The 57,028-nt window shown below is 67.0% G+C and carries 51 protein-coding genes (1 of these 51 only partly in view); 29 read left to right on the top strand and 22 right to left on the bottom strand.

Annotated features, from left to right (window positions below; translation table 11 throughout):
* The 4 genes in view from ACFQB0_RS10340 to ACFQB0_RS10325 are tightly spaced (at most 50 nt apart) and all read right to left on the bottom strand, a layout consistent with a single transcriptional unit that may run on beyond the window.
* Window positions 1-326, bottom strand: the start of a protein-coding gene (locus ACFQB0_RS10340; RefSeq protein WP_386731017.1) for an alpha/beta fold hydrolase. The gene continues 565 nt to the left of window position 1, outside the view; the window shows 326 of its 891 coding nt (coding positions 1-326); the start codon lies at window positions 324-326; its stop codon lies beyond the left edge, outside the window.
* Between the two features lie 50 nt (window positions 327-376).
* Entirely contained in the window at window positions 377-1,222 is an 846-nt protein-coding gene (locus tag ACFQB0_RS10335; RefSeq protein ID WP_386731014.1) for a transglutaminase family protein, read from the bottom strand.
* On the bottom strand, window positions 1,219-2,148 hold the full coding sequence (locus tag ACFQB0_RS10330; protein WP_386731012.1) for an alpha-E domain-containing protein: 930 nt from the start codon (window positions 2,146-2,148) through the stop codon (window positions 1,219-1,221). Before ACFQB0_RS10330 ends, ACFQB0_RS10335 begins: the two co-directional genes overlap by 4 nt.
* Entirely contained in the window at window positions 2,142-3,797 is a 1,656-nt protein-coding gene (locus ACFQB0_RS10325) for a circularly permuted type 2 ATP-grasp protein (RefSeq protein ID WP_386731009.1), read from the bottom strand. The genes ACFQB0_RS10330 and ACFQB0_RS10325 overlap by 7 nt, the downstream gene beginning before the upstream one ends.
* Window positions 3,798-3,899: 102 nt before the next feature.
* Here ACFQB0_RS10325 and ACFQB0_RS10320 point away from each other — a divergent pair, with 102 nt between their 5' ends.
* A complete protein-coding gene (locus ACFQB0_RS10320; RefSeq protein ID WP_386731006.1) occupies window positions 3,900-4,325 on the top strand; it encodes a MarR family winged helix-turn-helix transcriptional regulator in 426 nt (141 codons plus the stop codon).
* A gap of 5 nt (window positions 4,326-4,330) precedes the next feature.
* Window positions 4,331-5,707 (top strand): MFS transporter, encoded by a 1,377-nt coding sequence (locus ACFQB0_RS10315; RefSeq protein ID WP_386731004.1) that lies wholly within the window; start codon window positions 4,331-4,333, stop codon window positions 5,705-5,707.
* A gap of 198 nt (window positions 5,708-5,905) precedes the next feature.
* Here ACFQB0_RS10315 and ACFQB0_RS10310 read toward each other — a convergent pair whose 3' ends face one another.
* Complete coding sequence (locus ACFQB0_RS10310; RefSeq protein WP_386731001.1) at window positions 5,906-6,274, bottom strand: bleomycin resistance protein; 369 nt, start codon at window positions 6,272-6,274, stop codon at window positions 5,906-5,908.
* A gap of 362 nt (window positions 6,275-6,636) precedes the next feature.
* Between ACFQB0_RS10310 and ACFQB0_RS10305 the strand changes: the two genes are divergently transcribed.
* From ACFQB0_RS10305 to ACFQB0_RS10265, 9 genes are all read left to right on the top strand, one after another.
* Window positions 6,637-7,566, top strand: coding sequence for a 2-hydroxyacid dehydrogenase (locus ACFQB0_RS10305; RefSeq protein ID WP_386730999.1), 930 nt, complete (start codon window positions 6,637-6,639; stop codon window positions 7,564-7,566).
* A gap of 221 nt (window positions 7,567-7,787) precedes the next feature.
* A complete protein-coding gene (locus tag ACFQB0_RS10300; RefSeq protein ID WP_386730996.1) occupies window positions 7,788-8,768 on the top strand; it encodes a ribokinase in 981 nt (326 codons plus the stop codon).
* A gap of 169 nt (window positions 8,769-8,937) precedes the next feature.
* Entirely contained in the window at window positions 8,938-9,798 is an 861-nt protein-coding gene (locus ACFQB0_RS10295) for a GntR family transcriptional regulator (protein WP_386730993.1), read from the top strand.
* A gap of 122 nt (window positions 9,799-9,920) precedes the next feature.
* The gene (locus tag ACFQB0_RS10290) at window positions 9,921-10,508 is read left to right on the top strand and encodes a glucose-6-phosphate isomerase family protein (protein ID WP_386730990.1); all 588 of its coding nucleotides are present in this window, start codon (window positions 9,921-9,923) and stop codon (window positions 10,506-10,508) included.
* 52 nt (window positions 10,509-10,560) lie between these two features.
* Window positions 10,561-12,060, top strand: coding sequence for a xylulokinase (gene xylB, locus ACFQB0_RS10285; protein ID WP_386730988.1), 1,500 nt, complete (start codon window positions 10,561-10,563; stop codon window positions 12,058-12,060).
* Window positions 12,033-13,049, top strand: coding sequence for an NAD(P)-dependent oxidoreductase (locus ACFQB0_RS10280; RefSeq protein WP_386730985.1), 1,017 nt, complete (start codon window positions 12,033-12,035; stop codon window positions 13,047-13,049). The genes xylB and ACFQB0_RS10280 overlap by 28 nt, the downstream gene beginning before the upstream one ends.
* On the top strand, window positions 13,046-13,693 hold the full coding sequence (locus tag ACFQB0_RS10275) for a bifunctional 4-hydroxy-2-oxoglutarate aldolase/2-dehydro-3-deoxy-phosphogluconate aldolase (RefSeq protein ID WP_386730982.1): 648 nt from the start codon (window positions 13,046-13,048) through the stop codon (window positions 13,691-13,693). The genes ACFQB0_RS10280 and ACFQB0_RS10275 overlap by 4 nt, the downstream gene beginning before the upstream one ends.
* A complete protein-coding gene (locus ACFQB0_RS10270) occupies window positions 13,690-14,607 on the top strand; it encodes a shikimate dehydrogenase family protein (protein WP_386730979.1) in 918 nt (305 codons plus the stop codon). The genes ACFQB0_RS10275 and ACFQB0_RS10270 overlap by 4 nt, the downstream gene beginning before the upstream one ends.
* 85 nt (window positions 14,608-14,692) lie before the next feature.
* A complete protein-coding gene (locus ACFQB0_RS10265; protein ID WP_386730976.1) occupies window positions 14,693-15,643 on the top strand; it encodes a phosphotriesterase family protein in 951 nt (316 codons plus the stop codon).
* A 241-nt stretch (window positions 15,644-15,884) separates the two neighbouring features.
* On the opposite strand, the gene ACFQB0_RS10260 is transcribed toward ACFQB0_RS10265, so the two are convergent.
* The 3 genes from ACFQB0_RS10260 to ACFQB0_RS10250 all read right to left on the bottom strand — a co-directional run bounded on the left by ACFQB0_RS10260 (window position 15,885) and on the right by ACFQB0_RS10250 (window position 19,590).
* Window positions 15,885-16,862: an ABC transporter substrate-binding protein gene (locus tag ACFQB0_RS10260; RefSeq protein WP_386730975.1), complete on the bottom strand. Its 978-nt coding sequence runs from the start codon at window positions 16,860-16,862 to the stop codon at window positions 15,885-15,887.
* 200 nt (window positions 16,863-17,062) lie between these two features.
* A complete protein-coding gene (locus ACFQB0_RS10255) occupies window positions 17,063-18,073 on the bottom strand; it encodes an ABC transporter permease (RefSeq protein WP_386730972.1) in 1,011 nt (336 codons plus the stop codon).
* An 8-nt stretch (window positions 18,074-18,081) separates the two neighbouring features.
* A complete protein-coding gene (locus ACFQB0_RS10250; protein WP_386730970.1) occupies window positions 18,082-19,590 on the bottom strand; it encodes a sugar ABC transporter ATP-binding protein in 1,509 nt (502 codons plus the stop codon).
* A gap of 218 nt (window positions 19,591-19,808) precedes the next feature.
* Between ACFQB0_RS10250 and ACFQB0_RS10245 the strand changes: the two genes are divergently transcribed.
* Window positions 19,809-20,678 (top strand): sugar phosphate isomerase/epimerase family protein, encoded by an 870-nt coding sequence (locus ACFQB0_RS10245; RefSeq protein ID WP_386730967.1) that lies wholly within the window; start codon window positions 19,809-19,811, stop codon window positions 20,676-20,678.
* 185 nt (window positions 20,679-20,863) lie between these two features.
* Here ACFQB0_RS10245 and ACFQB0_RS10240 read toward each other — a convergent pair whose 3' ends face one another.
* The gene (locus ACFQB0_RS10240) at window positions 20,864-21,832 is read right to left on the bottom strand and encodes an aldo/keto reductase (protein ID WP_386730964.1); all 969 of its coding nucleotides are present in this window, start codon (window positions 21,830-21,832) and stop codon (window positions 20,864-20,866) included.
* Window positions 21,833-22,164: 332 nt separating this feature from the next.
* Between ACFQB0_RS10240 and ACFQB0_RS10235 the strand changes: the two genes are divergently transcribed.
* The 3 genes from ACFQB0_RS10235 to ACFQB0_RS10225 all read left to right on the top strand — a co-directional run bounded on the left by ACFQB0_RS10235 (window position 22,165) and on the right by ACFQB0_RS10225 (window position 25,555).
* Window positions 22,165-23,064 carry a FadR/GntR family transcriptional regulator gene (locus tag ACFQB0_RS10235; protein ID WP_386730962.1) on the top strand — a complete coding sequence of 300 codons (900 nt, stop codon included), beginning with the start codon at window positions 22,165-22,167 and terminating at the stop codon, window positions 23,062-23,064.
* A gap of 71 nt (window positions 23,065-23,135) precedes the next feature.
* Window positions 23,136-24,548: an alpha-hydroxy acid oxidase gene (locus ACFQB0_RS10230; protein ID WP_386730960.1), complete on the top strand. Its 1,413-nt coding sequence runs from the start codon at window positions 23,136-23,138 to the stop codon at window positions 24,546-24,548.
* Between the two features lie 338 nt (window positions 24,549-24,886).
* Entirely contained in the window at window positions 24,887-25,555 is a 669-nt protein-coding gene (locus tag ACFQB0_RS10225; protein ID WP_386730957.1) for a hypothetical protein, read from the top strand.
* Between the two features lie 169 nt (window positions 25,556-25,724).
* Here the strand turns inward: ACFQB0_RS10225 and ACFQB0_RS10220 are convergent, their stop codons facing one another.
* From ACFQB0_RS10220 to ACFQB0_RS10200, 5 genes are all read right to left on the bottom strand, one after another.
* Window positions 25,725-28,193, bottom strand: a complete 2,469-nt coding sequence (locus tag ACFQB0_RS10220; RefSeq protein ID WP_386730955.1) for a glycoside hydrolase family 3 protein — start codon at window positions 28,191-28,193, stop codon at window positions 25,725-25,727.
* A gap of 208 nt (window positions 28,194-28,401) precedes the next feature.
* A complete protein-coding gene (locus ACFQB0_RS10215; RefSeq protein WP_386730954.1) occupies window positions 28,402-29,577 on the bottom strand; it encodes a glycoside hydrolase family 1 protein in 1,176 nt (391 codons plus the stop codon).
* Between the two features lie 21 nt (window positions 29,578-29,598).
* Window positions 29,599-30,408: a carbohydrate ABC transporter permease gene (locus ACFQB0_RS10210; protein ID WP_386730951.1), complete on the bottom strand. Its 810-nt coding sequence runs from the start codon at window positions 30,406-30,408 to the stop codon at window positions 29,599-29,601.
* 5 nt (window positions 30,409-30,413) lie between these two features.
* Window positions 30,414-31,340, bottom strand: a complete 927-nt coding sequence (locus ACFQB0_RS10205) for a carbohydrate ABC transporter permease (RefSeq protein ID WP_386730949.1) — start codon at window positions 31,338-31,340, stop codon at window positions 30,414-30,416.
* A gap of 3 nt (window positions 31,341-31,343) precedes the next feature.
* A complete protein-coding gene (locus ACFQB0_RS10200) occupies window positions 31,344-32,618 on the bottom strand; it encodes a sugar ABC transporter substrate-binding protein (RefSeq protein WP_386730947.1) in 1,275 nt (424 codons plus the stop codon).
* A 181-nt stretch (window positions 32,619-32,799) separates the two neighbouring features.
* On the opposite strand from ACFQB0_RS10200, the gene ACFQB0_RS10195 reads away from it, so the two are divergent.
* Both ACFQB0_RS10195 and ACFQB0_RS10190 read left to right on the top strand, forming a co-directional pair.
* Window positions 32,800-34,341, top strand: coding sequence for a glucoamylase family protein (locus tag ACFQB0_RS10195; RefSeq protein ID WP_386730945.1), 1,542 nt, complete (start codon window positions 32,800-32,802; stop codon window positions 34,339-34,341).
* A 79-nt stretch (window positions 34,342-34,420) separates the two neighbouring features.
* Entirely contained in the window at window positions 34,421-35,023 is a 603-nt protein-coding gene (locus tag ACFQB0_RS10190) for a TetR/AcrR family transcriptional regulator (protein ID WP_386730943.1), read from the top strand.
* A 66-nt stretch (window positions 35,024-35,089) separates the two neighbouring features.
* On the opposite strand, the gene ACFQB0_RS10185 is transcribed toward ACFQB0_RS10190, so the two are convergent.
* The 5 genes from ACFQB0_RS10185 to ACFQB0_RS10165 all read right to left on the bottom strand — a co-directional run bounded on the left by ACFQB0_RS10185 (window position 35,090) and on the right by ACFQB0_RS10165 (window position 41,867).
* Entirely contained in the window at window positions 35,090-35,857 is a 768-nt protein-coding gene (locus ACFQB0_RS10185; RefSeq protein WP_386730941.1) for a polyprenol monophosphomannose synthase, read from the bottom strand.
* Window positions 35,854-37,458 (bottom strand): glycosyltransferase family 39 protein, encoded by a 1,605-nt coding sequence (locus ACFQB0_RS10180; protein ID WP_386730938.1) that lies wholly within the window; start codon window positions 37,456-37,458, stop codon window positions 35,854-35,856. Before ACFQB0_RS10180 ends, ACFQB0_RS10185 begins: the two co-directional genes overlap by 4 nt.
* A gap of 323 nt (window positions 37,459-37,781) precedes the next feature.
* The gene (gene rocD, locus ACFQB0_RS10175; protein ID WP_386730935.1) at window positions 37,782-39,065 is read right to left on the bottom strand and encodes an ornithine--oxo-acid transaminase; all 1,284 of its coding nucleotides are present in this window, start codon (window positions 39,063-39,065) and stop codon (window positions 37,782-37,784) included.
* Between the two features lie 158 nt (window positions 39,066-39,223).
* On the bottom strand, window positions 39,224-40,084 hold the full coding sequence (gene ddaH / locus ACFQB0_RS10170) for a dimethylargininase (protein ID WP_386730933.1): 861 nt from the start codon (window positions 40,082-40,084) through the stop codon (window positions 39,224-39,226).
* Window positions 40,085-40,403: 319 nt separating this feature from the next.
* The gene (locus tag ACFQB0_RS10165) at window positions 40,404-41,867 is read right to left on the bottom strand and encodes an RNA polymerase sigma factor (RefSeq protein ID WP_386730930.1); all 1,464 of its coding nucleotides are present in this window, start codon (window positions 41,865-41,867) and stop codon (window positions 40,404-40,406) included.
* Window positions 41,868-42,211: 344 nt separating this feature from the next.
* On the opposite strand from ACFQB0_RS10165, the gene ACFQB0_RS10160 reads away from it, so the two are divergent.
* From ACFQB0_RS10160 to ACFQB0_RS10125, 8 genes are all read left to right on the top strand, one after another.
* Window positions 42,212-42,844 carry a hypothetical protein gene (locus ACFQB0_RS10160; RefSeq protein WP_386730928.1) on the top strand — a complete coding sequence of 211 codons (633 nt, stop codon included), beginning with the start codon at window positions 42,212-42,214 and terminating at the stop codon, window positions 42,842-42,844.
* 138 nt (window positions 42,845-42,982) lie between these two features.
* On the top strand, window positions 42,983-43,597 hold the full coding sequence (locus ACFQB0_RS10155; protein ID WP_386730927.1) for a hypothetical protein: 615 nt from the start codon (window positions 42,983-42,985) through the stop codon (window positions 43,595-43,597).
* Window positions 43,594-44,175 (top strand): hypothetical protein, encoded by a 582-nt coding sequence (locus ACFQB0_RS10150; RefSeq protein ID WP_386730924.1) that lies wholly within the window; start codon window positions 43,594-43,596, stop codon window positions 44,173-44,175. Before ACFQB0_RS10155 ends, ACFQB0_RS10150 begins: the two co-directional genes overlap by 4 nt.
* Window positions 44,172-44,768: an LPXTG cell wall anchor domain-containing protein gene (locus ACFQB0_RS10145; protein WP_386730922.1), complete on the top strand. Its 597-nt coding sequence runs from the start codon at window positions 44,172-44,174 to the stop codon at window positions 44,766-44,768. Before ACFQB0_RS10150 ends, ACFQB0_RS10145 begins: the two co-directional genes overlap by 4 nt.
* Window positions 44,761-46,068, top strand: coding sequence for a hypothetical protein (locus ACFQB0_RS10140; RefSeq protein ID WP_386730921.1), 1,308 nt, complete (start codon window positions 44,761-44,763; stop codon window positions 46,066-46,068). The genes ACFQB0_RS10145 and ACFQB0_RS10140 overlap by 8 nt, the downstream gene beginning before the upstream one ends.
* Window positions 46,069-46,121: 53 nt before the next feature.
* Window positions 46,122-46,760: a hypothetical protein gene (locus ACFQB0_RS10135; protein ID WP_386730919.1), complete on the top strand. Its 639-nt coding sequence runs from the start codon at window positions 46,122-46,124 to the stop codon at window positions 46,758-46,760.
* A 2-nt stretch (window positions 46,761-46,762) separates the two neighbouring features.
* On the top strand, window positions 46,763-47,410 hold the full coding sequence (locus ACFQB0_RS10130; RefSeq protein WP_386730916.1) for a signal peptidase I: 648 nt from the start codon (window positions 46,763-46,765) through the stop codon (window positions 47,408-47,410).
* Window positions 47,411-47,714: 304 nt separating this feature from the next.
* A complete protein-coding gene (locus ACFQB0_RS10125) occupies window positions 47,715-48,152 on the top strand; it encodes an Lrp/AsnC family transcriptional regulator (protein ID WP_386730914.1) in 438 nt (145 codons plus the stop codon).
* Between the two features lie 163 nt (window positions 48,153-48,315).
* Here ACFQB0_RS10125 and ACFQB0_RS10120 read toward each other — a convergent pair whose 3' ends face one another.
* Entirely contained in the window at window positions 48,316-49,065 is a 750-nt protein-coding gene (locus ACFQB0_RS10120; protein ID WP_386730912.1) for an ABC transporter permease, read from the bottom strand.
* An 86-nt stretch (window positions 49,066-49,151) separates the two neighbouring features.
* Between ACFQB0_RS10120 and ACFQB0_RS10115 the strand changes: the two genes are divergently transcribed.
* The 3 genes from ACFQB0_RS10115 (at window position 49,152) to ACFQB0_RS10105 (ending at window position 51,716) form a co-directional block, all read left to right on the top strand.
* Window positions 49,152-49,526, top strand: coding sequence for a GntR family transcriptional regulator (locus ACFQB0_RS10115; protein ID WP_386730911.1), 375 nt, complete (start codon window positions 49,152-49,154; stop codon window positions 49,524-49,526).
* A gap of 82 nt (window positions 49,527-49,608) precedes the next feature.
* Window positions 49,609-50,307, top strand: coding sequence for a response regulator transcription factor (locus tag ACFQB0_RS10110; protein WP_386730908.1), 699 nt, complete (start codon window positions 49,609-49,611; stop codon window positions 50,305-50,307).
* Window positions 50,304-51,716: an ATP-binding protein gene (locus tag ACFQB0_RS10105; RefSeq protein ID WP_386730906.1), complete on the top strand. Its 1,413-nt coding sequence runs from the start codon at window positions 50,304-50,306 to the stop codon at window positions 51,714-51,716. The genes ACFQB0_RS10110 and ACFQB0_RS10105 overlap by 4 nt, the downstream gene beginning before the upstream one ends.
* Here the strand turns inward: ACFQB0_RS10105 and ACFQB0_RS10100 are convergent.
* Window positions 51,713-55,342: a proline dehydrogenase family protein gene (locus tag ACFQB0_RS10100; protein WP_386730903.1), complete on the bottom strand. Its 3,630-nt coding sequence runs from the start codon at window positions 55,340-55,342 to the stop codon at window positions 51,713-51,715. The two genes, ACFQB0_RS10105 and ACFQB0_RS10100, sit on opposite strands and share 4 nt — an antisense overlap.
* A gap of 177 nt (window positions 55,343-55,519) precedes the next feature.
* On the opposite strand from ACFQB0_RS10100, the gene ACFQB0_RS10095 reads away from it, so the two are divergent.
* Entirely contained in the window at window positions 55,520-56,512 is a 993-nt protein-coding gene (locus ACFQB0_RS10095) for a LysR substrate-binding domain-containing protein (protein ID WP_386730901.1), read from the top strand.
* 90 nt (window positions 56,513-56,602) lie between these two features.
* Here the strand turns inward: ACFQB0_RS10095 and ACFQB0_RS10090 are convergent.
* Window positions 56,603-57,028: hypothetical protein (locus tag ACFQB0_RS10090; RefSeq protein WP_386730898.1), on the bottom strand; the 426-nt coding region annotated here is incomplete at its 5' end.

The raw sequence follows: 57,028 nt of genomic DNA, 5'->3' as shown, positions 1-57,028 counted from the left end.
ATGCCCGTGAGCCGGCGCACCGCCGCAATCGCCGCACGCAGCCCTCCAGGCCCGAGCCGGCCCATGCGCGAGAGGTCGCCGCCGTGCTGCTCGAAGCCCGTGCGACCGTGGCCGCGGTGGTCGTCGGCGTAGATCGTGTAGCCGGCCGCGTTGAGCTCGCCGACGAGCTCGAGGTATCGCAGGGCGTGCTCGCCGACTCCGTGCACGAGTTGAACGATCGCTCGCGGGTTCGGCACTGCCCACACGTAGTAGTGGATGCGCACGCCATCGGCGTCGACGAAACTGCGGCTCCCGATCCCGGATCCCGGGGTTGCGGCGTCGGTCATGCGCTCACCCTATCGCCACCGCATCCGGAGGACCCTGCGCCTCGGACGCCTCACGACTCCCGCGTGATCTCGACGGAGACGAACAGGTTCGAGGCGCTCGGGCCGGCATAGACGCCGCGGAGCGGCGGGACGTCGGCATAGTCGCGACCACGGCCGACGAGCACATGCCGGTCTGCGATGCCGATGAGGTTGGTGGGGTCGTAGCCGTGCCAGTCCCCGGTGAACCACTCGACCCAGGCGTGCGACTCGCCGGTGACAGTGACGCCGACGGCGGCGGACGGATCGGGATGCAGGTAACCGGAGACGTATCGGGCCGGGATGCCGACCGAGCGCAACGCCCCGATCGTCACGTGCGCGATGTCCTGGCAGACCCCGCGACGTTCGCTCCAGGCCTCGGCGGCGGTGGAGTGCACACCGGTGACCCCGGGCATGTACTCCATGGCTCCACCGACGACGCGACAGATCTCGAACGCGGCGACGGCCGGATCATCCTGTTCGGCGGCCAGTTCGCGGGCAAGGCCTGCCGCATCCTCCGGCACCGTCGTGAACGGTGTCTGCCAGGTCTGTTCGACGAACTGGCTGGCCCGCTCACGTGCGACCGCGAGCTCGGCCCAGTCCAGTGGGTGTTCGACCCGCGCGGCGGCACCCACCTCGACGAGGCTCGTCGCGGTGACCGAAAGCTCGGTGTGCGGCGTGAGCACCTCGAACGTGCTCACGCGTGTTCCCCAGTAGTCGATGTAGGTGTGCTGAGTCGCGGCCGGCGAGATGTCCAGGCTCGACTGCAGAACGAATTGCCCCTCGCCGCCGAAGGGCATCATGCGCGCCTCGTTGTACGAGGCCGTGGCCGGGTCGTCGTAGTCGAAACCGGTCCGGTGCACGATGCGCAGGCGGCTCATGCGTTCTCTCCGATCCACACGGGGACGGCGCTCGTCGGAAAGTAGCGCCGGCGGATGGCCTCGCTCGCCTCGGAGGTCGCCGTCTGAACCTCAGCCATGTGTTTCGGCAGGTCCTCGAGGATCTCGGCGATCGGCCGAAACTCGAGCTCGCTGCGAATCTGGCCGAGCACCCGCTGCGCCCGGTCGCTCACGCCGACGCGGCCGCTGTTCGGATCGAGTGAGCGCAAGTGCTCCTCCGCCCGACTGACGGCGAACATGATCGAGCGGGGGAACAAGCGGTCGAGCAGCAGGAACTCGGCGGCGTTGCGCGTCGACGGCACACCGCGATAGCTGCGCAGATAGGCCTCGTAGGCCCCGCAGCTGCGCAGGATCGTGGTCCAGGACGGTCCACTCGCCTCGGTGAGGGAGCGGGTCGCGAGCAGCCGCGCGGTCATGTCCGCCCGCTCGATTGCACGGCCGAGCGAGAAGAACAGCCAGGCGTCGTCGCGGCTCGTTGCCGACTCGACGACCCCGATCGCGAGCGCCGCGCGATCACGCACCCACCGGAAGAAGGAGTGGGACTTGTCGCCGGCGACCCGCTTCGGCATGCCCGTATAGGTGGCATTGAGGCACTCCCACAACTCGGTCGAGACGATCTCTCGGGCGCGCCGGGCGTTCTCCCTGGCGGCGCCGATCGCGTAGGCGATGGAGGCCGGGTGGGTGCGGTCGACGGCGAGCAGGGTGATCACGTCCTGTCGGCCCAGATGCTGTCCGTCTGGCACCTCGCCGCCCATCACCGAGACGAGGGATCGGCAGGCGGTGTCTTCGTCGATCCATGGATCCTCGAGCAGCAATTGCAGATGCACGTCGAGGATGCGTGCCGTGCCGTCGCTGCGTTCCACGTATCGGCCGATCCAGAACAGGGATTCAGCGATGCGGCTCAGCATCGTGCCTCCGTTCCGAGCAGTTGCTGCTGTTGCTGTTCCTGCTGCTGCTGGCGCACATTCCGGCTGTCCTGCGGCGAGGAGTCGGGCAGGTGCTGGGTGTCGTAGATCACGGGCATGCTCTGCGTGATCGCGGCCTGTTCTACGACGAGCGACTCGAGGTCGTTGGCCGCGTCGACGGGAGTGCCGCGCCCGCCGAGCACCCAGGTGTCCTTGGAGCCGCCGCCCTGACTGGAGTTGACGACGAGCTGCCCCTGCGGCAGTGCCACCCGGGTGAGGCCGCCGGGCAGCACCCAGATGTCGCCGCCACCGTTGACGGCGAAGGGGCGCAGATCTGCGTGCCGGGGGCGGACGCCATCTTCGACGAGGGTGGGGATCGTCGAGAGCTGCACGACGGGTTGCGCGATCCAGCCGCGCGGATCGGCGAGCAGACGCGACCTGAGCTGATCGAGTTCGGCCGGCGAGGCATCCGGGCCGATGACGAGCCCCTTGCCGCCCGAGCCGTCGACGGGCTTGACCACGAGCTCGTCAAGACGGTCGAGCACTTCGGCGAGCGCCTCGGGTTCTTCGAGCCGCCATGTGTCGACGTTGGGCAGGAGCGGGTCCTCGCCGAGGTAGTAGCGGGTGAGATCGGGGACATAGGTGTAGACGAGCTTGTCGTCGGCGACGCCGTTGCCCACCGCATTGGCGATCGTGACGTGGCCGAGACGGGCCGCGAGCAGCATCCCCGGCGAGCCGAGAACCGAGTCGGGGCGAAACTGCTGCGGGTCGAGGAACTCGTCGTCGACGCGGCGGTAGATCACGTCGACACGGGTCGGCCCGCTCGTGGTGCGCATCCATACCCGGCCGCCGGAACAGAACAGGTCGCGACCCTCGACGAGCTCGACGCCCATGAGCCTGGCGAGCAGAGTGTGCTCGAAGTAGGCGGAGTTGTGCACACCGGGGGTGAGCACCACCACCGTCGGATCTTCGACCCCTTCCGGCGCGCTCGCCCGCAGGGCGTCGACGAGGCGATGGGCGTAGTCGCCGACCGGTCGAACGCTCATCGAGGTGAAGAGCTCCGGCAAGGTCTGGGCCATGACCTGCCGGTTCGAGATCACGTAGCTCACGCCGCTGGGGACACGCACATTGTCTTCGAGCACCCGCCAGGCGCCCTTCTCATCACGGATGAGGTCGATGCCCGAGACCTGGATCCGAACGCCGTTGGCGCTCACGATTCCCGCAGCCTGACGGTGGAAGTGGCTGGAACTGGTGATGAGCGATGCCGGGATCACACCGTCGCGCACGGCGTGCTGCGGTCCGTAGACATCGGCGAGAAAGGCCTCGAGCGCGCGCACACGCTGCTTCACCCCCGCCTCGACGGCGAGCCACTCCGCTTGGGGGATGACGCGCGGCACCGCGTCCAGGGGGAAGGGCCGCTCCTCGCCTGCGAAGTCGAAGGTCACGCCCTGGGCGAGATAGGAGCTGGCGAGCGCCTCGGTGCGACCGCGCAACTCGTCTTGCGTCATCCGGGCGAGCGCCGTGTAGATCTCCCGGTACGGGGTGCGAACGGACTCCGCTTCGACCGTCGAGCCCGGGAACATCTCATCCCAGGGTTCCGCACCCCTCCGCTGGGTGCGGGTGGAACTGTAACCCTCGAACAGGCTTCCCATGACCAGAGCATAGCCATCCCTGCGTTTCGGCGATGTTTCGACGCGACCCGGAGCGTCGCACGCTATTTACTTAGCAAAGCTAATGAGCTATGCTAAGTGTTCATGGCCAAGACGATCGCGGAGCAGAGCTCGGATCTTCGCATGGCCACACTGCGGCTCGCCCGGCGGCTGCGCGGGGAGAAGGCGGACAGCGAGCTGAGCGACGGACAGTTCTCCGTGCTCGCCGCGCTCTACGTGCACGGCCCGCACACCCTGGGAGCACTCGCCGACCGTGAGCGTATCTCCGCTCCCTCCATGAACCGCACAGTGAACTGCCTCGAGGAGTCGGGATACCTCACGCGGAAGACCGACACCGCCGACCGGCGCAAGGTGAACATCGCCCTCACCGGATCGGGCACAGCGGTCGTGAGCGAGACCGTGAAGAAGCGCGACGCGTGGCTCACCCGCCGCATGCGCGAACTCAGCGCCGACGAGCGCACCGTCCTTTCATCTGCAACCGAGATCCTCAGGAGGCTTGCCACCCAGTGAGTGCCATGTTCCGCTCCCTTTCGAACGACAACTATCGCATCTGGTTCATCGGCGCGCTGGTATCGAACATCGGCAGCTGGATGCAGGCCACAACGCAGAACTGGGTCGTGCTCACCGACCTCACGAACAACGACGCCGTCGCGGTCGGCACGACGATGGCCCTGCAGTTCGGGCCGCAGCTCGTGCTCGTCCCATTCACCGGCATCATCGCCGACCGCTTCGACCGCCGCAAGATCCTCATGGGCACCCAGACCGCGCTGCTGCTGCTCGGCGTCGGGCTCGGGCTCCTGCTGCTGCTCGGACACGCGGAGCTCTGGCACCTCTACGTCTTCGCACTGCTCCTCGGCATCGTCAACGCCGTCGACGGCCCGGCACGGCAGACCTTCGTCTCCGACCTCGTGAGCGAACACAACATGTCCAACGCCGTCGCGCTCAACTCGGCGTCGTTCAACGCCGCGCGCCTCATCGGACCGGCCGTCGCCGGCTTCCTGATCGTGCTGATCGGCTCGGGTTGGGTCTTCGTCGTCAATGCCTTCACCTTCATCGGCGTGCTCGTCTCACTCGCGATGCTCGACACCGCAACACTGCGCCGGCTGCCGCGGATGCCGCGCGCCCGCGGCCAGTTCGCGGGGGGTTTCCGCTATGTCGCCGGTCGACCAGACCTCATCGTCGTCTTCGTGATCGTCTTCCTCGTCGGCGCCTTCGGCATGAACTTCCCGATCTTCGCCTCGACGATGGCTGTGGAGTTCGACCGCGGCGCCGGCGAATACGGCCTGCTCTCGTCGATCCTCGCGATCGGGTCGCTCACCGGCGCCCTGCTCGCAGCCCGCCGCGACCGAGCGCGCATGCGCACGATCATCCTCGCCGCCGGGCTGTTCGGGATCGCGGCTCTTCTCGCGTCGCTCATGCCGACGTTCTGGAGTTTCGCCTTCTCTCTCATCTTCATCGGCTTCGGCGCGGTGACCCTCCTCACGACGGCGAACGGCTTCGTGCAGACCACCACGGAACCGGCCGTCCGCGGCCGGGTCATGGCGCTGTACATGGCGATCCTCATGGGCGGAACCCCTGTCGGCGCTCCGATCGTCGGCTGGGTCACGAACACCATGGGCCCACGCTGGGCGCTGGGCGTTGCATCGGTCGCCGCCGTCGCGGCCTGTGCGATCGGGCTCGGCTGGATGGTCGTCGCTCGCGGCCTGCGCGTACAGCCGCACCCCCGGCTGCGCTGGCGTCTCGTGGTGACGCACGCCGGCCGGCCGCTGCCGAGCGCAGGCATGACCGTCATCGTTCCCGAGGACTTCTCGGAGCAGCTCGCCCTCACCTCGCCGATCCCCCTGCCGACGCTGCACCCACCACGCACCGGATCGATCCCGCAGCGAGGGTGATCCCTGCTTGCGGTCGCTCCCCGGCTTCAACCCCCGGTCCGACGTTCCCCGGCTTCTCGCTGATCATGCTTCCCGCCGATCGCCGCTCCGGCCATTCCCGCTGGAACTCCCTCGGGCGTGTTGCCAGGCACTGTCCGTCGTCGGGCAGCGTCGCGCACCCTGCCGCGAGGGGGTTCGGCGAGACCCTTCTCGTCCGGCTCAGCGGGGTTCCCCGATGAGGGTGAGTTGGGTGCCGTCAGGGTCTATCAGAAAGCCCGCGCGAAGTCCCCAGCTTTGAGGTTGCGGCTCGTGCAGCCGCGGGAAGCCCGTGTCCCGCACCGGCACGCCAGCTGCGTGAATGGCCTCCCATAGCTCGTCGAGATCGCTTACCCGTACCGTGCACTGGAACGCACTTGTTGATGGGTCGAGCTCGGGATGCAAGAAGAACTCGAGGCGCAACGTCCCGCGATGCAGGGTCATCCAGCGGTCATCGCGGTAGTGCTCTCCGAATCCGAGCCTCTCGTAGAAGCTGCGCGTGACAAGCAGGTCACGCGACGGCAGATTGGGCAACGCGCGATCCTCGGTCATGACCGCAGTCTAGGTGGCACGACCCTCCCGGTCATCCTGTGGAACTGGTGCCAAGCCAGCGGAGGACGAGGGGGGCAGAGTCCGGCGTGGTGGTTTCGGGCGGTCTTGTCCGAGCGCATCACGATCCCGCGCCAGGACGCGCGGTAGGCGTGTAGACAGTGGGGGGTTCGATCGGGCGCCGCAACGTCCGCTGGCTGAGCAGATTCCTTATCCCGGCACGCCCCAACGCACGAGTCGTCAGACACTGAGTCCTCGAATGGACGGTACTCACATTCCCGGTCGCCACACCAGGGGCATCCGTCGCCTCGCGACGGGAGACCATCGGGGGCTCTGAGACGAAGAAGCCAGGTACGGTCTTAGCTATGATCACCTCCTCCATGCTCGTCGTCAGCGTTCCCGGAGACACCATGCGCCACGCGGTCGGCGACGTGCCGACGGGGGTCGAGCTCATCGTCTGGAACCTCTCGGATGCCGCGCCGCGTGACCGGATCGACATCGTCGTTCCGCCGTACATGGGCGGGCCGTCGCCGCTCGCGCGACTCGCCGGCGTCGAGACACGACTCGTGCAGAGCCAGTCGATCGGTTACGACGGCGTCGCCGATCACCTGCCTGCCGGCCACGTCTTCGCCAACGCCGCGACCGTGCACGAGACCTCGACGGCGGAACTGGCACTGGCACTGATCCTGGCCGCGCAGCGGGGCATCCCCGACTTCGTCCGAGCTGCGGAACGCGGGCAGTGGGCGCCGGCCCGGCACGCCAGCCTCGCAGACCGCACGGTGCTGCTCGTCGGCTATGGCGGAGTCGGCGCGGCGATCGCCGCACGGCTGCGGCCGTTCGAGGTCGACATCGTGCGGGTGGCCTCCCGCGCCCGCGACGACGAGACCGGTCACGTCCACGGCGCCGACGAGCTGCCGGCGCTGCTGCCGAAGGCGGACATCGTGGTCGTCGGAGTGCCGCTGACGGATGCGACACGCCACCTCGTCGACGACGCCTTCCTCACCGCGATGCGCGACGGCGCGCTGCTTGTGAATATCGCCCGCGGACCCGTCGCCGACACGGAGGCGCTGGTCGCACACGCGACGAGCGGGCGGCTGAGGCTGGCGCTCGACGTGACGGATCCGGAGCCGCTGCCGCACGGGCATCCGCTGTTCTCACTGCCCAACGTGCTCGTGTCGCCCCACGTCGGAGGAGCCTCCACCGCGATGATGCCGAGGATGGGCCGCCTGCTCCGACGCCAGATCGACCACCTGCTCGCGGGCGAGGAGCCCGAGAACGTGGTGCTGCGCCACTAGCGGTACGACGAGGCGCGCCGGCTCTGGTTTCGCGCCATTTTCTGAGTTCGTGCCGGTGCGGTCCAGGCGTCGTGGCTCGCTTTCGCCGGAGGGGGTCGTGGTGCTGCCGGGATCCCACCGATCGTCACCGCCTACCACTCCTGCCTCCGCCTGTCCGCTAATGTAATTACACGTGAAGGCGGTTGTCGAAGAAGAGCCAGCCCCGCTTCGAAAGGCGACGGATGAGTGAGACGATGTTCCACCCACAGGGCGCAGATCGCGGCGTACTGATCGTCGGAAGCGTCACGGCCGATCTCACCACCTTTTCTCACCGGCTTCCCCTTCGGGGCGAGACCGTTCTCGGCGCCGACTTCACACTCGTGCTTGGCGGGAAAGGGGCGAACCAAGCCATCGCCGCCAGTCGCGCGGGCGCAGAGGCGCACCTGGTCGCATGCGTCGGCACAGACCTGTTCCAGGATCTCGTGACCAACGGTCTGCGTGAAGCCGGAGTGAACGTCGACCATGTCCGCGCCGTCGACGGGCCGACCGGCATTGCCCACATCCGCGTCGACGACTCGGGCGAGAACGACATCGTGATGGTGCCGCTCGCGAACGACTCACTCGACGAACGACAGGTCGACGAGGCCTTCGCCGACCGCTCCGCATGCTCGGCCCTTCTCCTCACGCAGCTCGAGGTTCCCCTCTCCCTCACCGTCCATGCCATGCGCAAGGCGCACGAGGCCGGTCTCACGGTGGTGCTCGACCCTGCGCCAGCACAGGTGCTCGACCTGTCGATCTGGCCGCTCGTGGACATCGTGACTCCCAACGAGACGGAAGCCACGATCCTCACGAACATCCCAGTGACCGATGCCGACAGCGCCGTCGCCGCAGGACGGTGGTTCGTGGAACGGGGTGTGCGCTCTGCGATCATCACCATGGCTGCCGCAGGCGCCGTGCTCGTCTCCGCCGACGAAACCCTGTTCTTCGACACGATCCCGGTCACGGCCGTCGATACCACGGCGGCGGGTGACGCGTTCGCCGGCTACTTGGGTGCCTCCATCGTGCAGGGCCACGACCTGCCATCCGCCATCCGCCGAGCCATTGCAGCGGGGGCCATCACCGTGACCAGGCGTGGAGCCTCGCCGAGTCTCCCCGGCAGGGATGACGTCGACGCGCTGCTCGCGTTCCATGTTGGCCGCGAGCACGGGGAGAGCGGGGCATGAGCAGTCCGAGCACGACTATGCGCGAACGATCCGCGCTACCGGGCAGGGAAATCGGAATGGCACCGCATTTCGCATTCGGGCGATGGACCCGTCCGGAGTGCGCGCTGGCACGATCCGGTGAGTTCACGCCCTCCGTGAATGCGATCCCTCTGGCGAAGGCGTACGGAACATGAGCGCCACCGAACGGATGCGCATGACGGGTGCCGCGACGACCACCGCGCTCGGAATCGACCGCCTGTCTCCCGCGCCGATGTACCTCCAGCTGAAGCACCGGATCGTCGACACCATCGCACGCCAGGGACTGAGGCCGGGAGACATCCTTCCGGGCGAACATCGTATGTGCGAGCAGTACGGCGTATCGCGCACCGTCGTACGACAGGCCCTCGCCCAACTCGAACACGACGGCCTCGTTGATCGGGTGAAGGGGAAAGGCACCTTCGTGGCACGCCAGAAGACCCCTGAGAGCCTTGTGCACACTCTCGCGGGCTTGTTCGAGGAGGTGGCCGCACGTGGTGGTCATGTCCACAGCGATGTCCTGCGTCAACAGGTGGAACCGGCGACAGAAGAGGTAGCCGATGCACTGCGGCTCGAATCGGGAACACCGGTTGTCGCGATCGAGCGGCTGCGTTTCGTCGATGGCGAGCCGTGGTCGCTCAGCACCACTTGGCTTCCGCTCGAAGTAGGCCGGTACGTCTTGGATGCCGACCTCGGCGAACAGTCGCTCTATGCGCTGCTCGCAACCCACGGCATCCGCGCGGTGCGAGGCGTGCGCTCCGCCGAAGCCACGACCTCCGACGACGAGCAGGGTCGCTTGCTGCAGGTGGGAGCCGGGCGGGCGCTGCTCATCCTTCGCAGCGTGAGCTTCGACGAGAACGAGCGTCCGATCGAGTGCTTCACCGCGTATCACCGTGGTGATCGCAGTCGCTTCGAGTTTCAGCTGCGCGCCGATGCGGCTACCGCCGAGCTCCTTCATACCGGCCTGGAGAGCCTCGGCTCGGCACCGTCCGGCACAGAACACGACGGTCTCTAGATCCACCGCAGATTTCTCTTTCCTCAACTTGTAATTACATGTACTCTGAACAGGCGCGTCCTCATCGTGAAATGAGACGCAGACACTTGCCTGTGAGAACGACGACATATCGAGGATTCCGCGTGAACACTTTCGCCAGCCTTCCGCTGTCACCCCTGAGCATCCGCTTCGACCAGGAAGAACTCACCCTCGACCCTGAGGGACCGACCCTCACCCGTCGCATGTCCGACCTCGAAGGGCTTTTCGCAGATCACCAGGCCTGGCGCAAGACCGTGGCCGACGGCGACCCCGTCGTCTACTCGGTCGTCTCCTCGCCCGTGCCCGAGGCGGACCGCGAACTACCGCAGTCGATCACGACCATCCAGCCCGGCACCACCGGCGGCGAGCTCTGGATGACGAAAGGCCATCAGCACCCGAACCACCAAGGGGAGATCTATCTCGCCCTGAAAGGCCGCGGCGGCCTGCTCATGTTCGACGGAGAGAAGACCGAATGGATCGACATGACTCCGGGCGTGATCGGTTACATTCCGCCGGGCTGGGCGCACCGGAGCATCAACACAGGGGACGAGCCCTACGCCTTCCTCGCCGTCTACCCCGGTGGTGCCGGCCACGACTACGGCTGGGTACTCGAGAACGGCATGGGGAAGCGCGCCTATGCCCCAACGGACGGATCCGACGACGTGACCTTCACCGAGTACTTCAGCGGCTGAAGCGCCGCTCCGCACCGATTCACCCCTCCTGACAACCATCCAGGGATCGACGATGATCATCGCACACGACCTCGGCACCACGGGCGACAAAGCCTCGCTCCATGAAGACAACGGCCGCCTCCTCGCCGCCGTGACCGTCGGCTACCCCGCTCACTTCGCCGATGGGGGCGTCGCCGAGCAAGACCCGACGGATTGGTGGAACGCCGTCGTCGAGGCCACACGCACGCTCATCGCACGTACCGAAGTCGATCCTGCCTCGGTGACGGGCCTCGTCGTGAGCGGTCAGATGATGGGCGCCGTGCTGCTCGATGCCTCATACGAGCCCGTGCGCCCCGCCATCATCTGGGCCGACACCCGTAGCACTCGGCAGGCGGACCAGCTCGTCGACGCCCTCGGCGAGCGCGAGGCCTATCGGATGCTCGGGCACCGGGTGAACCCCACGTACTCGATAGAGAAGGTCATGTGGGTGCGCGACAACGAGCCCGAGAACTGGGCACGTGTGAGCCATTTCTGCCTGGCCAAGGACTTCGTGGGTCATCGCCTCACAGCTCGTCTCGTGACCGACCGGTCGGATGCCTCTGGCACGAACGCCTTCGACCAGCGACGCGGCACGTGGGCGGCCGACGTGCTCGCCGCAGCCGGCCTCGATGCGAAGATCTTCCCCGAGATCGTCGACTCGGCCACCGTGATCGGGACCCTCACCGCCGAAGCTGCGAGCGCCATCGGTCTCCCCCGTGAAACCCGCCTCGTCATGGGCGGCGGCGACGGTCCGGTCGCCGCGGTCGGAGCAGGCATAGTGGCACCGGAGGACGGCGCCTATGTGTGCCTCGGCACGTCCTCATGGATCTCGTTCGCGAGCGAGGAGCCCATCTACGACCCGGCTCTACGCACGTTCACCTTCGACAACGTGGTGCCAGGCAGCTTCGTGCCGACCGCCACCATGCAGGCTGGCGGCGCTTCGCTGCAGTGGGCGAACGAGCTGCTGTCGCCCGATCCGTCGAACGCCACGCTCGGCGCGCTCGTCGCCGACGCCGACACGGCCGACGCGGCCACCGGCGGCCTGTTCTTCCTTCCCTATCTGCTCGGGGAACGCTCGCCGCACTGGGATCCCCACGCCGCCGGCGCGTTCGTCGGCATCGAGCGACACCACGGACGTGCCCACATGACCCGAGCGGTGCTCGAGGGTGTCGCGTTCAACCTATTGACCTGCATCCAGGCGTTCCGCGATGCCGGCGCATCCATCGACCGTGTCGACGCCATCGGCGGAGGTGCAGCAAGCGCAGTATGGCTGCAGATCATGGCGGATGTCTGGGGCGTGCCCGTGCGCCGACGCTCGGTGGTCGAAGAGGCGAACAGCCTCGGCGCAGCCGTCACGGGCGCCGTCGGCCTTGGCTTCGTCGACGGCTTCTCTGCCGCACGCGACCTCTCGACGGTGACCGCCGAGTTCACCCCAGACGCCTCGCGCCACGCCGCCTACGGCAAACGTCACGTGGCCTTCTCCGACGCCTACGATCGTCTGCGGCCATGGTTCGCCACACGGACGGCACGCTGATGGGCCTCGTACTGGCGACGAGCCGCTCCTTCTCCGGCGGGTCGGTCGACCTCTACGCCCGCCTCGCAGCGGCCGGCCACGACGTGGTGCGCGGCCCAGCCGATCACGATCTCGAGACGCTCGCTCCTCTGCTGGCGGAAGCCGTGGGGTGGGTCGCAGGCACGGGCGCGGTGACCGCCAACCATCTGGACCTGGCGCCGCGGCTGCGCGTCGTTGCCCGCTACGGCGTGGGGTACGAGGCCGTCGATGTCGATGAGGCGACCGCTCGTGGCATCGTCGTGACGAACACGCCGGGCGCCAATAGCGACGCCGTCGCCGACCATGCCGTCGGCCTCATGCTGGCGGTGCTGCGCGGCACGACCGAGGGCGACCGGCGTGTTCGTCGCGGCGACTGGACGGTGCTGCGCGGGCGTGAGCTCGGCCGACTCGTCGTGGGCATCGTGGGATTCGGCCGCATCGGCCAAGGAGTCGCGCGACGCCTCTCCGGGTTCGGCACACGCGTCGTGGCCTCCGACCCCTTTCTGAGCGACGAGGCGATTCACGCCCTCGGCGCCGAGCCGATCGCTCTGGCCGCCATGGCTGGCGCGTGCGACGTGGTGTCGTTGCACGCGCCGGGCGGGCAGACCATCGTCGATGCCGAATGGCTTGCCACGGGGCATCCGTCGCTCGTCGTCGTCAACACGGCACGACCCGAGCTGGTCGACGAAATCGCACTGTCCGCCGCGCTGCGCGAAGGTCGCATCGGCGGCTTCGCGGCCGATACTCTCGCCGGCGACACCCGTGGTGACACCTCCCCGCTGCTCGACGCCTCCTTCGCCGAACGCGTGATCGTCACCCCGCACCTCGGAGCGCAGACCATCGAGGCGGTCGACAACATGGGCGCCTTCGCGGTCGACAATCTGCTCGCCGTGCTCGAGGGCCGCACACCGCCGAACCCCGTCAACACCCTGACCATCGCACACCCCGCGACTCCCCCGGAGGCATTGTGACCGATCCCCTCGACCAGCTGCGTCGCACCGGCGTCCTCGCCGTCGTGCGAGCCCCGAGTGCCGCGAGCGCCCTGCTCGCCTCCGACGCCCTCGTGCGCGGCGGCGTCACGGGCATCGAGATCACGTTCTCGACGCCCGACGCCCCAGCCGTGATCGCCGAGCTCATCTCCCGCTACGGTGAGGGCGCCTACACGGGCGCCGGCACGGTCACGACGCCCGAACAGGCTAGGCAGGCAGCGGATGCCGGTGCACGGTTCCTCGTGTGCCCCGGTACGCGCCCCGAGCTCGCGGCCGCCATGAAGCAGACGGGACTCACCGTGATGACGGGGGCGCTCACACCCAGCGAGATCATGCTCGCCGTCGAATCCGGCGTCGACGTCGTCAAGATCTTCCCGGCCTCGCTCGGCGGGCCCGGCTTTCTCAAGGCCTTGCGCGCTCCGTTCCCGGATGCACCGCTCATGCCGACAGGTGGTGTGACACCGGCGAACCTCGGCGAGTGGTTCTCGGCAGGCGCGATCGCGACGGGAGCGGGAGGCGACCTCGTCTCAAGTGCGGACCTCGCCACGGGGCGCTACGACGAGGTCGAGCGCAAGGCTCGGTCGTTCGCCGCGGCCTTCGCCGCGGTGCGGGGAGCCGAGTCATGAGCGGATATATGGGATTCGTCGGCGTGAGCACCGCATCGTCGTCGATCATGCAGATCTTCCCCGTGTGGGCGCGCATCCTCGGCCTCCCGACCGATCGACTCATCGGGCACGACCTCCCCGTCGATGCGACGGCCGAGCAGTATCTCGCCCTCGTGCGACGGATCCGCGACGATCCAGATCATCTCGGCGCCCTCGTCACCACGCACAAGATAGCGCTCTATCGGGCCACTCGTTCGCTTTTCGACGAACTCGACGAGTTCGCCAGCCTCTGCGGTGAGCTGTCGAGCATCTCCAAACACGAAGGCAGGCTCATCGGGCATGCCAAGGATCCCCTCACAGCGGGTCTCGCGATCGAGGAGTTCTTGCCTGACACCCACTTCTCCGCAACCGGAGCGCATGCCATCATCCTGGGAGCAGGCGGAGCGGGCACAGCGCTCAGCTGGTATCTGAGTGAGCGAGAGGACCGTCCCGAGTCGATCGTCGTCACCGACACCAGCGCCGAGCGACTCGACCACTTGCGGACTGTGCACGAGCGCCATGGAACGCCCGGGGGGCTGATCGACTACGTGATCGCGTCCCACCCCGACGTGACACGCGCTGTTCTCACGGGCGCTCCGCGCGACAGCCTGGTGGTGAACGCCAGCGGACTCGGCAAGGACCGCCCGGGGTCACCCGTTCCCGACGATGTCGCCTTTCCCGAGGGCGCCTACGTCTGGGAGTTCAACTATCGCGGCACGCTCGAGTTCCTGCATCAAGCGCTCGCACAGCAGGACACCGCCGGACTCAGAGTCTTCGACGGCTGGCGGTACTTCATCCACGGTTGGAGTCAGGTCATCGGCGAGGTGTTCGATGTCGTCATGACCGAGGAGCTCATCGGCGAGCTGGCCGAGGCCGCCGAGTTCGCGCGACGATGATGCGACGTCACCGCCGCTCATCCGATCACCGCGATCGTCGACCCTCTCGCCCCGTCGCCCCGTCGAACCGCTGAAAGGAGATGCCGTGATCCGTACGGTACTCGGTGATATCGCGCCGGACGAGCTCGGGCCCACGAACTACCACGAACATCTCTTCCAGACGAGCCCGCTGCTGCCAGGTGACGAACTCGACGATCCGGATGCGTCGCTGCGCGAGGCGCGCCTGCTCGCGGCCAGCGGGTTCGCAGCCATGGTCGACGCGACGCCCATCGGGCTGGGGCGCGACGCCACGGGTATGGCACGAATCAGCGCCAGGACGGGGCTCTCCGTCGTGGCGACCACTGGCACGCACCGCGAAGCGCACTATCACGCAGGGCACTGGCTACGCACACTCGACGTCGCGCGCCGGGCGAAACTCTTCGTGCGGGACATCGTCGATGGCATGCCCGACGCCGACGCGATCCCCGACAAGGGCGCCCCGGCTCATACGCCCGCGGGCGACGCCGTGCGTGCAGGGCTCGTCAAGGCGGGCGTCGGCTACTGGTCGATCACCCCGTTCGAGCGGACGACGCTCGATGCCGCCGCGGTCGCCCACGGCGAGACCGGGGTGCCGGTGATGGTGCATCTCGAGTTCTGCACCGCCGCCCACGAAGTGCTCGATCTCCTCGAAGCCGAGGGGGTGGCGCCACGCCGCGTCGTGCTCGCCCATGCCGACCGCGACCCCGACCCCGACCTTCATCTCGACCTCGCGGCTCGCGGCGCCTGGCTCGGGTACGACGGCATGGCCAGACCCCGCACGCGCAGCGAAGCCGAACTGCTGGATCTCGCCGAGCGCGTCGTCGCGCGCGGCGGCGGCACGCGCATCCTGCTCGGCGGTGATGTGGCCCGAGCCTCCCGCTACATCGCATACGGCGGCATGCCCGGCCTCGCCTATCTCGGCGAACGCTACCTGCCACGCCTACGGAAGCGGATCGGCGACGAGGCGACCGACGCCATGCTCCTCGCGAACCCGCGCACCTGCCTGTCCCTGCACTGACTCCAGCCGCAGCGGGCGGGATGAGCCGACGCGAGGACTCCGCCCCCGCAACTCACCCCCGCAACTCGCCCGTTGCGTCACGAGCCCGCCGGCCTGCACGCCGGCGACGCATCTCCGTTCTCGCGATCCGCTGAGCCTGCTTCCGGCTTGTGCCCGGCGTCGCCATGCCCCAACGCAGACGAGGCCCCTCCCCAGGATGCCCGGGGAGGAGCCTCGCGTTCAACCGCTCAGAAGAGCCGGCTCACTGGTAGAGGACGGCCGCGATCTTCGGGTCGTCGACGTTGCTCTTGTCGTACCAGTAAGAACCCGTGTCGGTGAACTTCTCGAGCTTCTTACCGTTCATCGCATCGTAGGCTGCCTGGACGACGGCCTTGCCGATGCCGATCGGATCCTGGGTGATCGCGCCGGCCATGAGGCCGCTCTTGATCGCATTGATCTGGGCGCTTCCCGAGTCGAATCCGACGATCGCCAGCTTTCCTGGCTGAAGCCCGAGCTCGGTGACGGCGTTCACGACGCCGACGGCCGATCCCTCATTGGTTCCGTAGATGCCCTTGAGGTTCGGGTGGGCCGCGATCATGGCCTTCGCGATGTCGGCCGACTTGAGGTGGTCTCCGTCACCGTACTGGATGTCGACGATCGTGATGCCGGGGAAGTCGGCCTTGATCTTGTCTACGAAGCCGTCGCGACGTTGGACACCGGTCGAGTTGATCTGGCTGTGACCGACGATCGCCACCTCGCCCGAGCCTCCGATGAGCTTTGCCATATGCTCCGCAGCCAAGGCGCCTGCGACCAGGCTGTCGGTGGCAGCCAGGTTCTGCGAGTAGTCGCTGTCACACGGAGCGTCGAACTCGACGATCGGGATGCCAGCAGCCTTCGCGGCGTCGTAGAGCGGAATGCAGGCCTGCGGATCGAGTGCCGCATAGCCGATGGCAGCCGGTTTCTTGTCGATCGCCGCCTGCAGCATCTGCAACTGGGCGTCGACCTCCGTCTCCGAAGCCGGCCCCTCAAAGGTGATCTCGACGCCGAGCTCTTCCGCTTTCTCCTGGGCACCCTGCTTGACGGCCTGCCAGAACTGATGCTGGAAGCCTTTCGAGACGAGCGCGATATAGGGCTTGCTATCGCCACCCGTTGTCCCACCCCCACCGTTCGAGCAGCCGGCGAACATCAGCGCAGCGGCTGCGGCTGCCGCCACGAGGGCGACCTTCTTGGCACGTTTCATTGAAAACTCCGTTGTTTGAGGAACCAGCGCCTCGAGCTGATTCGAATTGGTTGGTTGAGTTGCCATCGTGCGGAGCGGATCGTTTCGAAGGTGGTTCTTCTTGCGACCTCGCCATTGCCGCTATGCGGTCGATTCGGGAATCGATCGCGAGCCGTCGGCCGGCACTCGTTGCACCGACGACCCGGTCTGTGTGTGAGGGGTCAGATCCCCTTCCTGCTGCGCAGCGAGTCGGCGAAGACCGCGATGAGGATCACGACGCCGACGACCACGTTCTGCCATTCCGTCTGGATCGACATGATCCGCAGTCCGTTGATGAGCACGCTCATGATGAGCGCACCGATCACGGTGCCGAGGATCGAACCACGGCCTCCGAGTAGCGAGGTGCCGCCGATGATCACCGCCGCGATCGCCTGGAGCTCGTAGCCGACCCCGAGCTGGGGCTGAGCCGAGTCGAGCCGGGCGGCGATCACGACGCCGGCAATGCCGGTGAAGACTCCTGAAAGGGTGTAGACGATGATCTTCCATCGTCGCGTGTTGACGCCTGAAAGGCGCGTGGCCTCCTCGTTGGAGCCGATCGCGAAGGTGAACCTCCCGACGATGGTCTTGCTGAGCAGGAAGTAGGCCACGATCGCAAGCACGAACATGATCAGCACCGCGTTGGGCAGGCCTGGGACGAGCGTGCCGAGCGCGATGTTCTTGAAGTCGGGTGCGGCCGTGGAGAAATAGATCGGACGCACGCCGGAGATGACGAGGGCCAGACCCTGCGCGATCATCATCATCGCGAGAGTGGCGATAAACGGCGGTAGACGCAGGAAGGTGATGTTCAAGCCGTTGACAAGACCCATGAGTGCGCCGGTCGAGACCCCTCCGATCACGCCGATCCACACCGGCAGTCCCATGTTCACGACGAAGATGCCGGTCATCACCGCCGCGAGCGTCATGCCCGTGCCGAGCGACAGGTCTATGCCACCCGTGATGATGACGAAGGTCGTGCCGAGAGCCAGGATGCCGATCACCGCCGTGGCGAGCAGGATGCCCGAAATGTTGCTCCAGGTGAAGAAGTTGCCACTTGCGAGCGAGAAGAACAGGATCAGCACGACGAGCGTGCCGAAGGCGAGCGATTGTTGCAGTTGCTTGCGCCAGAAGGCGCCGGCGCCAAGCTTCTGCTCATCCGCTTTTTCCACCTGCTGCGTTGCTGGGGTTGCGTTCATCGGTGTGGTCACTCTTTCCCGCCACTGGCATGGGTGGCGTAGTGCATGATCTTGGCTTGACTGGCGTCCTCGTTGTTCAGAACACCGGTGATCCGCCCATTCGCCATGACGACGATGCGGTGAGCGAGTCGAAGAACCTCCGGCAACTCCGACGAGATGACGATGATCGACTTGCCTTGAGCCGCGAGGTCCTGGAGGAGCCTGTAGATCTCTTCCTTGGCCCCGACGTCGATGCCGCGGGTGGGCTCGTCGAAGATGAGGATGTCGCGGTCGCGGGCGAGCCATTTCGCGATGACGACCTTCTGCTGGTTGCCGCCGGAGAGGAGCTTCGCGGTCTGCATGATCGAAGGGGTCTTGATTCTGAGGGACTTCACGTAGTCACGCGAGACTCGGCGTCCCTTGCCGTCGAGCATGACGCCAAGGGCGTTCATGTAGTCCTTCAAGGATGCGAGCTGCACGTTGAAGTTGACATCCTGATCGAGCATGAGGCCGAACTGCTTGCGGTCTTCGGACAGGTAGCCGAGACCGAACTTGACGGCATCGGCCGGCTGCTTGATCTTGACGTGCACCCCGTTGACGTGCACGGTTCCGGCCTCTGACGGATCGGCGCCGATGAGAGCACGTGCGACCTCGGTGCGCCCTGCCCCCATGAGCCCGGCGAAGCCGAGGATCTCGCCGCGGTGCAGCTCGAAGCTGACATCCCGCAGCAGCTGCCGGGTGCTGAGTCCCTCGACCTTCAGCACGACCTCCTCGCGAACATGCTCGATTGCGCGCGGTCGCGTGCCCTCGTCGATGGGCCGTCCGACCATCATCTCGATGATCGTGGGCACGTCGATCCGCTCGCGCTCGAGGGTGCCTATGTACTGGCCGTCGCGCAGCACCGTGACGCGGTCGGCGAGACGTTTGAGCTCTTCCATGCGATGCGAGATGTAGATGATGCCGGTGCCCGTGGCCTTCAGCCCCTCGATGAGACGGAAGAGGGTCTCGGTCTCGGACTCGGTCAACGCCGAGGTCGGCTCATCCATGATGAGCACTTTGGCATTGAAAGAAAGCGCCTTGGCGATCTCGACCATCTGCTGCTTCGCCACGGTGAGTTCCCGCACGAGCTGCCGTGGATCGAGCAGGATTCCCAGGCGGTCGAGCAGTTCCGCCGTCTTCCGATTCAACGAGCTCTCCGAGAGGAGAAGGCCGGTTCGCGGCTCGCGGCCGATGTAGATGTTCTGCGCGACCGTGAGGTCGGGCATCAGGTTCATCTCCTGGTGGATGATGCTGACCCCGAGGTGCTGGGCCTGCAAGGGGCTGGTGATGTCGACCTCTTCGCCCTCGAAGACGATGCGACCGGCGTCTTTCGCGTAGATCCCAGACAGGATCTTCATGAGGCTGGACTTGCCGGCGCCGTTCTCGCCGACGAGCACGAGCACCTCACCCACGTGAAGCTCGAACTGCACGTCGTGCAGTGCCTGCACACCGGGGAAGCTCTTGCTGATCCCCTCGACCTTGAGGAGTGGTGCGGTCACGTGGTCACCTTCTTCATCGGAGGATTCGGTGGGCTCTTTCGGTCACGAGCGATTCGCATGAAAGGTCCGACCAATTGTGCGTCAGATGTCGCCCATTCCGCAAGTTGTATCCTAATGTATCTAATTGTTCGCAAACAGGGAAGCGCTGTAATAACAACCTCATAACATCGAGGTGAGGTGCGAAGACACGTCAACGAGGACCGAAAAAGGGAGACACCATGCAGATCGGCGCCCATGCCCTTGTTTTCACGGGAAAGTTCGATGAATCGGGCATCCGCCTGGCCATCGAGAAAACCCGTGAAGCAGGATTCGACATCATCGAGATCCCCCTCATGAACCCCTACGACTTCGACCGGGAGCTCGCTGCGCGCTTGTTGCGCGAGAACGGCATCGAGGCGACGGCGTCGCTCGGACTCTCCGAAACAACAGACCTCACGAGTCACGACAGCGCGATCGCCGCGGCTGGCGAGGCGCTGCTGAACGAGTGTCTCGACATCGTGCACACCATGGGCGGGCATCGTCTCTGCGGCGTGATCTACAGCGCGATGCGCAAGTACATGTCCCCTGTCGACGAAGCCGGCCTCGCGTCGAGCGCCGCCGCGATCCGGCGGCTCGCGGGCCGCGCTGCCGATCTCGGCATCCACCTCTCGCTCGAGGTCGTCAACCGCTACGAGACGAACGTCATGAACACCGCGCGCCAGGGTCTCGCCTTCCTCGACCGAGTCGGCCACGACAACGTCAGCCTGCACCTCGACACGTACCACATGAACATCGAGGAGTCCGACCAAACCTCCCCCGTGCTCGACGCAGGCACCGCGCTCGGCTATGTGCACATCGGTGAAAGCCATCGCGGCTATCTCGGCTCCGGCACGGTCGACTTCGACGGCTTCTTCCGCGGACTCACGAGGATCGGCTACGACGGCCCGGTGGTCTTCGAGTCGTTCTCCTCCTCCGTCGTCAGCGCAGAGCTCAGCAACGCGCTCGGCATCTGGCGCAACCTTTGGCAGGACTCCGACGACCTCGCCGCCCACGCCAATCGCTTCATCCGAGACAAGCTGCGTTCGGCCAGGTCCGTCGACATGCACTGAGGAGCGCCTCGTCGCCGGCACCGCGACGGCTGAGCCGTTGTGCTGCTCGGAGACTGCCGCGTCACCCCGCCGACCCCTCGACCTTCGCGACGGCCCCGACCGCGGCAGTGTCAGTCCTCTCCGCGAGCACGGCCGTACGTTCCGACCGGGAGCGGAGTCTTATATTCCAGACAAGGCATAGAGGATCAGGCTGTCGAGGCCGTCGAGAGGGCAGCAAGTTCGTCTGCGCTCAGCTCGAGCGCGGCCGAGGCGACGAGGTCTGGCAGCTGCTCGACCGTGCGCGCGCTCGCGATCGGAGCCACGACCGTCCGCTGCTGACGCAACCAGGCGAGCGACACGCTCGCGACCGAGGCGTCGTGCGCCACGGCAACCGCATCGAGGGCTGCGAGCACGCGGCGTCCGCGCTCATCGAGGTATTCACGAGCGGCGCCGGCACGCGGGCTCTCATCGGCTGCGACGGCATCATCGCGGTACTTGCCCGCGAGAAAACCCTTCGCGAGCGAGAAATAGGGAAAGACCGCGAGGTTCTCTCGCTCGGCACGCTCCAGCAACCCGCCCTCGAAACCACGCTCGACGAGGTTGTAGTGCGGCTGCAAGGCCACCGCCCGACGAAGGCCGTTCTCGGCGGTCACCCGGAACCACTCGTCGACGCGTTCCGGCGCATAGTTCGAGAGCGCGATGTAACGCACCTTGCCCGTATCGACCAGTTCGGACAGAGCACCGATCGTCTCGGCTAGCGGCACCGAGGCGTCGTCGAAGTGCGCGTAGTAGAGGTCGATGCGATCGGTCTGCAGGCGTCGCAGCGAGGCATCCGCTGCGGCGCGGACGTTGTCGGCCGACAGACCCGGGAACTCGGGATGGGTGCTGACCTTGGTGGCGATCACGATGTCGTCGCGGTTGCCCCGGGCGGCCGTCCACCGGCCGATGATGGTCTCGCTCTCCCCTCCGCCATTGCCCGACACCCAGTGCGAGTATCCGTCGGCGGTGTCGATGAGATTTCCGCCTGCCGCGCTGAAGGCGTCGAGCACGTCGAAGGAATGGTCCTCGTCGGCGGTCCAACCGAAGACATTGCCGCCGAGGGCGAGCGGAAAGACCTCCAGCTCCGAATCGCCGATACGACTGCGCACATCGATCACACTCTCAGCGCCGGTCATGCGGTCGACCCTCTCTTCTCAGCATCGGTCACGCGGCCAACCCCTCTCTCCATCGGTCAGTGAGCACTATCGATAGCCAACGAACATCACACGAAGGTATTCCCGCCCCGACATCCTGAACCACGATACTGGGCCGCGATACTGAGCCGCGAGGTGACTGCGACCGCTGCCGCCGACGTTCCAGGCGAGCGGTCGAGGTCATCTCGGCGGCGAGCGGAGGCCTGCTGGGGTGCCTGCTGGGGTGCCTGCAAGGGGGCTTGCAAGGGGGGGCGCGCGCGGTCGGATCGGGTGTACCATGTGGTCTGACCACATTCTGGATGCGAGGAGGCCCCATGATCGAGCGTCGCGCGTGGCAGCATGTGCTCGCACACATCGAGAGCGCCCTGCTCGACGGCACCCTGCGCCCGGGCGACCACCTGCCGCCCGAACGCGCTCTCGCCACCGAACTCGATGTCGGCCGTTCGAGTGTGCGCGAGGCCATCCGCGTGCTCGAGGTACTCGGGCTCGTGCGCACCCAGACCGGCTCGGGGCCGACGGCCGGCGCGATCATCACGGCGACTCCTCGCGGCGGGATGTCAGCCCTCATGCGGCTACAGGTGGCCGCCCGGGGCTTTCCTGTCGCCGATGTCGTCAAGACCCGTCTCGTTCTGGAGGCCGCGGTCGCCGCCGAGCTCGCCGAGAACCCGCGGAGTCTCGACGACGCCGTCGGCCTTCTCGACGCGATGGATGATCCCGCCCTCGCCCCAGCCGACTTCCTCGCCCTCGACGCTCGCTTCCACCTGGCGCTCGCCGAGGCATCCGGAAATCAGGTGGTGACCGCGACGATGGCGGGCCTCCGCGAGGCCATCGAGAGCTATGTGCTCGCCGGCGTGAGCAGCCTCGCAGACTGGGCCGCCGTGGCTCAACGCCTGCGCGAGGAGCATCGCGACATCGTCTCAGCGATCGCAGCACGGGACGCTGCGCTCTCTCGCAGCCGTATCCACGACCACATCTCCCGCTACTACGCCGAGACCCGTTTCGAGACCGAGCCTCGGTCGGCGATCGCTGCGCCAGGTGGCCAGGCAGCGCGGATATCGCCGTCACCCGCCCCGGCCATCCCGCCCCTCTCGTCTGCCCTAGCCACCCCGACTACTCCGCTCACCCCGTCTGCCCGGCAGACTCCGCCGACCCCGCACGCCCCACCGGCTACCGAGTCGCCACGTCTCACGAGCGCGTCAGTGCGTGATCGGTGAATTGCGGCGACTCGGCGTCCACGTCCGTTCAACAGATGAGCCCGTTCAACAGATAAGAAAGCATGAGACCCATGGTTCAGAGACGATTCCCCAAACCCCGCGACCTCGCACCGCTCATGCGCTTCAAGGCACCGGAGCTCAACGCCAAGAAGCGCCGACTCGACGCGGCGCTCACCGTCTACGACCTGCGCGAGATCGCCAAGAAACGCACCCCGAAGGCCGCCTTCGACTACACGGAGGGCGCCGCGGAGGCTGAGATCTCGCTCGCCCGTGCCCGGCAGGCATTCGAGGACATCGAGTTCCATCCGTCGATCCTGCGGGACGTCTCAGAGGTCGACACCTCGAGCCAGGTGCTCGGCGCCCCGGTCTCCCTGCCGTTCGGTATCGCGCCGACCGGCTTCACGCGCATGATGCAGACAGAGGGCGAGATCGCGGGTGCGAGCGCGGCGGGCGCAGCCGGCATCCCGTTCTCCCTCTCCACCATGGGAACGACCTCGATCGAAGACGTGAAGGCAGCGAACCCGGATGGTCGCAACTGGTTCCAGCTCTACATGTGGAAGGATCGGGACCGCTCGATGACGCTCGTCGATCGTGCGGCGAAAGCCGGGTTCGACACGTTGCTCGTCACGGTCGACGTTCCCGTCGCGGGCGCCCGTCTGCGCGACAAGCGAAACGGCATGTCGATTCCTCCCGCGCTGACCCCGAAGACCGTGATCAACGCCATCCCCCGCCCCTGGTGGTGGATCGACTTCCTCACCACCGAACCGCTCGCCTTCGCGTCACTCGACCGGTGGAGCGGAACCGTCGCCGAACTGCTCGACACGATGTTCGACCCGACGGTCGACTTCGACGACCTGAAGTGGATCAAAGAGCAGTGGCCGGGCACGATCGTGGTCAAGGGCGTGCAGAATGTCGCCGACGCCAAGCGCCTCGTCGACCTCGGCGTCGACGGCATCACCCTCTCCAACCACGGCGGCCGCCAGCTCGACCGCGCTCCGATCCCGTTCCACCTGCTGCCGGAGGTCGTGCGCGAGGTCGGAGCGCACACCGAGGTGCATCTCGACACGGGAATCATGTCCGGCGCGGATGTCGTCGCCTCCCTCGCGCTCGGCGCGAAGTTCACCATGATCGGACGCGCCTACCTCTATGGGCTCATGGCCGGCGGACGCGAGGGGGTCGACCGCACGATCGAGATCCTCGGCGACCAGGTCGTGCGCACCATGAAGCTCCTCGGCGTGCGCTCGCTCGACGAACTGGAACCTCGTCACGTCACTCAGCTCGCCCGGCTCACCCCGATCGCTCGACCGCTCGTGGCGGCGGCCGAGAAACCTCCTGCACCGAAGGTCGTCAGGCCGCCGCGCACGACACTGGCGAGGGGTGCCGGGGCTGGTGCTGGTGCCGGGGCTGGTGCTGAATCAACGCAGACCACGAAGCGCGCCACCGCAGGACCCTCGGCGCGCAAGAAGCCAGCGCAGAAGTCGTAGCATCCCCCACCTCCCCCCTCTCCACCCTCCCCTCCCTCCCCTCCCCGAGACTGCGTGAATCGTCGAAAAGAGCCCTCTTTTCGACGATTCACGCAGTCTCGGGGAAGGGGGAGGGAGGACAGGTGGACAGGTGGACAGGTGGGAAGAATGTGTGCTCAAGCTGTGCGTTCTCCAAGGTTGCTGGCTCCCTCTCTTTCGCGGGGAGACGATCAGTGACGTGAATCCCCCGTGAGGGGGTGGGAGCGCAACCATAACCCCCCGCATCCGGAACACCAGATCGGCGACCGAGTCAGTGCTCGGCCTGCCCAGGCTCCCCCGGATGATGAGAAAGGTTGACGATGAAGACGACGACAACGATGTGGACTGCGCTCGTGACCGCAGTGGTGCTCGTGGCCGGAGTCGCCGGAGTGGTCTCCCCCGCGTCGGCGAATGCGAGCATTCCCGGTCCGACCGATGCGACGGCTACACCCCTGACAGGGACACAGCTCTCGGAACTCAGGCAAGCCAAAGGGCAGTGGGATCTCGTGCGGCCGGCGATCTCTTACGACAGCACGGGCGAACCTCACCTCGACGGCGCACTCGCACTCGAGCTCGGCACGAATCCAGACACCGTTCGGCAGTTCGCCACCGGGATCGTCGCGGCGGGCGGAACCGTGAGCGATGTGACAACCGATGCTGCGGCCGTCGCGGCGGCGCAGAACACTCTCACGAAAATCAGGAGCTGCTCCGGCTCCAACGACGAGGTCCTGCGATGGTTCGGCTACGACTTCATGATCGACTCCTGCACCACGCACGAGGTCATCGACGCGCTCGCAACCGGCGCGAGCGCCGCAGAGTTGCTGGCGATCCTCGGAACATTGTTAGGATTCGGCGGATCCTACGCCGCCCTCGTCGGCGGCGTTCTCGCCCTGGGATCGAACATGCTGAGGTACTGCGCTGAGGACGGAACGGGCACCGTCATCCACGTCAGCTGGTCCGGCATCCCCTGGTGCACGGCGCAAGACTGAGGTGAGCCGGACGAACGTCCGGCCGCCCCGTGGCAGCGTGTCGATCGCGATCTACGAACCCGGTTGCAGCCCAGTTGGGCGGCCGGCGACACAATGCGCTCGTGGCATTCAGATGACCGGGATGGTCGGCACCCCGTGCCGACGATCCCGGTCAGGTGAACGGATCGGCTCAAGCAGTCGACTTCTCGGCGTTCGCGACGAGCTCGACGCTCAGCCCGTGCCCGAGCTCGGCGACGCTCGTTCCGACGCGCAGGATGAAGACGCCCGATTCGTACTGCCAGCCGTCCTGCCAGTAGGCGAAGGCACGCGCCGCAACAGGGATCGTGACCACGGACGCCGCCCCGGCCTCGACCGTGACCGGCGCGAATCCGACGAGCCAGCGCACCGGGCGGTCGACCGTTGAGTCGGCGCGCTCGGCATACACCTGCACGACCTGCTTGCCCGCACGATCGCCCGTGTTGGTGACGGATGCCGTCACCTCGACCGATCCGTCGGGTGCGACGGTGCCGTCGGCGGTGACATCCGCGATCCGCCACGTTGTATAGCCGAGACCGTGACCGAAGGGATACGCCGGTTCGGTTCCGGCCTTGAGCCAAGCGCGGTAGCCGATGTGGATGCCCTCCTCGTAGGGCACGACGCCGTCGACAGGGGTCACGTTGGCGACGGGCACGTCTTGCTCTCGGTCCGCCCAGGTCGTGGGCAGTCGACCGCCGGGTTCGCGGATGCCCAGCAGCACGTCGGCGAGCGCGTTGCCGAACTCCTGGCCGCCGAAGTAGCTGAACAGAACGGCCGACACCTTTCCGCGCCAGGGCAGCAGCACGGGCGAGCCCGAGTTGACCACGACGACCGTGCGCGGGTTCGCCGCGGCCACCGATCGCACGAGCTCGTCTTGACGCCCGGGCAACGCGAGCGAGGAGCGGTCGTATCCTTCGGACTCGACGCGCGAGTTGGTGCCGACGACGACGAGCGCGACATCCGCGGTTCGTGCGGCTGCGACGGCCTCGGCGATGAGCGCTTCGGGGTCGGAGTCGTCCGGTTCGAGGCCGAAGGTGAAGGCCATCGCGCTGGCGAGCGGGCCGACGCGCTCCTCGAGGCTGACCTCGACGCGCACGGCGATCGGCTTCCCGGTGGTCACGGCGATGGCGGCCGAGGCCGATGGAGGCGCCAGGAACGCGGCCCCCAGGTCGTCACCCTCCGGCAGGAGCGTCTGGTCGAGGACGAGCTCGTCGTCGACGAAGATCCTGGCGTGGCCGACGGAAGCGAAGCCGAGGAGGATCTCACCCGTGACCTCCGGTGTGTATCTCGTCGAGAGTTCGAGCACGTTCGCCTCGGAGATCGGGGCGTCGCCGCCGAACCAGACGAGCGCGGTCGAGCGACGGTTCTCGCCGAACAACTCGCCGCCGTTCGCGTCGAGGAAACGGGCGCGCACTCCAGGCTCGCCCGTGACCGGATTCACCGTGCGGTCGAGCGGCAACTCGGCGACGCCCTCCTGCACGACGGCGCCGACGGAGTACGACACGGGGATGCCCGGGAGTGCTTCGCGGATCCCATCGAGCGGCGAGACGACCTTCTCCGGCAGCACGGTCGCGCTTCCGCCCCCCTGGCTGCGAGCGAACTTCGCATTGTGGCCGATAACGGCCACGGATACGAGCTCGCCAGAGGACCAGGGCAGCTCGCCCTCGTTGCGCACGAGCACGGTGCCGGCCGCAGCGGCCTCGCGCGCGAACGCCACGCCGTCCTCCACGTTCACGGGCTCGGCCCGGACGGGCTCGAAGCCCTCGAGTGCCCCGACACGGGCAGCCAGTTCGAGGAGTCGCAGCACCTTGCGGTCGACCGACGCCTCGGCGACCTCGCCGGCGCGCACGGATGCGACGAGGGCGTCGCCCCACGGCCCCACCGGGCCGGGCATGACGAGATCTTGCGAGAAGTTCGCGCTCTCCACGGAACGGACGGCGGTCCAGTCGCTGATGACGACGCCGTCGAAGCCCCACTCGCTGTTGAGCGGGGCCTCGAGCAGCTCGTTCTCGGTCGCGGTCGCACCGTTGATCGTGTTGTAGGCGCTCATGACGAGCCAGGCATGGGCATCCGTGATCGCCTTCTCGAAGGCGGCCAGGTAGAGCTCGCGCAGCGCGCGTTCGCTCACCCGCACGTCGACCGTGAAACGGTCGGTCTCGAAGTCGTTGGCGATGTAGTGCTTAGGCGTCGCGCCGACGCCGTTGTCCTGCACTCCCCGCACATAGGCGGCAGCAAGATCGGCGGTGAGGAGGGGGTCTTCACTGAATGCCTCGAAGTGGCGTCCGCCATAGGGCGATCGATGCAGGTTGATGGTCGGGCCGAGCACCACGTCGACGCCCTTGCGACGGGCCTCAACGGCTGATGCTGCCCCATAGCGGTAGGCGATCGCCGGGTCCCAGGCCGAGGAGAGCGCCGTGGCCGACGGCAGGTTGAGCGAAGGGTCGCGTTCGTCCCAGGTCTCGCCGCGCACGCCGCTCGGGCCATCGGAGACGAGGATGCGGCGCAAGCCGATCTTGTCCATCGGCCAAGTGGTCCAGAAATCGCGACCGGTGAGCAGGTGCACCTTCTCCTCCAGGCTCAACTGCGCAAGTAGCGCCTTCAGTCGATCGATGTCGCTCAACATGTCCTCCGCGAAACAGGGATGGCCGCCATCGTTGGCGGTCCGCTGCCACCATAACACTCAAAACCAAACGTCGCTAGGTTTTCAAGCGGAGCCGACTGCCGCATCAGAGACGTCGCCAAGCGAGTCCCCGCGAGACTGCGTGAATCGTAGGATAAAGGGCTCTTTTCGACGATTCACGCAGTCTCGCGGAACCTGGGGAGCTTCGCAGTCAGCTGCCGGGCAACCGGTTTGCCCGAGCCACCCCGCCCAGCCAAGCGAGACTCGGCTTGGGATGGCGCTCGAACGTCTCCCGATCCCAGGCGATGAGCCCGAAGGTCGGGCGAAAGCTCCCCCACTCGTAGTTGTCGAGGGCGCTCCAATGCAGGTAGCCACGCACGTCGATCCCGTCGGCCATGGTTCGAGCCACGGCCTCGAGCGCACCCAAGGTGTAGTCGATTCGGCGCGCATCGTCCGCGGTCGCGATCCCGTTCTCGGTGACATACACCGGTACGCCCGGCGCATGCACCCAGGAGTTGCGGATGCCGTACTCGATCGCCGACGGATAGTACTCCCAGCCCGTCAGCGTGAGCTCGGTCCCCTCTGCGATCGGCAACGGCCCGCGCGGCCCGACCTTCGTTCGCGTATACGCCTGAACGCCCACCCAGTCGTCGTTCGCAGCCGCCTGCAGAAACAGGTCCTCGCGGGACCACGAGAACTCGCGCGCGAACCCTTCGCTTCCCGGCTCCGGCTGGAATGCCTGCGTGGCAACGGACCAGCCGGCGCTTTTGCCAGCGCCGCGCACGATGTCAACCGCATGTTCGTGCGCCCGCACGAGGTTATCCGCGACGACGGGATCCGCCGGGGGCATCCGTCCCGCGAGGAACTCGTCGTGCGCGCTCGCATGGGCGAGCACCGCCACCATGTTGGGCTCGTTGATGGTGCACACGAGTTCCACTTCGTCGAGCACGGGCAGCGTCGCCTCCACGTAGCGGGCGAAAGCGTCGACGGACGCGGCATCGCGCCACCCGATGCCGGCATCGAACCAGCGCGGCACGGTGAAGTGGTGCAGTGTCACCATCGGCTCGAGACCGAGCTCACGGGCGGTGTCGACCATGCGCCGGTAATGATCGAGTTCGGCTCTCGACACGAAACCCTGCTCCGGCTCGATGCGCGCCCACTCGATGCTGAATCGATAGCTCGTGAGCCCGGCATCCGCGAGCAAGCGCATGTCTTCGCGATAGCGGTGATAGCTGTCGGCGGCGTCTCCGCTCGGTTCCTCGATGCGATCGACGCGATCGATGTCATGCTCGCGCAGCCACCAGTCGCTGTTCACATTGTTGCCCTCGATCTGGTGTGCCGCGGTCGCGGCGCCCCAGAGGAAGCCGGTGGGGAATCGCTTGGTCATGTGCCTGCTTTCTCTGTGGTTCTATTTGATGCCGGTCACGGCGATGCCCTGCACGAAGTACCGTTGCAGCACGACGAAGACGAGCAGTACCGGCACGACGACGATCACGGCGCCGGCCATCATGAGGCCGTACTGGGTGGCGTTCTGCCCGACCGAATAGAGGGCGAGCGCGACCGGCAGGGTGTACATGTTCTCGGAGGTGGCCACCACCATCGGCCACAGGAAGTTGTTCCATGAGCCGAGGAAGGTGAGGATCGTGAGCGTCGCGACGGCCGGTCCGCAGAGCGGCATGATGACGCGGGTGAAGATACGCCACTCGCTCGCGCCGTCGAGTCGTGCCGCTTCGATGAGCTCGTCGGGCAGGCTCATGATGAACTGCCGCATGAGGAACACCCCGAGGGGCGCGATGAGGAACGGCAGCACGAGTCCCGGATAGGAGTTGACGAGTCCGAGGTTGCTCACGAGCACGAACAACGGCACGAAGGTGACCACCCCTGGCACCATGAGCGTGCCGATCACCACCCCGAACAACAGCCTTTTGCCGCCGAACTGCAGTTTGGCGAGCGCATAGCCCACCATCGACGAGAACACGATGTTGCCGACCGTGACGAGCACGGCGACGACCACGCTGTTCGTGAAGAAGGTCGTGAAGTCGAGGCGCCCGAAAAGCTGCGTGTAGTTGTCGAGCGTGGGGTTCTCGGGCAGGAAGGTGATGGGCCGCTGCCGGATCTCGGCATTGGTCTTGAACGAGCCGAGGATCATCCACACGAAGGGGAAGACCATGGCGATCATCCCGACCGCGAGCACGATGTAGAGCCAGGGTTTGCGCATCGGGCTCAGTCCTTTCTGCGCAGCAGCCGGAACTGCAGGAGGGTCAGCAGCACGATCACGAGGAAGAGCACGTAGCTCGAGGCCGCCGCGTAGGCGTAGTTGCCGAAGCCGAATTGGTTGAACGTGAAGAACGCGCTCGACAGGGTGCTGTCGAGGGGTCCGCCGCGAGTCATCACGAAAGGCTCTTCGAAGAACTGCAGGAATCCGATGCCGGTGATGACGGCAGCAAAGAGCATCGCGGGCCGCAACTCCGGCAGCGTCACGTAGCGGAAACGCGCCAGCACGCCGGCGCCGTCGACCATCGCCGCCTCGTGCTGTTCGCGGGGGACGCCCTGCAGCGCGGCGAGGAAGATCACCATGAGCGTTCCAATGTTGCGCCACACCGCCATGAGGATGAGCGACGGCATCGCCCAGCCCGTGCTCTGCAACCAGTCGGGACCCTGGACTCCGAACCAGCCGAGGAAGACGTTGAGCAGGCCGTCCGGCTGCAGGATGAAGCGCCAGACGATGGCGATCGCGACGATGCTCGTGACGACGGGAGCGTAGTAGCCGACCCGGAAGACCGTGCGAAAGCGCGTGATCCCCGTGTTGAGGGCGAGCGCCAGCAGAAGAGCCAGGCCCATGGTCAGCGGAACGCCGAACACCACGAACACCACGGTGTTCTGCAGCGCACGCAGGAACTTCTGATCGGTAAACAGCGTCACGTAGTTCTCGAAGCCAACGAAGTCCACCGCGAGAGGATTCCGCAGGTCCCGGGTCGTCATGTCGGTGAAGCTCATCAGGAGCGACGACACGATGGGTCCCGCCAGGAACACGAGGAACAACACGACGAAGGGTGCGGCGAAGCCCCATGCGATCAGCGTCTGCCGACGGTGGCGCGCGGCGGGGCTGTAGGCCCCGCCGGAACGCCGCACCGGCGCGGATACGCTCATGCCCTACTTGCCCGTCCCGATGGTCTTAGCCTGAGACTGGATCCCCGAGAGCGCATCGCCGACGGGCTGGGATCCGCGAGTCACCTTCTCGAGCTCGCTGTCGATCACGCTCGAGACCTGCGCCCAGGTCGGGATGGCCGGCGGCGCCTTGGAGTCCTTCAGCTGCTCCCCGAACACGCTGAGATAGGGGTCGTCGGCAAAGGTCGGATCCTGCCAGGCCTTCTGCACGCTCGGCAGGTCGGTCGAGATGTCGTACCACTTCACCTGGGTGTCGGGTTCGCTCAGCCAGCGCACGAACTTCCACGCGGCGTCACGGTTCTCCGAGTCCTCGAAGACGGCGAGGTTTCCACCACCCGTGAACGAGGTACGCGTCGCGTCACCCGGCACCTCGGCGACGGCGAACTTGTCGGCGAAGTCCTCGCCGCCCTGTTCGCGCAGCAGACTCACGTGGAACGGGCCGGAGAAGAACGCGCCGACCTCACCAGAGATGAACTTCTGCTCGATCTCACCGCCTTCGAGACGCACAGGCTCTGAAAGGCCCTCGGCGAAGAAGCTGTTGTAGTACTCGAACGCTCTCCTCCACTCGGGCGAGTCGAGCACGAAGGTCTTGCCGTCGTCGCTCAGGATGTCGCCGCCGGCCTGCCAGGCGAACGGGGTGACATACTGCCAGGAGTCGAAGCCTCCTGGCATGAGCGAGAGGCCTGATGTCGCGCCCTGCTGCTTCATCGCGGCAGCGAAGGTCTTGAGCTCCTCCCAGGTCGTCGGTGCCTCGAGTCCCGCGGCCGCGGCAAAGTCGGAGCGGTAGTAGAGCACCCGGGTGTCCACGTACCAGGGAACGCCGTAGGCGGTTCCGCCGACGACGGCCGTGTCCCAACTGCCATCGAAGAAGCTCTTCTCGTCTACGAGTCCTTTCGGCGTCGGCTCGAGCGCGCCGGTCGAGGCGAACTCGCCGACCCAGGTGGTCCCGAGCATCGAGACGTCTGGGGTCTGGCCGCCTGCGATGGCGGTGGCGATACGGTCGTGCGCGCTTTCCCACGGCACCGCGGTGACCGTGACCTTCGCGCCAGGGTTCTCCTTCTCGAAATCCGCGGCGAGGGCGTCGAGGACTTCTCCTTCGTTGCCCATCGCCCAGACGGTGATGTCGCCGCTCGCGGGCTTGTCGTCGATGGTGGCTCCCGCGGCCGCTTCGCCGCCACCCCCTCCGTCTCCGCGTCCGCAGCCGGTGAGCACGAGTGCGCCGGCCACGGCGATGATGCCGAGTGATCTCCATCGATTCATGTGCAGGCCTCCATTGGTCATGTCCAGACACCATAGCCTAAAAACCTTACGTATGAAAGGTATTCAGAGAACATCCCGGCAATTCCGAACACTGGAAGGGGTTCCCCTGAATACTAAACGAGTGTACGGTTTTTAACCCACACGGTTCCACCGGGGAGCCGCTTTCGATGAGGAGAGCAGCATGAAACACGTTCTGGCCACACTCGCGGTCGCGAGCCTCGTGCTCGGCGCCGCCGCCCCGGCGCAGGCTTCGCCGTCACACGGCAATACGCTCGAGCGCTATGCGCGCGACACCTGGGCCTCTCTCGACGCCATGACCGACCCGGCGACCGGACTCACGGCCGACAACATCGGCGGAGCGCTCGGCCCGGCGAGCCGCGCCGCCTACACCTCGCCCACCAACATCGGCGGCTACCTCTGGTCGACCGTGACCGCGCGCGACCTCGGCATCATCGCCGAAGACGACGCGCGCTCCCGCCTGACCAAGACGCTCGCTGCGCTGTCGGCCATCGAGAGGAACCCGGCGAGCGGCATGTTCTACAACTGGTACGACCCTGCGACGGGCGCGAAGCTCACGACGTGGCCCGACTCCGGCGACGAGGTCAAGCCGTTCCTCAGCACCGTCGACAACGGCTGGCTCGCCGCCGCGCTCCGCATCGTGCGCGCGGCCGAACCGAGCCTCGTCGCGGAAGCGGACGCGCTCTACGATTCGATGGACTTCGGTGCGTTCTTCGATCCCGTGCCGCCCGCGAACCTCCCGGCCGGCACCAACCGCGGTGGCTTCTGGGAGGCCGAACCCGGCGGATGCAGCGTACGGCACCCGAACTACAACGGCGTCGGCCCCGAGGTCTTCTACACCTGCCATCACTACGACACGACCGTGAGCGAAAGCCGCATCGCCACCTACCTGGGGATCTCGAACGGCAGCCTTCCACCGAGCGCGCTCTACGGCACCTTCCGCACCATGCCTGAGAGCTGCGACTGGGCCTGGCAGGAGCAGCGTCCGAGCGGCGTCGTGCGCGAGTACGACGGCATCCCCGTATACGAGGGCGTGTATTCCTATCGCGGCATGTCTTTCGTCCCGAGCTGGGGCGGCAGCATGTTCGAGTCTCTCATGCCCGATCTACTCGTGCCCGAAGCGGAGTGGGGTCCGCGCTCCTGGGGTCTCAACCATGCCATCACCGTAGCGGTGCAGAAGGCGCACGGGCTCGACGAGGCCGGCTACGGCTACTGGGGCTTCTCCCCCGCGAGCAACCCGTTCGGCGGCTACGCGGAATACGGCGTCGATCTCGCCGGCATCCGCTCGGACGGCTACCCCTCGGACCGCGAGGCAAGCAACGCAGATATCGACCGGCCGGGCTGCAGCACCGGCACCAACCCGACGCCGTCCTACGGCGACGGCGTGGTGACGCCACACGCGAGCTTCCTCGCCCTGCCCTACGACAGGAAAGGCGCGCTGAAGAATCTGTCCCGCATCGAGAAGAAGCTCGGCGGTTACGGTCCCGGTGGGTTCTACGACGCGATCGCCACGCGAAGCGGCACGGTCGCAGAGCGCTACCTCTCCCTCGACCAGTCGATGATCATGGCCGCGATCGGCAACGAGCTCAGCGACGACTCCCTCAAGCACTATTTCGTCGACGCGGAGATGGAGCAGCGGCTGCGGCCGCTCATCGAGGCCCAGGTGTTCGGCTCGAACTGGGGATCCGTCCGCCCACCTCGCTGAGGCCGAGGCGGACGGACGCCGGGGCGCCAAGACCTGACACCTGTCAGGTCTTGGCGCCCCACTGGGGTAGTGTCGTCGCATGAGCGGAACGGGGAGCCGGGGAAGCTACGCCAAAGGCCAGGCACGTCGCCAGCAGATCGTGGATGCCGCGCTCGTCGTGTTCGGTCGGAGCGGGTACCACAGCGGATCGCTCCGCGAGGTCGCGAAACGCGTCGGACTGACCCCGGCAGGCCTTCTGCACCATTTCGCGACCAAAGAGGAGCTCTTCACCGAGGTGCTCCGGCAGCGCGACGAGCGCGTGCGGGATGCCGCCGGCGATCCATCGGAGCATACGCTCATCGACCAGGCTCGCAAAGTGGTCGCCTACAACCAGACCACCCGAGGACTCACCTCGCTCTATGTGCTCGTCTCGGCGGAGGCCACCGACCCCGAGCATCCCGCGCACATGTACTTCACCGAGCGCTACTCGCGCTCGGCGCTGATCACGGCCGCAGTCCTGCGTGCGGCACAGGCCGACGGCGAGATCCGCCCCGACATCGATCCCGAGCATGCCGCCCGCCTCATCTCTGCGGTTATGGACGGTCTGCAGCAGCAGTGGCTGCTCGATGACGGCGTGGACATGAGCGCGACATTCGAAGAGTTCCTGCGCGGGTACCTGCTGCCGCCGCATCCGGCCGGCTGAGCAGGGCGCCACGGGCGAAAAAGACTGCGCCCGTCGTCGACCGAGTAACGACCGTCGACGACCGCGCTACCGCGAGACGGAGGAGCGTCCCCCCGAGCGCACACCGTCGGCGGCGATCGCCGTGCGGGCCTGCGAAGGCACGAGCCCCCACGTCGTCACCCGCAACATCGCCTCGACAACGATGCGACCGCTCATCTTCGACTCGCCATAGCGACGATCCTCGAAGCTGATCGGCACTTCGACGATGCTCAGCCCGGCCTGATGCGCGTGCCACAGCACGTCGATCTGGAAGCAGTACCCTGCGCTCTCGACCTCTTCGAGGCGGATGCGTCGGAGCGCGTCGGAGCGGAAGGCCCGAAACCCGCCGGTCACGTCGCGTTGCTCCAGTCCGAGCCACATGCGAGCGTAGCGGCTTCCCCCGCGCGAGAGCCATTCGCGGCGCTTGGGCCAGTTCAAGACCTGCCCACCACGCACCCAGCGCGAGCCGATGACCATCTCACTGTCGGAAAGGCCCGCCAGCAACTCGGGCAGATGCTCGGGGCGGTGCGAACCGTCGGCATCCATCTGCGCGATCCTGTCGTAGCCCGCCTTGAGCACCCGGTTGAAGGCGGCAAGGTAAGCGGCCCCGAGCCCCTCCTTGCCCGCGCGATGCATCACCTGCACCCGCGGATCCGCGAGAGCGAGCTCATCGGCGATGACTCCTGTGCCGTCTGGAGAGTTGTCGTCAACGACGAGCACATCGGCATCCGGCACAGCCGCTCGCACCCTCCCCACGATGCCAGCCAGATTCTCCCGTTCGTTGTACGTCGGAATAACGACGACCGTTCCACTCATAACCCACCCCTAGTCAGTTCATAAACGGTACTGCGATTCAACCAGATAGAGCCGTGCACTGTATAGCCGAGCTGAACGAGCGCCGACATCCCGAAGTCCGATGCACCCGACTCGACGAGCCAGACGCGATCCGTCATCGAGGGCAGAGCGGGCCAATCGGCCTCGGGATACACGCGATCCCAGAGCCGATCGGTCGAGTCGTACGGTGTCTGCAGCGCGACGTCGACGAGGCCGCCGAACGACTCGGGGTAGAGGTGCATGGCCAGACGTGGCCGCCGAGACGGCTTCGTCGACTCGTCGAAGATCACGCCGTCGCCCGGCTGTGCCTTCGCCTCGATCGTCGAAGCGAGCGCCGCCCAGTCGCTCCCCGCGTCCTTCGCGAAGGGAGCGCGCTGATCCAGATAGCTCGGGGCTGCGCCGGCAGCGATCCCGGCGATCACCAGCCAGGGCACCCAGCGGCGCCTCGGCAAGTCGAGCGTCCACCCGATGATCAAGGCCGCGGCCGGGGCGGCGAAGGAGAGGTAGCGGATCGTATAGCTCGGGGTGAGCGCGTTGAGGAGGAGAAGGAGGGCGCACGGCAGCACGAGCCAGGCGAGGCCGACCACGAGAGGGTGCGGTGCCACGGCATCCGCCCGCTCGAGCGCACGGAACCGCACGGCCTTCGATCCGCCGTGCAGCGAGCGTCGCCACAGTGCGAACGCCGCCACACCGACTCCGGCAGCGATGACGCTCCAGCACAGCGCGGCGAGCCACGCAGTGCTGAACCATTGGTCGACGAGCAGCAACTCGGCGTCCATCTGCCGCCGATCGCGCAGGAACGCGATCTGCTGCCGCTCGGTGATCGCGAGCACGATGACGGGGGCCGCGAGTGCGATCCCCGAGGCGGCCGCGAAGGCCCAGGCCCGCAGCATCCGATCCACGAACACCCGGCCACGCGGCGTGACCGACAACAGGATCACCGCGTGCACGACGACGATGAGAGCGAGGTAGAGGAAGACGTAGACGGATGCCGCGAGACCGACGGCGTAGCCTGCCCATGGCAGGACCCTGGTCTCGCGAGTGCGCATGAGCCCCACGAGGAGCACGGTCAGCCAGACCGCGCACGCCGCCGAGAGCGCGTAGCCTCGGGTCTCTGAGCCCATGAAGGTCACGCGCGGCAGCACGGCGCAGACGAGGCCGGCGAAGAGCGCGACGCGCGGGTTCGCGAGGCGCGCTGCGAGCACCACGAGACCGGCGACGGTGAACCCGACGGCAATGGCGCTCGGCAGGCGCACCGAGAACGGCGAGGCGCCGAAGGCATCGATCCAGAGGTGCATGACGACGTAATAGGCGCCGTGGACGGCATCGACGCGTGCCAGCATCGGCCACAACGAGTCCCATGAACGTGTGGCGGACATGACGCTCGCGGCCTCGTCGCCCCAGAACGACGGAATCCAGGATCCGAGGGCGGAGAGCACCGCCGCGAGCAGGCCGAGCGCGACGGCGGGCAGCGCAGGAGATCGCCCCAGCAACGCCGCGAAGACCCGATTCCCGCGCGAGGGCTCGACGAACGCAGACGACGCCTGCTGCACCGACGCAGGCGTCGGCATGGTGTCGAACACGGAGTCCCCTTGCGCTGTGATTGGATCGTTCCGGAACGGTCGACGAACCGCCGATGACCATGACAGCGTATCGACCTGAACGGAATCCGAACTGTCGGCGACGCGAAGCTGGGAATCCACTCAGTTATGCGGATGTGTGGGTGTATTCTTCGCGATCGGCGTCCTCGCGTCACCGCACACCCGACGTGAGCCGGAACTCGCATAGGCGGAGGCCTTCGCCATGAGCGGAGGCGCCTCCCGCACCATTCGGCCTCCGAAGCTGACGAAGGCCTCCCTTCCGGCGTCGCGGGTCGCGTTCCTGTGCCGGCTCGGGACCGCTTGAGCTACGTGCGGAGCGACGGGCCGCGATGCCGCGCCCGCCCGCCGAGTTCTCCGAGTTCTCCGAGCACGTCCCGCACCTGCTCGACGGCCCAGTCGAGGTCGCGCTCTGAGACGACGAGCGGCGGTGCGAGGCGGATGGTGGAGCCGTGCGTGTCCTTCGCGAGCAGCCCGCGCCGCACGAGCAGTTCGCACACCTCACGGCCGGTCGCGAGCGACGGGTCGATGTCGATCCCGGCCCAGAGCCCCGCTCCGCGCACCCCCACGACGCCATGCCCGACGAGTTGCCCGAGGCCGGCGTGCATGGCTTCGCCGAGCCTTCGCGCACGCCCCTGGTATTCGCCGGTGGCGAGCATCCGAACGACGGCGAGGCCGACGGCCGCGGCCAGCGGGTTGCCGCCGAAGGTGCTGCCGTGCTGGCCCGGCTGGATGACACCGAGCACGTCGCGGTCGCCGACGACCGCCGAGACCGGGACGATTCCGCCGCCGAGCGCCTTGCCGAGCAGGTACAAGTCGGGAACCACGCCGACGAGGTCGCACGCGAAGGTGGTGCCGGTGCGTCCGAGTCCCGACTGGATCTCGTCGGCGATGAGGAGCACGTCATGTCGCGCGGTGATCTCGCGTACGGCGGGAAGGTAACCGGGAGGCGGCACGAGGATACCCGCTTCGCCCTGGATCGGCTCGACGAGCACGGCCACGGTGTCGCCATCGATCGCCGCCTCGAGTGCCGCGGCGTCGCCGTAAGGGACCATGCGAAAGCCAGGTGTATACGGGCCGAAGTCGGCACGGGCATCCTGATCGTCGCTGAAGCTGATGATCGTCGTGGTGCGGCCGTGGAAGTTTCCGGCCATGACGATGATGTTGGCCCGTTCGGCGGCGACGCCCTTGACCCGGTAGCCCCACGCGCGCGCGACCTTGATGCCCGATTCGACCGCCTCGGCACCCGTGTTCATGGGCAGCACCATGTCTTTGCCCGCAAGGGCGGCGAGCTCGGTCACGAAAGGGCCGAGCCGGTCGTTGTGGAAGGCCCGGCTCGTGAGTGTGATGCGGTCGAGCTGGGCGCGCGCGGCGTCGAGGAGAACGGGGTTGGAGTGCCCGAAGTTCACCGCAGAGTAGGCGGCAAGACAGTCGAGGTAGCGGCGTCCGTCGATGTCGGTGACCCATGCGCCGTCACCGGATGCCACGACGACCGGCAACGGGTGGTAGTTATGCGCCGCATGCTCCTCTTCGAGGGCGATCGCTCGAGCCTGCGCGGGAGTCGCCGCAGTCTTCTCGTGCCCAGCGCTCATGATCGACCACCCTCTCCTATCCCTATCCGTTCTACACCTGGAGGCTGCCGCATCGCGAGGCAGCGACACCGTCGACGGCCCGGTGTCGTGGGCGTCGGTGGAGAGCCGTAGAACGGCGACGACGCCCACAGACGACGGTCAGGGCCTCCTCCAAGAACCTACCGCCGCAGTTCTAGGGTGCAGCACTTGACTCCTCCGCCGCCACGCAGCAGCTCTGAGAGGTCAACGCCGATGGGATTGTAGCCGCGCTCGCGTAGCTGGCGCTCGAAGTCCTTGGCACGCGCCGCGATCACGACGTTGTAGCCATCCGAGAAGGAATTGAGGCCGAGAACGGCGGCGTCCTCTTCGTTCACGATGATGGCGTCGGGGTGCCGCGCCCGCAGGATCTCGAGGCTCGGCTCGTCGAAGGCGCTCGGCAGGTAGGCTATGTGCTCCTGCCCTGTGGCACTGTCGAGCACGGCGACAGCGGTGTCGAGGTGGTAGAAGCTCGGGTTCACGAGGGTGAGCGTCACGACCTCGCGGCCGTAGATACGCGCGATCTCCTCGTGGCTCTTCGAGTCGCTGCGAAACCCGGTGCCGGCGAGGATCGTGTCGCCGACGAGCAGAAAGTCGCCTTCGCCCTCGTTGACATTCTCGGGCTCGGCCACGTCGAATCCGTTCTGGGCGAACCACTCCATGTAGGCGGACCCCTCCGGCTGGCGCTCCGGATGCGTGAAACTTGCGCCATAGGCGATTCCATCCACGACCATGCCGCCGTTGGCGGCGTAGACCATGTCGGGAAGGCCATCGACCGGGTCGATGAGCTGCACATCGAACCCGAGTCCGACATAGGTGTCGTAGAGCATCTCCCACTGGCGGACGGCGAGGTCGGTGTCGGTGGGCAGGGCAGGATCCATCCACGGGTTGATGCGGTACACGACCGTGAAGTGCTCGGGGCGGCACATGAGCACCGAGCGTGCGATCGGCACCCGCCCGGGAGCGGTCCGAGCTGCGGTGATTGGGTCAACGGTTACAGCCATAACGGTCTCCTTCACACGCGAGTCGCCCGATCCGGCCGACTCGATTCCGATAGGTGGTGGCGGACCAAGTCACTCCGACGAGCCTTGACCGCGACCGTTCGAGTCGGTCGCAGTTCAGACGCCGATCTCAGTCTCACACAAAGAATCATGATGATACCCGGTATTCGACGCAGTCTTCGTGCGTTTTTGTCAGAGACAAAGCAGTTTTCTTGAGTATCGATCCGGCCTCGCCCGACAAGCCCGCCGGCCCCGCTCTGTGTCTGAAGGCGATCGCGCGCGGCGGCGGGCGGCGGCGAAGCGGATGGCGGCACCACGAAAGCTAGTCGGCGTCGCGACGACGTCTCGAGGCGACCACGAGCAACGCGCCCGTCGCCGCGAGCACGGCACCCGCGGCGATCAGCCACGAGACTCCCCAGCCCGTCTGCGGGAGCCCTCCATCCGCCATGCCGTCAGCCCCGACGAACTCGCCCGGTCGGGCGTCCGGCGCCTCCGCTCCGGTCAGAAACCGGAAGACCGCGTCGGCCGAGAGCCCCTGATCGGTGTCGCGGGCGTCGCGCGACGCCACCCCGGTGACGACCATCGAGCGCCCAGGAGCCAGCGTGCCGAGGTAGAGGTACCGGCCGGAGAAATCTGCGAGACGGAGCCCGTCGGCGATCAGGGTCTGGCCGACGTAGACCGAGATGTCGACGTGCTCCGGTCCCGCCTCGATCGCGGCGATGACATCGAGCGCGACGGGCGCGTCCACCTCGGAGACGTTCTGCACGCTCATCTCCCAGCTCTCCGAGTGCCCCGGCGCTGGCATCCGCATGCGCGCCCTCTCGGGCGTGGCCGAGATGTCCGGGGCCGTAGGAGCGGAGAACAACCCGACAGAATCTCCGAAGCGTCCCAAGCCGTTCCCCACCCCCTCGCGTACGCTCGGTCCGCCGAAGAGGGCGACCAGGGCGACGATGAAGGCTACGAGCAGAACCGCATAGCCGAGCGCCCTCCTTCCTCTGCCCGTTCCGCTCCCAGTCTCGATGAGAGCGGAGGACTCCGTCATGGGATCCAGTGCGGTGCGCGCCAGCGTGACGCTGCCGAGAAGCAGCGCGGCCAGGGTGGCGGGGAACGACAGGCTCCTCGCCTCGGCGAGCGCCTCCTGCGCGATCCGGTCGCAGTCGGGGCACGCGATCCGATGCTGCTCGAACTTCGCCCTTTGTCGGGCAGAGGCCGTGCCGAGCACGACCTTGGCGATGACCTTGGTGCTGAACCCGCAGTCGAGCACACCCTCCTCGAGGAACGCCCGGATGTAAGCCTCCCTGAACGCTGCCCTGGCACGGAACGCGATGGTCGTGACGCTGCTCCTGGTGATGGCCATCTCCCGTGCGGCATCGGCGGTGGAGCGATCCTCGATCATCGTGAGCTGCAGCACGCGCCGCTGGTCCGCCGTCAGCTCAGCCAAGGCCCTGTCCACGAGCGTCCGCTCCAGGTCGGCCGAGACGACATCGGGAAACTGCACCTCCAGGTCCAGCATGAAGTCGTCGTCGGTGACGACCACCCTCCCCTGCTCGAAACGCCCTCTGGCAGACAGATTGCGCGCGACGGCGAACAGGTAGGCACGGGGATTCTCGATGCGACGACTGCCTTGCCCCAGCGCGTCGAGATAGACCGAGAACGTCTCGGCGACGACATCGTCGACGTCCTGCGGATTGGTTCCGCCCCTGAACAGAAAACGTCGCAGTTCGGGCGCGACGCGCACGTAGACCTCGTGAGTTCCGACTTCGTCGAAACCGTGAACGTCCCCCATCAGATTCCTCTCGCGTCCGCTGTCTCAGGTGCCGGGTGACCGAGCAGCTCGGGTCCGGAAGGAAACACCGATCGCCTCTCGACCATGGAACCGGGAGTCCGGTGCGAAAAGTCCGGCCCCACATTTGAACCCCAGATACGGGGTGGTTTCAAGGGAGACTACGGCGATTACGAAAAAAATGAAAATTCTTTGAAAATACCTGTGACCAAACAAACCGTGCCCGCACAGACTCTACGGCAGACGTTTCGTCGAGCCATCCCACCCCGAACGGATCGGGGCCGAGGTCATTCGGGTTCCTCGGCCCCGGTCCCGTTGTGGGGAAACCAGCGAAAGGATCACAGAACATGACTTCGACCACACCGCGGAGCGGGCGCAAACGTCTCTTCTTGGCCGTTGGAACGCTGCTCGGTATCGCCGCGCTCACGACTGCGGCCGCGTTCACCGACTTCGCCAACCTCAACCTGGGCAACGGCACCAGCGACTCCGGCATCGGCGGCGAGAACCGCTTCAACATCCAGGTCGTCGGAACCGATACGAACGGCGTCCCCGTCCCGGGGACCTGGCAGGAGGCGAACACCGCCGCCGGCGTGAACATCAAGGTTCCCGGCGCGAACACGATCACTCCCGGTGACACCGTGACCACCGCCATCCCGTTCAAGAACGAGAGCCCGGCCCTGCTGGCCAAGGTAAGCTTCTCGCTCCAGGAGCGTGCCGGATTCACCTCGGACCCGGCGATCCGCGCCGCGCTGCGCTACACCATCGCGCTCAACGGCACGGCTATCACCGGCGCGAGCAACGTCACCCAGGATGCCGTGAGCAATCTCGATCTCGGCACCTATGCCGCGAACGGCGGCTCGGGCGTGCTCACCGTCACGGTGACGCTGCCCGACCAGGGAAGCGCGGCCGCGAACAACGCTCTGCAGGGCAAGATCTCCTATGTGCAGGCCCACTTCGCGGCAATCTCGGTTCAGCCGTAGCACACTGACGGCTCGACGAGGACTGAGACACCAGCCACCTCGAAGAGCCCGTGCGGCGGGGAACCCGGGCAGGGGAGGCCTCCCCGCCGCACACCTGAGAGACCTATGAGCAACAGCGGGAGACCGCAGAGGAGAACCATGAGGACAATGCGAAGCGAGAGGGCCAGGGCGCTTCTCGCCTCCGGCGTGCTGCTCGCGTCGGGTGCACTACTGACCGCTGCCGCATTCACCGACTACGACGACGTGACGGTTGCACTCGACGGCAGCCACAATCGCTTCGGCATCGTCGTCGCAGGGGCTGCGGGAACCCAGTGGGAGCCGACGAGCAACAGCTGGGTCCAGGGCAATCCCGAAGCGTACCGGATCGCACTCGGTAGCGGCAGCAGCCACGTCCTCTCCCCAGGAGGGATCCTCGACCTGCGGATCGCCGTGAAGAACGACAGTCCTTCGCTCGCCGGACTGATCGACCTCGACATCGTCGACCCTCAGCCGCGCGGGCAGCAGTCCGACCCCGCGACCGGAAACTACCTCGAGCTCTTCGACCAGTTGCTGTTCACGGTCTCGGAGGGAGGGACGGTGCTTCTCGATCGCGTCCCGGCCACACAACCGCTGAGCTTTGCCTGGAGCGCCCCGCTCGCGGCGGGCGATCACCGTCTGCTGGATGTGCGGATCGAGCTGCCTGACTCCGTCGACAATCGCTGGCAGGGCGCATCCACCGATGTGCAGTTCCAGTTCGAGGCGGTGAACTCGTGAGGACCACGCCCGCATCCGGAACCATCAGACTCGCGCTCGCCGGAGGGCTCGTGCTCCTCCTCACGGCCGGGATCACGGCCGCAGCCTACTTCGACGAGGCGACCCTGAACCTCGGCGGCACAGGGATCGGAAACCCGAACACCTTCGACATCGCCGTCCACGACCAGGGCAATGCACTGCAGGACGCGAAAACCCCGGCCTCGGCGGTGGTACTCACCACGAGCGGGTCATCCGCCTTCACCGTTGACACCCCGGTGATCTTCGACGTCACGGTGACGAACCGCACGACAAGCCTCAAGGGCTCCATCGTGCCCGTCCTCTACGACCCGGATCCCGTCACCGACGATCTCTTCGCGAAGCTGCGCTTCTCTCTGTATCTCGACGGCTCCACGAGCCCGGTCGCGACAGGCGCGACGGCAGACGAGCTCAACGCGCTGGGAACGGCGTTCGTTGATGTCGCGGCGGGAAAGGAGCACACGGTGCGCCTCTCGGTCGTTCTCGCGACCGGCACCGGCTTCGCCTACTCGGGCAAGACGACGCAACTGGGCGTCCGGATGGATGGAGAAAGCACCCCATGAGGCTTGCACGATCACGACTCACGATACTCGTGGCGCTCCCCCTGATTTTTTTGACCGGCACGGCTCCAGCCGATGCCACGACTTCAGCGAACCTCATCGACGCCACTCCGGACGCGGTGACGCTCGCGGTGCCGGCACCTGGTGAATCGGCCTCCTGGTCGATGACGGTCGACAACACGAGTGGCCGCGCCTTGCCCCTGCGCCTCGCGGTGTCCGGCTCGTCGAACGCCCTGTTCGCCGGCGCCAACCCACTTCTGCTCAGCGCCGTCGACGGAGGCGGAAGGCATGTCTACGACGCCGTCCCGGTCGGGGAGCTCCTCGGCACGGCGACCGAGTTGAATGGTCTCAACATGGGCGAGAGCTATGTCCTGACCGGAACGGTCTCGCTCCCGCTGGCCGCGGGCAACGAATATCAGAACGCCGGCGGGACCATCACCCTGCGGTTCAGCACCGAAGCGAACGGTCCGAGTACTCCGCTCGCCTCCACGGGCGCGGAGGCTCTTCCGCTCGTCGCGCTGGCCGTCGGCATTCTCGCGCTTGGAGGAGCGCTCATCGTCGTCAGCAGGAACAAGAGGAGAGCGTCCAATGATTAGAACACGAGCGCGCAGGGCCAGGACCCTTGCCTATGGCGCAACCGTGCTCGGTGTCGTCGCCGTCGTCGCCGGGGCCGTGTTCTCGGGCTCAACTCTGGCCGCCTACCAAGACCAGGCGCACGCCAGGACCAATGCGATCGCGGCAGCGGTCACCACCCCGTTCACCCCCGGAATCTCCAAGAACGTGCGCATGGTCGACACCGGCCTCGGCCTCTCCAACGACGGGAACGTCTACGTCTGGGGCCGAACCGACATGGCCATGGCCGGTGGGGCTGCCGGCACGGGAACCGACAAGCCTCCGACCAAGGTTCCCGGCATGCCCGACGGCGGCCTCACCGCCGTGACCGGCGGTATCTACAACATCAACGCCTTGGACCGCCAGGGCGAGGTGTGGGGCTGGGGATACTACAACGTCCGCGACGGCACCGACGCGGCGAAGCCGGCCGACAACCCACAGCGCGTGCGGATCGGATCCGCGTGGAACGGCGGCGGCGCCATCCTGAACGAGATCGTCGCGATCTCATCGACCGAATACGCGGGTGCAGGCATCCGCGCCGACGGCACGGTCTGGCACTGGGGATCCCCGACCAGCTACGGCGGAAACGCCGGCGCGGGCGCGAGCCGGCTGATGGGGCTACCCGATCCAGCGGTCGCGGGCAACCGGCCCGTCTATCTCAAGGGCGCCTACACCAACTTCTTCGTGATCCTCGAGAACGGCGATGTCTACTACTGGGGCGGCGCGGCGGGCACCAGCAGCAGCCTTCCCTCCGCTCTGCCCAACGTGGACTCCAATCCCGCCCTCGTGTCTCCACTCTCGTCTTGGATGCGCAAGAACGTGGCGGCCGGAGAACCCTATGTCGTCGCCGTCGACGGTGGCATCGCAATGGGCGGCGCGCTGCTCTCGAACGGGCAAGTCCTGAGTTGGGGAGTCGACAGCTCGAGAATCGGTGCGCGCGGAACCGGCCCGTGGCCATACACCATCACACCCGGCATCGTGCCGGCGCTCTCCAACATCGTGTCGCTCCAGTTCGGCTTCACAGGTGTGGCACTGCTCGACAACACGAACAGACTCTGGGGTTACGGAGCCTCGGATGACTACGGCAAGTTCCCGCAGACTCCGACCGTGATCGATACGAACGTCGTGCAATACGGTTCCGGTCAGGGCTACTACCTCTGGCAGAAGAGCGACAACACGTTCTGGGGTCGCGGCTATAACCCCCAGGGATCGATCGGACTTCCCTCCGACAACACCTCGACGAACCGCCAGGTCTCATGGGATCTCGGGATGGTGGCCCGATGAACAACGACCGGCGGCATCGCACGCGAAAAGCACGACATGGAGAGGACGTCACGGTGAAGCGGACGGGCACGAAACGGATCCTCCTCGCGTCGGGCGCCCTGCTCGGCATCGGAGCACTGTTCACTGCGGCCGCCTACAACGACACCGCGAACCTCAACCTCGGAAGCGGCACCTCGTCGTCGGGGATCGGCTACCCGAACAGGTTCGACATCGGCATCGTGCTGCCAGACAACACGGTCGAACAAGCCGATACGGCGAGCGGCTTCGACTGGACGATCGCGGGCTCCGACCAGCTCGTTCCCGGCTCAAGCATCACCACGACGATCCCCGTCTTCAACAACACACCGGATCTGAGGGCGGCCGTCGACTTCAAGGTGCTGCTGCGCAATACCGACGGCTCCGTCGGGCCTGGAGTTCCCAACATCACACGGTTCCTCCGGTTCACCGCCTCACGCAACGGAACCGCACTGTTCAGCGATGTGACGTGGAATGCCGCGAGCGGAACACTGGGCACCCTCGCCGCACGGGGCTCCACCGCGCTCGCCGAGGGCGCCGTCTACACGAACGGGGCCGCGGGGAGCTCGACACCGCTCATTCTGAAGATCAGCTATCTCGACGTGCCGGGGGTCGAGGCCTACAACGGCGGCCGGTCGGCGTTGCGGCTGCGCTTCAACGCGTCGTCGGTGCACTAGCCATGACAGTCGAGGTGCAGAACACGAACATGTCCGACGCCGGTGATGAGATTCGTGAAGAGAAGGAACGACCAGAAAAGAGAACACGCCTTGTCGCGGCGTACGCCGTCGTCCGTTCTGGACTGCTGTCGCTCGCGGCCGTCGTCGGCACCGTCTGCATCCTCGCCTTCGCGGCGACTCTCCTGCTGGGGATGCGACCGCTCGTCGTCGAGTCCGGCTCGATGGAACCCGGAATCCCGACCGGCTCGCTCGCCTTCTCGCAACAGGTGGCGGCGGCCGATGTCGAGCCGGGACAGATCGTCACCGTGCAGCGTCCGCGCGATCTGGGTCTGCTGACCCACCGACTGGTCTCGAAGGAGGCATTGGGAGGCGGGGTCTTCGCTCTGACGCTGAAGGGCGACGCCAATGAGAACAACGACCCGGAACCCTACCAGGCCGAACAGGTCGGCCGGTACGTCTGGCATGCGGTCGGCCTCGGCTACATCGCCGCGATCCTCCAGACGAAGACCGGCATGGCCCTCTCGATCGCCTTCGCGCTCACGCTCATAGCGATGTTCATTCTGGATCCGAACCGTCTGCAACCGGATCGTCCCGGCCCTCGCCGCAGCGCCGCAGGAACGAATGCCGACGAGGCCGAACGTTCTGCCTGAGGACAGCGTCGGCCTGAGGACGGCGCCGGCCTGAGGACGGCGCCGGGGAACACGCCACCGATGACGGCGTTCTGCTGTGCCAGACATCCTTGCCAGACATCGAGTCGACGCCCGGTCGCAAAGCGGTTCAGACTCGAGGGCCGCTCTCGCGCACGCCAGCGACACATCCGAGGAGCGACATATCCGAGGAGAACAGAGGCGGTCCCCGAGTCTCCGCGCAGCTATCCGTAAGTTCTCGCTGCCATGCGCGCAATTCCTGCGCATCCCTTTGTGCATGCGCAATGATTCCGCGTACGCTGGCGAGATGGACAATCTCGACCGCAGTATCCTCGACCTGCTTCGCCAGAATGCACGGGCAGGGTACGGCGACATCGGGTCGGTCGTGGGCCTGTCGGCATCGGCGGTGAAGCGCCGTGTCGACCGACTGGTCGCCGATGGGATCATTCGCGGCTTCACGATCCAGGTCGACCCGGCCGTCGATGGCATGAGCACCGAGGCCTACGTCGAGCTGTTCTGTCGTGGCACCGTCGCTCCCGACGAGCTGTTGCGGATCCTCTCGGGGGTACCGGAGGTCGTGGACGCCGGAACGGTAACCGGGAGCGCCGACGCGATCGTGCACATACGCTCGCGCGACATCGCAAGCCTCGAGGTCGCCCTCGAGAAGGTGCGTCTCGCTCCCAACGTCGACCACACCCGCAGCGCGATCGTGCTCTCGCGGCTCATCCAGCGCGCGCACGACTGAGGTCGGGGGCCACACCACGGTCCCCACCCCCGCCCCCGGCCCCGGCCCCCGCCCCGGCCGACCTCGGCGACCGTGGCCGTTCCCGACGAGAAGGTCAGGTATACGGGACACTCTCGACGGAATAGGACCGTCTCGATGAGAGGTGGCACACGCGATCGGATCACTATCGCGTGAGCTCCGGCTTGCGCTCGACCGGCGCAAGAAACCAGGCGAGCGTCGCGGCGACGATCATCCCGGCGCAGAGGATGCCCGCCAGCACCACGATCTGAAAACGACCCGCCTCGAGTGGCGAGGCCCCGCCGAAGATCGCCCCGACGAACGCACCGGGCAGGGTCACCAGTCCCGTCGTCTTGGTCTGGTCGATCGAGGGGATGAGCGCGAACCGTACGGCGCGACGCGTGAACTCCCGCGTCGACCGGCGCGGAGTCGCGCCCAGCGCGAGCCAGCCCTCGACCTCGCCCCAGTTCTCGAACACCGCCTCGCTGAATCGCTTGCCGGTGAGCGTGGCGATCGACATCGCATTGCCGATCACGATCCCGCTGATCGCGAGCACATAACGAGGAGAGAACTCGATCGCCCCCGAGCCGAAGACGACGACGAGGGTTGCGGCTGTTCCGGCCGCCATGGCGGCGGCCACCTCGCCGAGATGGCGTGACGAGAAGCCGATGCGCCGCGTGCTCGTGGCGACGGCGGCCGCGAACATCACGGCCAGTCCGGCTGCGACCCAGAGCGGGTCGGCGATGATGCCGGAGAGCACAAGACTGATCGCGGCGAGTTGAGCGGCTCCGCGCAGAACGGCGAACGTCATCGCATACGGATGCCGCACTCGGAACCCCAGGGCGACGGCCGTGGTGATTGCGAGCAGGAGCGCTATGCCGACGATCGTCGGCACGAGCTCGATCAGCCAGGTCATGCTCAGAGCGTAGCGACAATGCCACCGCGACCAGCGGCACCGCTGTACCTGTTGTGCGACCACGTTTGTATTGCTACATTGAGGAGATGACCGAGTCCGGCGCCCTCTTCACGATCGACCACGCTGACTCGACCCCTCCGTTCGAACAGCTGCGGATGCAGGTGATCGAGGCGCTGCGCATGGGGGCGCTCGTTCCAGGAACACGTCTGCCGACCGTTCGCACGCTCGCCGCCGAGCTGGGACTAGCCCCGAACACCGTCGCGCGTAGTTACCGGGAACTGGAGCGGGACGAGGTCATCGAGACGAGGGGTCGCAACGGAACCTTCGTCTCGGCGACCGGTGATGCCGCCACCCGGCAGACTCAGCTCGCGGCCGCTGCCTACGCAGAACGCGTCCGACAGCTCGGGGTCTCTACCGAGGACGCCGTCTCGGCGGTGCTCGCCGCGCTCGGTGCCTCATGACTCGGTGCCTCATGAGAGGTCTCACAGCATCGGTGGCGATCCGATGCGACACGAGGGTCTCGACCCGTGCCAGCATGGAACCATGAGACTCTTGGTCGTGGAGGACGATCCAGACATGGGCCGCCTGCTCGAACGCGGCCTCGCAGCCGAGGGCTTCGAGGTGACGCTCACCACCAGCGGGATGGACGCGCTCATCGCGCTCGGCAGGGTGGGGAAGCCGGAGTATGCGCTCGCGGCCGTCGACGTCATGATGCCGGGCATGAGCGGCTTCGAGGTCTGCCGTCACATCCGCGAATCCGGCGGAGCTCTGCCGATCCTGCTGCTCACCGCGCGCGATGCCGTCTCCGACCGCGTCTACGGCCTCGACGCCGGCGCCGACGACTACCTCACCAAACCGTTCGAGTTCGCCGAGCTCACCGCACGCATCCGCGCCCTGCTGCGGCGCGACAAGGCGATACCGACCCGCAACACCGTCGGCAGGATCACGCTCGACTCGCACCTGCACCGCGCCGACCTCGACGGTCGGGAGCTTCCGCTCAGCCCGAAGGAGTTCGCCCTGTTGCGTCTGTTGGCTACGCACGCGGGAACGACCGTGAGCCGCGCGACGATCCTCGACGAGATCTGGGGCGGGCCCGAGAACATCGCGCCGAACATCGTCGAGCAGTATGTGAGCTATCTGCGACGCAAACTCGACGCCGTCAGCTCTGGTCTGCAGATCGCGACCGAACGCGGGACCGGTTACGCGCTCGAGGTGCTCGGCGGAGAGTCGACGGGCGGATGAGGGTCATCCGTCGCCTCTCGATCCGTGCACGCATCACGATCGGGAGCCTCATCGTCGCGACATTGTTCTTCGCGGCGGCGGCCATGGTCATGCGCGATCAGGTCGCTTCGATTCTGGATCGCGCGACCGTCACCCTTCTCAAGGACGACGCCGCACCGGCGATCGCCGCGCTCGAGAACCCGACCATGGACGCCATCGAGGTTCCGGGACACGGACAGCTCGTAGCCGTCGTCCGCCCGGACGGCGCCATCCGTCAGTCGACCCTTCCGAGGCCGCTCCGGTCCGAGCTCTACCATCTGGTCGACGACGCGCTCTCCCCCAAGGCCGTGACGGCGGGCGGCGAGGATTGGCTCGTGCTCTCACAGCCGGTCACCACCGCTGACGGCACCTGGCACGTCGTGACTGCCCGCAACGAGGAGTCGTCTGCGCTCGTGCTGCAGAGCCTCACCAACGGACTGATGATCGCCGCGCTCGTGCTCGTCGGCGGCTTCGGCATCGCCTCATGGCTGCTCGCCACCGCGGCGCTCCGCCCCGTGAACCGGATGCGGCGCACGGCCGCGACAATCGCCGCCGGGCCCTCTCGCGAGCTGCTGCCGGTCGGCCCGGCGCACGACGAACTGTCCGCTCTTGCGACAACGCTCAACACAATGCTGACCGAGCAACGCGCCGCGGCCGATCGCGAGCGGCAGCTCGTCTCCGACGCCAGCCACGAGTTGCGCACCCCGGTCGCCGTGCTGCAGGGTCAGCTCGAGCTCGCACACCTGAGCACCGGCGACGCCGACGCGCTCCTCGGCGAGATCGAGTCGGCACAGCTCACCGTGCGCAGGCTCGCCCTCCTCGCCGGAAACCTGCTGGAGCTGTCTCGGATCGAGTCGGGCGGTCTCGGAGGATCCTCCGACTGGGCGGGGCTCTCGGCCGAACTCGCCGAGGCCGTCGATCGCGCGCGGGTGACCGCAGCCTCCGACGCGACCATCGACTTCGACTATGGAGGGCCACTGGACACCGGCGACTGGGTGCCCATCGACGCTCACGACTTCGGGCGCATCGCCGACAATCTGCTGAGCAACGCCGTGACCGCCGTCGGAGACGTGGGTGTCGTGTGCGCCCGTCTGGACGCCAGCGCCCAGGCGATCACCCTCTCCGTCTTCGACGACGGCCCCGGTATGCCCGAGGAGTTCATGCCGATCGCGTTCGACCGCTTCAGCAGGCCGTCGCAGACGGCGGGACACGGCGGCGCCGGCCTCGGCCTGTCGATCGTTGCCGCGCTCGTCCACAGTGCCGGCGGCACAGTACGCCTCGAGAACCGCCCCGAGGGTGGCCTGGTCGCAGAGGTGATCCTGCCTTTCACCGCGACGCCTCGCCGAGATGATCCCTCCCGCAGGTGTCGGACGGCTTGCCCGAGCGACTAGATCACGCCGTCGGAGAGGGTGCTCGGGTTTCCGAAGCGGTGGGCCGTGATCGAGATGGCCTGCTCGCGCAGGAACGGCAGCAGTTCCACGCGGCCGGCCTGCGTGACGGCGTGGTCATAGATCGCGACATCCGGCGAGCCGCCGAGTGCCCTGGCGAGCTCGCTTCCTCCGCCGCCGGCGAGCCGCACCCGTGACGTGTTGACGCCGCCGAATGCCGCGCGCTTGAGCCATGCGGAGTCCTTCTCGACCTTCACTCTCACCTCGCGGCCGGCGAGCACCGAGAGCACCGCAGTCGGCAGCGTGACGGCGCTCGACACCGTGAAGCGCGACTTCGACAGCAGTCCTGCCGCGATCACGCGCAGACCGTCGCTCAGCGAAGCCGCCTCGTTGATGCGCACCGTGACGGGGAGCGGCAGGTAGCGAAAGAGATTGCGCTCGAGGCCGAGCCCCGACACATCCTTCACCGCATCGAACTCCTCACGCCAGGCGAGAGCGTCGCTGAGCGCCGAACGGCGCAGCACGTCGAACTCCTCGTAACCGAGCGACGACTGCGACGCCTCGATGAGCTCCGTGACGCGCTGCTGGAGCCCGCGCAGGTGCAGTGTCGAGCTGTTCTTGCCGGGGTCGGTGACCCAGTTTCCGAGACCGAACAGGTAGTTCGGGCCTCCGGCCTTGGTGCCGGCCCCGACAGAGGAGCGCTTCCAGCCACCGAAGGGCTGGCGCTGCACGATGGCGCCGGTGATGCCGCGATTGACGTAGAGGTTGCCGGCTTCGACGGTGTCGAGCCAGAGCGCGAGCTCCTCCGAGTCGAGGGAATGCAGGCCGGCGGTGAGTCCGTAGTCGACGGCGTTCTGGAAGCGGATCGCCTCGTCGAGGTTCTTGGCGTGCATGATTCCGAGCACCGGGCCGAAGAACTCGGTGAGGTGGAAGTAGGAGGCGGGGGCGATGCCGGTGCGGATGCCTGGCGACCACAGCTTGCCGCTGTCGTCGAGCTTCCTCGGCTGCACAAGCCACTCCTCGCCTGCGCCGAGCTCGGTGAGGGCATGCAGCAGCTTGCCGTTCGCCGGCTCGATGATCGGGCCCATCTGGCTGGCAGGCTCGGCCGGGTAGCCGACCGCGAGCGAGGTCGCCGCGTCGACGAGCTGACTGTGGAACCTCGCCGACTTGGCGACGGATCCCACGAGGATGACGAGGCTGGCCGCCGAGCATTTCTGGCCGGCGTGGCCGAAAGCGCTCTTGATCACGTCGGCGGCGGCGAGGTCGAGGTCGGCGCTCGGAGTGACGATGATGGCGTTCTTGCCGCTCGTCTCGGCCAACAGCGGCAGATCCGAGCGGAACGAGCGGAACAACTGCGCCGTCTCGTAGCCGCCGGTGAGGATCACCCGGTCGACGGCCGGGTGCGACACGAGCTGCTTGCCCAGCTCGTGGTCGGCGAGGTCGACGAGTGCGAGCAGCTCACGCGGGATGCCGGCCTCCCACAACGCCTCGACCATGATCGCGCCGGAGCGCTGAGCGAGCTTGGCCGGCTTGATGATGACCCCGGACCCGGCGGCGAGCGCCGACAACACGGAGCCGGCAGGGATGGCCACCGGAAAGTTCCACGGCGGGGTGACCACGGTGAGCTTCGACGGCACGAAGATCGCGCCCTGCACCGTGTCGAGGTCCTTGGCCCGTTCGGCGTAGTAGTGCGCGAAGTCGATGGCCTCGCTGATCTCGGGGTCTGCCTCGGCGATGGTCTTGCCGGTCTCGGCAGCCATGACCTCGATGAGCCGGTCGCGGTTGGCGGCGAGGGCGAGGCCTGCGCGGTGCAGGACCGCGGCGCGTTCGGCGCCGGGGAGCTGTCCCCACGCGGTTCCCGCCCGCACGACGGTGTCGACGACGCGGTCGAGAATTCCGGGATCGTCGATGTGCGAGGCGGCGATCGTGTCGAGGCCGAGCTGGGAGCCGGGAACGCGGGAGAGGATGCGGCGCCCCCAGGCACGGTTGGCCGGGAGTGCGGGATCGGTGTCGGGTTCGTTGCGAAAACCGGAGCCGGGCGAGCCAGGGCCGGTCGAGCCGGAGCCGGGCGAGCCAGGGCCGGTCGGAGCGCCTTCCCCCGCGGAGCCGCGGGCGAGACCGAGCACGGCGGCGGTGAGGCCCGGATCGGCCGTGGTCGGGCGGTGCGGGGTCGCGGCGTCTGAGGTCGAGGCGCTCACCGTGTCGAGCTCGGTGATGGCCTCTCGGTTCTGCGTGCGATTCGGACCGGGAACGACGTCGTCGAGCCCATCGAGCGAGGCGAGGAAGCGCTGCGTCTCACGTTGGAGCAGGACCGGCTGACTCGTGAGCTCGAACACGGCCGACATGAAGTTCTCCTGGCTCGCGTTCTCCTCGAGACGGCGGATCAGGTAGGCGATGGCGACGTCGAACTCCGCCGGGTTGACGACCGGCGTGTAGAGCAGCAGGCGGCCGACGTCCTTCCGCACGGCCTCGGCCTGGCCGGTGGCCATGCCGAGGAGCATCTCGAACTCGATGCGATCGGCGACCCCACGCTCACGGGCGAGCAACCAGGCGTAGGCGACGTCGAACAGGTTGTGTCCGGCGACGCCGATCTTCACGGCGGCGGCGTTCTCAGGGGTGAGCGCCCAGTTCAGCACGCGCTTGTAGTTGGTGTCGCTATCCTGCTTGGTGGAATAGGTGGCGAGCGGCCAGTCGTGCACGGCCGCGTCGACGTGCTCCATCGCGAGGTTCGCGCCTTTGACGACGCGCACCTTGATGGGGGCTCCCCCGGCCGCGCGGCGACGCTTCGACCATTCGGTGAGACCTTGCAGTGCGGAGAGCGCGTCGGGCAGGTAGGCCTGCAGCACGATGCCGGCCTCGAGGTTCTTCAGCTGCGGCTGGTCCAGGATGCGCTCGAAGACGGCGATCGTGAGGTGGAGGTCGCGATACTCCTCCATGTCGAGGTTGATGAACTTTCCTCCCCCGCCGGTTGAGCCGGTCACGGCCGCCGCAGCCAACTCATAGAGCGGGGTCAGGCGCCGCACGACACGCTCGACGGCCTCGTCGAACGACCACATCGAGAGCTGGCTCGCGACCGAGGACACTTTGATCGAGACGTAGTCGACGTCGGGGCGGGCGAGCAGTTCGCGAGTGCCCTCGAGACGGCGGTTGGCCTCTTTCTCACCGAGCACGGCCTCGCCGAGCAGGTTGAAGTTGAGCCGGTTGCCGGACTCGCGCAGGTGCGCGATCGCCGGTCCGAGCTTCTCGGCGGTCGCGTCGACGACGAGGTGACCGACCATGTCGCGCAGCACCCGCCGCGCGACGGGGATGACCACCCAGGGCAGCACCGGGCCGAGCACGCCGCCGAGCCAGATGGCTCCGCGCATGTACCAGGGCAGGAACGCCGGGGTCTTCTTGGCGACTCGCTGCAGGTTGTAGCCGGCGACCATGAGGTTCTCTGGGCGCATCACGCCGTCGACGAAGCCGACTGTGAAGTCGAGGCCGTTGGGGTCTTTGAGAACTCCGGCGAGGCGTTCGGCCGACGGGTCGGCAGGGATGGTGGCGCTTTCGGCGAGCCACTTCCGCACGAGGGCGATGGCGCGTGGTGCGAGTTCCTCGGCCTGAGGCTGCAGGTTCGTGGGGTTCGGCATGGTCACGAGACTAGTTCTTTCTCTCGGCGGAAAGCAGCTTTGGGTTCGGGCAGGGCGGCACACGGCGAAGTGCGTCCGAGATAAGTGTGCGGCTCGCAATCGATGCGGTAAAGCGAATGTCAATAAACGATATTGATTAGTAGAATTGATGAATTCTCGACCACGGGGAGGTGCGGCATGCTGGACGTGCGCAGATTGCGGCTGCTGCGGGAGGTCAAACTGCGCGGCACGCTCGCAGCAGTGGCCGAGGCGCTCGCCTACAGTCCGTCATCCGTGTCGCAACAGCTCACCCTGCTCGAGAAGGAGGTGGGGGTGCCGCTGCTCGAGAAGTCGGGGCGGCGGGTGCTCCTGACGCCGCAGGCCGAGGTGCTCGTCGAGCACGCGAACAAGGTGCTCGACGCGCTGGAGCGTGCCGAAGCCGAGCTCACCGCCTCACTCACCACGGTGCGCGGCACGGTGCGGATGGCGGTGTTCCAGTCGGCCGCCCACGCTGTGATCCCGCAGGCGCTCTCGATCCTGGCGAAGGAGTATCCGGAGCTGCGCGTCGAGGTGACGGAACGCGAACCCGACACCGGCCTCTTCGAGGTGTCCGCACGCGACTTCGACCTCGTGATCGCGGAGCAGTACCCGGGTCGCACCCGGGAGCACCGGCCAGACCTCGACAGGGTGCATCTCTGCGCCGACGTGATCCGCCTGGCGACGGGACCGCTCGACGGCTCGGCGTCCGGCGGGGTGGCCGCCCGCAGCACGGTGGACCGCGGGGCCGCGCTTGGCATGGCGTCCCGTGGCCCGGCCACGCCGCTGCGCTCCCTCGCCGACGTGCGCTCGCTGCCCTGGGTCATGGAGCCCGTGGGCACGGCCTCCCGGCAGTGGGCCACCCAGCTGTGCCGCTCCGCGGGCTTCGAACCCGATGTGCGCTTCGAGACCGCGGACCTCATGGCGCATATCCGGCTCATCCGCTCGGGCAACGCCGTGGGGCTGCTCCCCGATCTCGTGTGGGCAGGCGAGGCGCCGAGCGTGACCCTGCTCGACCTCCCCGGTCAACCGCACCGCGATGTCTTCACCGCCGCCCGCCGCTCGAGCGCCGAGCGCCCGGGCGTCTCCGCCTGCCGCGAGGCGCTGGCGCGCGCGGTCGAACTCGTGGCGACGCCGGCTATGCCAGCGGGCTGAGTCGCTTCCCCTAGGAGTGATGACGGGCGCGATGACAGGGCGCGGCTGCCCCCACCGTGCTGCCGACCGGCGGGGCGACAATCAGCCGGCTCACTTCCGCGGGTAAGGGTCCTGTGCGCAACGCGAGTACCCGCTCACCAGAATCCTCGCCCCCTCGACGGCGCCCTCGTCATTGTCCACCCCGATGAGGAGATCCGCTTCCGGGGTGCGAAAACCGATACGGCGTTCGGAGTTCGTGGGGGTCTTCACCTCCTTATACCCGTCCGCGAGCAAGTCCGCCTTCACCTCATCCATCCACGGCTGGATCTCGAAGCCGTCCGCGACATACACCTCCCAATCGCCGGTATAGAACACCCCTACCCCGCCGTCACACCAGAATCTAGAGGCCGGGCGCGGGTCTTCGACCCTCACGACCGCCCCCTCCGGGAGACGATCGACGATCTTCTGCATCTCCACATGCGTCTCATCACGAACCTCATCAAACGACGGCAATGTGCTCCCTCCGCAACCCGCAAG

The sequence above is a fragment of the Luethyella okanaganae genome, assembly GCF_042660285.1.
Classification (GTDB): domain Bacteria; phylum Actinomycetota; class Actinomycetes; order Actinomycetales; family Microbacteriaceae; genus Luethyella; species Luethyella okanaganae.
The sequence above is the reverse complement of the archived record's forward strand: the minus strand, read 5'-3'. Positions and strand labels throughout refer to the sequence as shown.

Excerpts from the sequence above, each read along its gene's own strand:
- ACFQB0_RS10335 (WP_386731014.1), bottom strand. The coding sequence starts at position 1,222 with ATGAGCCGCCTGCGCATCGTGCACCGGACCGGTTTCGACTACGACGAC.
- ACFQB0_RS10330 (WP_386731012.1), bottom strand. The coding sequence starts at position 2,148 with ATGCTGAGCCGCATCGCTGAATCCCTGTTCTGGATCGGCCGATACGTG.
- ACFQB0_RS10325 (WP_386731009.1), bottom strand. The coding sequence starts at position 3,797 with ATGGGAAGCCTGTTCGAGGGTTACAGTTCCACCCGCACCCAGCGGAGG.
- ACFQB0_RS10320 (WP_386731006.1), top strand. The coding sequence starts at position 3,900 with ATGGCCAAGACGATCGCGGAGCAGAGCTCGGATCTTCGCATGGCCACA.
- ACFQB0_RS10315 (WP_386731004.1), top strand. The coding sequence starts at position 4,331 with ATGTTCCGCTCCCTTTCGAACGACAACTATCGCATCTGGTTCATCGGC.
- ACFQB0_RS10310 (WP_386731001.1), bottom strand. The coding sequence starts at position 6,274 with ATGACCGAGGATCGCGCGTTGCCCAATCTGCCGTCGCGTGACCTGCTT.
- ACFQB0_RS10305 (WP_386730999.1), top strand. The coding sequence starts at position 6,637 with ATGATCACCTCCTCCATGCTCGTCGTCAGCGTTCCCGGAGACACCATG.
- ACFQB0_RS10300 (WP_386730996.1), top strand. The coding sequence starts at position 7,788 with ATGAGTGAGACGATGTTCCACCCACAGGGCGCAGATCGCGGCGTACTG.
- ACFQB0_RS10295 (WP_386730993.1), top strand. The coding sequence starts at position 8,938 with ATGAGCGCCACCGAACGGATGCGCATGACGGGTGCCGCGACGACCACC.
- xylB (WP_386730988.1), top strand. The coding sequence starts at position 10,561 with ATGATCATCGCACACGACCTCGGCACCACGGGCGACAAAGCCTCGCTC.
- ACFQB0_RS10280 (WP_386730985.1), top strand. The coding sequence starts at position 12,033 with ATGGTTCGCCACACGGACGGCACGCTGATGGGCCTCGTACTGGCGACG.
- ACFQB0_RS10270 (WP_386730979.1), top strand. The coding sequence starts at position 13,690 with ATGAGCGGATATATGGGATTCGTCGGCGTGAGCACCGCATCGTCGTCG.
- ACFQB0_RS10260 (WP_386730975.1), bottom strand. The coding sequence starts at position 16,862 with ATGAAACGTGCCAAGAAGGTCGCCCTCGTGGCGGCAGCCGCAGCCGCT.
- ACFQB0_RS10255 (WP_386730972.1), bottom strand. The coding sequence starts at position 18,073 with ATGAACGCAACCCCAGCAACGCAGCAGGTGGAAAAAGCGGATGAGCAG.
- ACFQB0_RS10245 (WP_386730967.1), top strand. The coding sequence starts at position 19,809 with ATGCAGATCGGCGCCCATGCCCTTGTTTTCACGGGAAAGTTCGATGAA.
- ACFQB0_RS10240 (WP_386730964.1), bottom strand. The coding sequence starts at position 21,832 with ATGACCGGCGCTGAGAGTGTGATCGATGTGCGCAGTCGTATCGGCGAT.
- ACFQB0_RS10235 (WP_386730962.1), top strand. The coding sequence starts at position 22,165 with ATGATCGAGCGTCGCGCGTGGCAGCATGTGCTCGCACACATCGAGAGC.
- ACFQB0_RS10230 (WP_386730960.1), top strand. The coding sequence starts at position 23,136 with ATGGTTCAGAGACGATTCCCCAAACCCCGCGACCTCGCACCGCTCATG.
- ACFQB0_RS10225 (WP_386730957.1), top strand. The coding sequence starts at position 24,887 with ATGAAGACGACGACAACGATGTGGACTGCGCTCGTGACCGCAGTGGTG.
- ACFQB0_RS10220 (WP_386730955.1), bottom strand. The coding sequence starts at position 28,193 with ATGTTGAGCGACATCGATCGACTGAAGGCGCTACTTGCGCAGTTGAGC.
- ACFQB0_RS10215 (WP_386730954.1), bottom strand. The coding sequence starts at position 29,577 with ATGACCAAGCGATTCCCCACCGGCTTCCTCTGGGGCGCCGCGACCGCG.
- ACFQB0_RS10210 (WP_386730951.1), bottom strand. The coding sequence starts at position 30,408 with ATGCGCAAACCCTGGCTCTACATCGTGCTCGCGGTCGGGATGATCGCC.
- ACFQB0_RS10205 (WP_386730949.1), bottom strand. The coding sequence starts at position 31,340 with ATGAGCGTATCCGCGCCGGTGCGGCGTTCCGGCGGGGCCTACAGCCCC.
- ACFQB0_RS10200 (WP_386730947.1), bottom strand. The coding sequence starts at position 32,618 with ATGAATCGATGGAGATCACTCGGCATCATCGCCGTGGCCGGCGCACTC.
- ACFQB0_RS10195 (WP_386730945.1), top strand. The coding sequence starts at position 32,800 with ATGAAACACGTTCTGGCCACACTCGCGGTCGCGAGCCTCGTGCTCGGC.
- ACFQB0_RS10190 (WP_386730943.1), top strand. The coding sequence starts at position 34,421 with ATGAGCGGAACGGGGAGCCGGGGAAGCTACGCCAAAGGCCAGGCACGT.
- ACFQB0_RS10185 (WP_386730941.1), bottom strand. The coding sequence starts at position 35,857 with ATGAGTGGAACGGTCGTCGTTATTCCGACGTACAACGAACGGGAGAAT.
- rocD (WP_386730935.1), bottom strand. The coding sequence starts at position 39,065 with ATGAGCGCTGGGCACGAGAAGACTGCGGCGACTCCCGCGCAGGCTCGA.
- ddaH (WP_386730933.1), bottom strand. The coding sequence starts at position 40,084 with ATGGCTGTAACCGTTGACCCAATCACCGCAGCTCGGACCGCTCCCGGG.
- ACFQB0_RS10165 (WP_386730930.1), bottom strand. The coding sequence starts at position 41,867 with ATGGGGGACGTTCACGGTTTCGACGAAGTCGGAACTCACGAGGTCTAC.
- ACFQB0_RS10160 (WP_386730928.1), top strand. The coding sequence starts at position 42,212 with ATGACTTCGACCACACCGCGGAGCGGGCGCAAACGTCTCTTCTTGGCC.
- ACFQB0_RS10155 (WP_386730927.1), top strand. The coding sequence starts at position 42,983 with ATGAGGACAATGCGAAGCGAGAGGGCCAGGGCGCTTCTCGCCTCCGGC.
- ACFQB0_RS10145 (WP_386730922.1), top strand. The coding sequence starts at position 44,172 with ATGAGGCTTGCACGATCACGACTCACGATACTCGTGGCGCTCCCCCTG.
- ACFQB0_RS10140 (WP_386730921.1), top strand. The coding sequence starts at position 44,761 with ATGATTAGAACACGAGCGCGCAGGGCCAGGACCCTTGCCTATGGCGCA.
- ACFQB0_RS10130 (WP_386730916.1), top strand. The coding sequence starts at position 46,763 with ATGACAGTCGAGGTGCAGAACACGAACATGTCCGACGCCGGTGATGAG.
- ACFQB0_RS10125 (WP_386730914.1), top strand. The coding sequence starts at position 47,715 with ATGGACAATCTCGACCGCAGTATCCTCGACCTGCTTCGCCAGAATGCA.
- ACFQB0_RS10120 (WP_386730912.1), bottom strand. The coding sequence starts at position 49,065 with ATGACCTGGCTGATCGAGCTCGTGCCGACGATCGTCGGCATAGCGCTC.
- ACFQB0_RS10115 (WP_386730911.1), top strand. The coding sequence starts at position 49,152 with ATGACCGAGTCCGGCGCCCTCTTCACGATCGACCACGCTGACTCGACC.
- ACFQB0_RS10110 (WP_386730908.1), top strand. The coding sequence starts at position 49,609 with ATGAGACTCTTGGTCGTGGAGGACGATCCAGACATGGGCCGCCTGCTC.
- ACFQB0_RS10105 (WP_386730906.1), top strand. The coding sequence starts at position 50,304 with ATGAGGGTCATCCGTCGCCTCTCGATCCGTGCACGCATCACGATCGGG.
- ACFQB0_RS10100 (WP_386730903.1), bottom strand. The coding sequence starts at position 55,342 with ATGCCGAACCCCACGAACCTGCAGCCTCAGGCCGAGGAACTCGCACCA.
- ACFQB0_RS10095 (WP_386730901.1), top strand. The coding sequence starts at position 55,520 with ATGCTGGACGTGCGCAGATTGCGGCTGCTGCGGGAGGTCAAACTGCGC.